Origin of the sequence: Epibacterium sp. Ofav1-8 (assembly GCF_022348185.1) — a bacterium.
In the GTDB taxonomy this organism is placed as follows: Bacteria; Pseudomonadota; Alphaproteobacteria; order Rhodobacterales; family Rhodobacteraceae; genus Epibacterium.
In genome coordinates this window covers 1-57,671 of record NZ_JAKRFD010000003.1, presented here as the reverse complement: position 1 = coordinate 57,671, position 57,671 = coordinate 1, and the positions used below count along the sequence as shown (strand labels likewise).

Below are 57,671 nucleotides of genomic sequence, written 5' to 3'. Positions count from 1 at the left end.
GCCAGCAGGCGGCTTTGCAGGACCTCCTGATCGGAGGCCGCCGCCTGGGCCCGTTCCAGCGCTTCCAGCGCCACCAGCAGGCGCTGTTCGACAGAGGCGCGCTCCTCGGCGGTGGAGGTGGCGGCGGAGCGTGCCGCGGCCAGATCCGCTTCGGCCCGCGCCAAGCGGGTTTCGAGCCCGCTGCGGGTCTCCTCCGCCTCGGCACGCAGGGCGGCGAGCTGATCCTCCAACTCCCGGCGGCTGTCTTCGGCTTCGGCCTGAAGCGCCGCCACCCGGTCTTCGAGCGCGCGGCGTTCGGCATCAAACCCGTCCTGAAGCGATTGCAGCTGGTCCTGATACTGGGTCTCGGTCTCGACCGTGGCGGCGCGCTGCCGGGTCAGCTCCGCTTCGAGCTGGCTGCGGGTGTCGGCGGCCCGCTGGCGGGCGGTGTCCAGCTCCGCATTGAGCCGCGCGCGGGTGGCGCTGCTGTCGCGGCGCACCCGGTCCAGCTCCGCCTCCAGCGCGGAGACACGGGCGCTGGCCTTGCTCTCGGTCACTTCCATCTGCGCCAGCACCCGGGTCAGCCGCTCGGCCAGTTCATCGCGGTCCTGCGCCTGCGCCTTGGCCTGTTCGATGGCCGAGAGCGCCTCGTCCAGCTCCGCGTCGAGCCGGTCGCGGGCGGTCTCGGCAGCGGCCAGCAGCGTCAGCGTGTCTTCGGCCTTCTGGCGCTCTTCTTCCAGCGCCAGCGTCATCGCGGTGAGTTCCGCATCCGCGTTTTCCAGCCGGTCGCGCAGCGCCTCGGCCGCTGCGGCCTCGGCCAGGCGGGCGGCCTCTTCCTCCGACAGGGTGTCCTCAAGATCGGCAACCCGGGCCGATTGCGCCTCGCCCTCGGCGCGCAGATCCGCCACCAGCGCCTCCAGCGCCTCGGTGCGGGCGGCGGCCAGACGGGCGGCCTCGGCCTCGGCGTCGACCTCGTCCCGCAACTCTGCCAGGGCGAGGTTCAGCGCCTCCTGTTCCGACAGGAGATCGGTGCGCGCGGCGTCGAGCGCGTCACGCTCGGCAGTGAGATCGGCAATCTGCGCCTCGGCCCGGTCACGCCCGGCGATCAAGGCCGCCACCTGGGCCTCGAAATCGGAAATCTGCGTCTGCGCCGCCGCAAGATCCGCGGTCGCCGCGTCCCGCTCCTGCGTCAGGGCGCTGATGCGATCCTGTTGTGCGGTGATCTGATCGCGCGCCGCGTCCAGATCGGAGCGCGCCGAATTGAGCGTCGCCCCCAGCGCGCCGAGACGGGCCTGCAACTGGCTGGCCTCGCGTTCCTTGACCCCCAGCGCCTGTGCCAGCGCGCGCACCTCGGTGGAGAGTTCATCCAGTTCGGTTTCCTGCCCGGAGATCGTCTCGCGCAGGACAAATTGCACCACCATGAAAATGGTGAGCACGAACATCAACACCAGCAGAAGCCCGGTCATCGCATCCACAAAGCCGGGCCAGATCGAGCCCTGGAAACGTTGGCCGGTGCGGCGCGACAGGGCCATGGATCAGCTCTCTTTCCGCGTCGCCAGACGTGCTGCGCGATCCATGCCCCGGGGCCCGGCAAAGGCCTTGACCAGAAGGTCGATGTCCTTTCTGAGCTCGGCGAGGCTCTCCTGTCGCCCGGCGGAAATTTCCTCAAGGATGCGCAGCATCTGCACGTCGATCGAGCGCAGCCGCATGCGGCTTTCGGCGTCGATCCCCACATCGCCGTGGGCACGCATCAGCTCGGCCAGGGTTTCCTGCCCCACCGCCACCCGTTCCAGCGCCGAGGAGATCGCGGCGGTTTCATCCTGGCGGCGGTTCATCTCTTCGATGGTGTCCACCAGCCGGGCCAGCTTGCCGTCCACTTCGGCGCGGCCCTTGGCGGTCTCCAGGAACATCGCCTGAAGCGCGTCCATCTGCTCTGCCATGGTGTCGAGCACCCCGGCCACGAGGTTGTTGTCCCCGGTGCCGCCCTCCTCGCCGGAGGAGAAGCTGACGCGGGTGAAGGAGGACAGCCATTCCTCCAGTTCGCGGTAGAAGCGGTTCTGGCCGTGGCCGGCAAACAGCTCCAGCAGCCCCACGATCAACGAGCCCGCCAGACCCAGCAGCGAGGAGGCAAAGGCGACCCCCATGCCCCCGAGCTGCGCCTCAAGCCCGGTCATCAGGCGGTTGAAGATGGCGATACCCTCCTCGCCCTCCTGCGGGGCGAGGCTGCGGATGGTGTCCACAACCGCCGGAACGGTGGTGGCGAGCCCGTAGAAAGTGCCGAGAAGGCCGAGAAAGATCAGAAGGTTGACGATGTAGCGGGTGATTTCGCGTTCTTCGTCGATGCGTTCCGCCACCGAATCGAGGATGGAGCGGGTCGAGGCCGATCCCAGCTGCATCCGTGCCCCGCGCGAGCGCAACAGCGCCGCCAGCGGCGCCAGCATCGAGGGCGCGCGATCCTCATCCGTGGTGACCCCGGCGGCGAAGCGTTCAATCCAGCGCACCGAATTGATCAGCTGCAACACCTGCCAGAAGGTGGCCAGCACCCCGATGACAAAGACAAAGGCGATAAACCCGTTCAGATAGGGGTTGGCCTCAAAGACCGGCATCACCCGTGGCAGCGCCATGAAGGCGCCTGCCCCGGCCAGTCCCAATGCGATCAGCATCATCACAACCTGACGCACCGGCTGTGAAAACTGCGGCCGGCGTTCGCGTTCCTGATGCGCCATATGCGTGCGGCTCCCGATAGGCTTGCTCGTGGTTCTGCGCCCGCAGCCTAGACCGAAAGTCCCAAGATCGCCAAGGATTTATGATAAAATCTGCTGCACCCGCTGCGTGAGCCAGCTGAGGTCCGGATCGCTGAGGCCGATTTCATCCAGATGCCCCGCCGTGTTGAACAGATATTCGCTGTTGGGGCCACGCCCGCCCACCGCATGGGCGATGATCTGCGCCTGTTCTTCCAGCTCGAGATGGCAATATTGCACATGGTGCGGGTCGATCACATAGACTACCGCGTTCACGACCTCGCAGCTGGCCAGTTCCACATCGAGAAAGCGCTCCACATAGGCCGAGGAGATCAGTTCGCGTTCGCGCAGGGCGGCCAGCGTTGTCTCCTCGTGACCGGGCTCGACCCGCAGGGCCAGCCCCTTGCAATGGGCCTCGTCCTGCGCATCCAGCGCCAGCACCAGGCCGGGGATCTCTTCGCTGCCGCGGTGGTGGATCGAGCGCATGCAGAACGAACGGGCATAGCCATGCAGCGTTGCCACCTCGCTCTGGGCGATCGGGAACTCCGGGTTCCACAGGAGAGAGCCGTATCCAAATACCCACATCGTCATGTTACTGGTCCTTTGTTTCGGGCGCCTGTAAACAGCAAAACGGGCACGAACAAAAGGGGCAGTGCGGCATGAAACGCGGTCTGAAGATCCTTCTGGGGCTCTGTGTGATCTGGGCGCTCTACTGGGCCGTGGCCGCCTGGGGGCTGCGCCAGAGCGTGGCGGGCTGGTTTCAGACGCAGGCGACGCGTGGCTGGCAGGTGGAGGTGGGCGAGATTGCCCCCGCTGGTACGCTGGGCGGATTTCCCTGGCGACATGTGACCCGCATCGACTTGCCCGCGCTGGCCGACCCCGGCACCGGGGCGGCCTGGCGCGCCGATTGGCTGGAGCTGCAAAGCCCCGCGATCTGGCCCGGACATCAGAGCCTGCGCTTTGCCGATGGCGATCAGCGCCTGTCCTATTATGACCAGACGGCGGTGATTTCGACCGAAGGGTTGCAGGCGGATCTGTTCCTGGCCCCCGGTCTGGCGCTTGAGCTGGAGGAGTTGGGGCTGACCTCGGGCGCGTGGCGCATTGGTGACGGGCAGCGGGACATGCTCTCGGCCGACGACCTGGATCTGCGCATGGTGCAGGGGGAGGCGGCCGAATTCTATCGCATCCACGCCGCGGCGCAGGCGTTCCGCCCCGGTGCCGGGCTGCGCCGCCTGCTGCGCGCCGCGCCCGAGCTGCCGCAGACGTTCGAGACGCTGACGCTGCAAGCGGATGTGACCTTTGACAGGCCCTGGGATCGCAGCGCATTGGAAGAACGCCGCCCGCAACCGCGCCGGATCGACCTCGCATTGCTGGACGCGCGCTGGGGCGAGATGCGGCTGAAGGTGGCGGGCACGCTGGATGTGGATGCCGCCGGGATCCCCACCGGCGAGCTGGCCTTGCAGGTGGAGGCCTGGGCGGCGTTCCTCGACATGGCGCAGGACACTGGGCTGATTTCGGCCACGGCGCGGGACCAGGCCAGCCGGGTGGTGACCCTGCTGGCGCGGGCCAGCGGCAACCCGGAGGATCTGGACATCACGCTGGGCTTTCGCGGCGGTTATATCACCATCGGGCCGATCCCGCTTGGCCCCGCACCGCGCCTGATCCTGCGTTAAAGTCGCCGCCGCTGCACCGAGAAGGGGACGGGGGCGCTCCCGCCCCTTGCCGCTGCGCCCTTTCAGGGCACATCGTCCCGCGTTGGGCATGGCGCCGGGCCAGTCGGCCCGGCGCCGCAGCCAGTCCCGACCCGGGACTGGCTGCCCGGCCCAACCCCGCCAAGGGGTGCGACTGCAACAGTTGAGCGAGGTCCTCGCCCGGCCAGTCCGCGCCAACGCCCGATCCGGCGCGCCCGGCTGACAGGGGTCGCGCACCTGCGGGGGCGGGAGCGCTCCCCTCCCCGACCCCCTGCGGGATCAAACGTCGCGCGCCGGATCAGCGGCAGTAGCGGCCGCGGCGATGACGCGCGACATCAAGGTGGAAGTGGTCGCGGTGATAGATGTCTGCTTCCGGCCCCAGCACGGTGCGAAACGGCCCGCAGGCGGATTTCCACATACGCCGCAGCGCCTTGCGTGTCGGCTTGTCGAGCCACCCTTTCAGCACGCTCACCGTGGTGCCGTCAGCCAGGACAAACCCGGAGATATCGATCGCCCGGCCCCGCCCGTGTTCAGAGATCCGTGCGCCGGGGCGGTTGTTGCGCGTCCGGCAGCTGTAGCCGGCCGCCACCCGCAGCTGCACCACCCGGTTGGCGCGCCCAAAGGCTTTCTCAACGTCGCGCGACACCCATTTATTCAGCGCCTTTGCCGTCTCGCAGGTCATCAGCGCCGACCGGCTGAGCGTCACCCCCGACACCGACCGCACCCGCACCGCATCACGCGCACCGCAGCCCTTGAGCTTGCCGGGAATATCCCCCGCCTCTTCACCCTGGATGTCGATATCGCCGCAGACAGAGCCGCGCCGCCGTTTGGCGCGCCCAAAGAGCACCTGCTGCTCGAACTCCGGCGTGCGCATCATCGGGCGCAGGGTTTCACCCGGCGCCACCGGAGCCAAGTCCACCGGACGGGCAGCGGCGGCGAGGATCTGTGCAGACACGGGCCGGATCTGCGGGCGCATCTGAGGCGTGACCGTCAGTGTCGCCGCCACAGCAGAGACCTCGGTGACCTCGGTCAGCGCCGGGTCCGCCCCGCGTTCCAGCGGCGGGCGCGGGGTGGTTTCAGGCGCGGCGGCACCCAGCCCGCAGCCGGCATGGATCAGCACCATGGCAACGCCAACCCGCCGGACCACCCCGCGCGCCCTCATTTTTTCGGCCCGCGACCAAAGTCCGGCGCGGCAGTGTCCTGACCGGCCTCGATAATGCCCCGCCGGATGGCACGGGTGCGGGTGAAATAGTTGTGCAGATGCGCGCCATCCCCGGTGCGGATCGCCCGTTGCAGGGCAAAGAGCTCCTCGGTGAACCGGCCCAAGATTTCCAGCGTGGCGTCCTTGTTGGTCAGGAACACATCGCGCCACATGGTCGGGTCCGAGGCCGCAATCCGGGTGAAATCGCGAAACCCCGCCGCAGAATATTTGATCACTTCACTATCGGTCACGCGGCGCAGATCATCCGCCACACCCACCATTGTGTAGGCGATCAAATGCGGCGTGTGGCTGGTCACCGCCAGCACCAGATCATGGTGATCGGCGTCCATCTCATCCACATGCGCGCCCATCCCTTCCCAGAGGGCGCGCAGCCGCGCCACCGCCTCCGGCGCGCTGCCCTCCACTGGCACCAACAGGCACCAGCGGTTGTCAAACAGCTCTGCAAAGCCCGACTCGGGACCGGAATGCTCGGTCCCCGCGAGCGGGTGTGAGGGCACAAAATGCACGCCATCCGGAATATGCGGCGCCACTTCCTCGATCACATGGCGCTTGACCGATCCCACATCGGAGACCGTCGCGCCGGGCATCAACGCCGGTGCAATCTCTGCCGCAACCGCGCCCATCGCCCCGACCGGCACGCAGAGCACCACGAGATCTGCGCCCTCGACCGCCGCACGTGCGGTGTCGCAGACCCGATCACACAGACCAATCCGGCGCGCGGTGTCGCGGGTCTCCGCGCTGCGGGCATAGCCGGTGACTTCCCCCGCAAGCCCCGCGCGTTTGATGGCCCAGAACATCGAGGATGCAATCAGCCCAAGACCGATCAGTGCCACGCGGTTGTAGACGGGTTTGGCTGGCATCTCGCTCATTGTGCCGCCCCGGCCTTGAAGTCCTGAACCGCGCTTGCAACCGCGCGGCAGGCGGTCTCATCTCCGACAGTGATCCGCAAGGCGGTGGGCAGGTTATATCCCGCCACCCGGCGCACGATCAGGCCGCGTTGTTTCAGGAAATCGTCGCAGGCTTCCGCCTCTGCTTGGGAGGCAAAGCGCGCCAGAATGAAGTTGGTACAGGATGTGTCCGACGGCACGCCCAGTCCGGCCAGTTGATCCGCCAGCCAGCCGCGCCATTTGGCGTTCTCGACGCGGCAGGTTTCGACATACGCACGGTCACGCACCGCGGCCTCGGCCCCGGCAAGTGCCGTGACCGAGACATTGAACGGCCCGCGCACGCGATTGAGCACGTCGATGATCGGCTTTGGCCCATAGCCCCAGCCCACACGCGCGCCGCCCAGTCCGTAGATCTTGGAGAACGTGCGGGTCATCACCACGTTTTCACGCGCCTCGATGAGGCTTGCCCCGGCGTCAAAGCCCTCGACATACTCAGCATAGGCCCCATCCAGCACGATGATCGCATCCTCCGGGATACCATCGGCAAGGCGCGCCACCTCGGCCTCGGAAATCATGGTGCCGGTGGGGTTGTTGGGGTTGGCGATGAACACCAGCTTGGTCTGCGGCGTGCAGCCTGCCAGCAGCGCATCCACATCGGTGACGCGCTCGCGCTCCTTGACTTCGACCGGGGTGGCCCCGGCGGCAAGGGCAGAAATGCGGTACATGGCAAACCCGTGCTCGGTATAAAGCACCTCATCCCCCGGCCCGGCATAGCACTGGCACAGAAAAGCGATGATCTCATCACTGCCCGCCCCGCAGATGATCCGTTCGGCATCCAGCCCGTGGGTTTCGGCAATGGCGGTGCGCAGGGCGGTATGGTCGGAGCTCGGATACCGATGCATGCTGGTGACAGCCTGCGCCATCGCCTCCACCGCCTTAGGGCTTGGGCCCAGCGGGTTCTCATTGGAGGAGAGCTTGGTCACATTGCTCACCCCGTCCACATGGGCTGCGCCACCCTGATAGAGGGCGATGTCCATGATACCGGGTTGCGGTGTGATTTGGGTCATATCGTTGAGCTCCTTCGCGAACCTGTTCGTCATAGCGCCCTCGGCGCAATGGGAAAAGCCGCAACTGTGCTCAATGCTTCATCAACACACCTATGGGGCAGCCTGTCGCTGCCAGAGCACGTCCCCCTTCGCGCCCTTTGAACGCGCGGGGAGGCTCCCGCCCGTCGTCCGTGCCCCTTTGGCCACGTCCGCGCCACACATGCCCCCGTTTTTTGCGCCTGCCCCGGATCTGGCAGATCCACCGCAGCAGGGCACATCCTCCCGTTGGGCCGGGCCGCGCCGCGTGCCCGAAGGGCACGCGGCGCGGGTCGCCTCGGGCAAAGCCCGAGGCGAAACACCTCAATCACAACGTCTATTCATAGATTATACTGAGGGATCAGGCCGCACGCGGCTGGAAGCGTGCGGTGCTGGGATCGGCGTCATAGGCGGCAGCGATTTCTTCCGCCTCCGCCACCAGCTTTGCAACGCTCTCGATCACATAATCCACGGTCGCCTCCTCCATCAGATAAGAGAAATTGAGCCGCACCCAACCGGGTTTTTGCAACTCCCGCCCGGCGAGAAGATCCCCGAGCAGGGCCTCGGACTGTGGCTGGTCGATCTCCAGCAGGCGGTGCGCATAAGGCCCCGCGCAGGCACAGCCGCCGCGCGCCTGAATGCCGTAGACATCGCTCAGCATGCGCGTGAACAACTGCTGATGCACCGGAGCGCCGGAGGCCCCTGCCACGGTGAAGGAAAAGATCGGCAAGCGATGGGCGCTCTCATGCCCCAGAAGCGTCAGCCCCGGCACCTCCGCCCAAGCCGCGCGCGCCTTGGCCGCATAGCGGGCTTCGCGCGCCTCAATGTGGTCCTGCCCCACGGCCTCTTTGACCAAGAACGCCAGCGCCGCGCGGATGTCACCCACCACATTCGGGGTGCCCGCCTCCTCGCGCGCGGCCAGACTGTCCGCATAGCGATGCGACCACGGCGACACAAAACTCACCGTGCCGCCCCCGGGCCACGAAGGATTACACGCGCGCACCGCATCCCGACGCAGCACCAGCACGCCCGAGGCCCCCGGCCCGCCCGGAAACTTATGCGGCGAGACCACCACGGCGTCCTTTGGCTCCGCCCCATGCGCGCCCATGTCGATGGGCAGATAGGGCCCGCCACCGGCATAGTCCCAAACCGCAAGTGCGCCGTGTGCGCGCAACAGCCGGGTCACCGGATCGGGATCGGTGATAATCCCCGTCACATTCGAGGCCGCCGAGAAACTGCCGATTTTCAGATCTGCATCCGCATGCGCGACCAAGGCCGCCTCTAGCGCCAGCAGGTCGACCCCGCCCTCGGCGCCTTCGGGAATTTCCACCACCTCGGCGCGGCTCTCGCGCCACGGCAGGATGTTGGAGTGATGCTCATAGGGGCCGATAAACACCACCGGGCGCGTGGCCTCATTGATCCCCAAAAGCTTCACCAACCGGTTCAGACCCGCGGTGGCACCGGAGCCTGCAAAGATCACCTCGCAGTCGTCCCCCGCCCCCGTCAGCCGCGCAATCTCGGCCCGGGCGTCGCGGCGCAGGCGGGTGACATACTGGCCGCAATAGGAGGCCTCGGTGTGGGAATTGGCATAAAACGGCAGGAGCTTTTCGGAAATGAACGCTTCGACCGGGCGCATCGCACGCCCCGAGGCCACGTAATCCGCATAGACCAGCGGCACATCGCCGTTGAGACCGGGGATCATCACCCCCTCGCCGATCAGGGTCTGAGCCAGCTCCCCCGCATCCGCTGTGTGTTTGATCGCCGTTTTGAACTGTTCAAGGATCATTGTCGCGCCCTCATTGCCATTTGAGCAATGATAGACCACCAATGTTTGGTCATTCTCACATGTTTACACAGGTGACAGTCGTAACCGTATATCATATGATCCACATATGTCGAAAATCATCGATCAAATTGACCGCGATCTTTTACGGGCCTTGCAACGGGATGGCAGCCTGTCGCAACGCGACCTCGCCGAACGAGTCGGCCTGTCGCAAAACGCCTGTTGGCGGCGGCTCAAGGCCTTGCAGGACAAGGGCATCCTGCGTGGCACCCGCGCCGAAGTGGATCGCAGCCAGCTTGATCTCGGTCTGGTGGTCTTCGTCATGCTGCGCACCCGACATCACTCGGCCGAGTGGCTGGCGCAGTTTCGCCGCCATGTGCTGACGATCCCGGAGGTGGTGGATTTTCACCGCATCGGTGGCGATTACGACTACCAGCTCAAGGTCGTTACCCGCGACATGGCGAGTTATGACAAGGTCTACCAACGCCTGATCGCGGGCGTCGAACTGGACAGCGTGACGTCCTATTTCGCCATGGAGGCGATTGCCGAAGGACGCCCGCTGCCGGTCTGACGGGCGCGCGTCCCGTGATCACAACGCGTGTTCACGACGCATGACCTCAGGTGGTGAGAACCAGCTTCTTGCCCACCGCCGTGGGCGTCTCGCGATAATCGACAAATCCCATGGCGCTGTAATAGCCCAAGCCCTGTGCGTTATCGGCGCCGATCTGGGCGTCGATGGCGGGTAAACGCGCATCCTCAGCCGCCGCGCGTGTCACCGCAAACAAGGCGCGCCCAATCCCCTGTCCGCTGGCATCGGGATGCAGATGCGTGCCGATCACGCCCCAGCCCACCGGCGCGCCATAGGGATTGCCCTCCGGCGCGATCTGCAGGGACTGAAACCCCAACAGCCGCCCTGCGGCATCAACCGCGACCGAACAGGCGATGCGATTGTCATTCTCGATGTAAGTCTCGCGCACAAATGCCGCGTCTCCTGCGGTCTTGCGCTGGCCCGCCTGACGCAGGGCCTCCAACACGGCGGCAATATCTTCGGCGTCCGCTGGCACGGCCGGACGAATGTCAATCATATGTGTTCCAATAGTTTACATGAAAAATGAGGGGCACAGGTCGCGGCATACCCGCCCCTGCTCCCTTTCGAAATCAGTGCCCAAACGCCGCATCCGGCATCCATTTAGGACGTTTGCCCGCAGGCCCCGCCCGCATGTGCAAACAGGCGGTATTGGTGCGCTGGAACCACAGCGCCTTGAGCGGATACCACCCGGCCTTCGGCACCTCGACCTCAACCGCAAAGGTCTCCTCGCAGGGCTGGCGGCCATCAAACTCGCCCACCACCTGACCGCCGACCACCGCGTGCAGGCCATCATTGGTCAGAAAATCGATCGTGTAGACGCCCGGCGCATCAAAGCGCACGTAACCGCGAATATCGGCCACCACCCGCTCGGCACGTTTGGCGGTCAGCACATTCTGCCCCAGCTCGGTGTCGCGGTAATCCAGCCCCGTGAGCGGCGCCCCCTGCTCCACCCGGTATTTCAACGCATTGCGGGCCGCGCCCAGGCTCTTGACGTCAGAGGGATAGGCATAGCGCACCGACAGCCCGGGCTTCAGCCCCGACGGCTGCGGATCCGCCGGTGTCAGCTTCAGCGGCGCCGCAAACGCCATCGCAGAGAGCCCCGCCACGCAGGCTGCGGCCAGGGCAACGGATCGAAGGGCGGCGGATGTGATCGACATGATATTCTCCCAATCTGTCCGGTCCGCGCGTGACAATATCGGTCCCGGCGCCGGTGTCAGCGCCACCATAGGCCCCGCAACCGCCGTTTCCCAAGCGATTCCTGACGTCACCCCCAACCGCGCCGTTCCCATGCAAAAAGCCGCCCCGGGCAGGAGCGGCTTTTCCATGTCTCGTCTCCGGAGGGCCCGCCAGGGGCCGTCGGATCAGTTCTTGGCGTAGAATTCGACCACGAGGTTCGGTTCCATCACCACCGGGTACGGCACATCGGCCAGCGCGGGCGCGCGCACGAAGGTCGCGGTCAGTTTGGAGTGATCGGCTTCGATGTAGTCCGGAACGTCACGCTCGGCCAGCTGCACGGCCTCCAGAACGGCAACGTTCTGCTTGGACTTTTCACGCACCTCGATCACGTCGCCTTCTTTGACGCGGTAGGAGGGGATGTTGACGCGCTTGCCGTTCACCAGCACGTGGCCGTGGTTCACGAACTGACGGGCCGCAAAGACGGTCGGCACGAATTTGGCGCGGTAGACAACGGCGTCCAGACGACGCTCCAGCAGGCCGATGAGGTTTTCACCGGTGTCACCCTTCACACGCTCGGCTTCGCCGTAGATGCGACGGAATTGTTTCTCGGTCAGGTCACCGTAGTAGCCTTTCAGCTTCTGCTTGGCGCGCAGCTGAATACCGAAGTCGGACAGTTTGCCTTTACGGCGCTGACCGTGCTGGCCGGGGCCATATTCACGACGGTTCACCGGGGACTTCGGACGGCCCCAGATGTTTTCGCCCATGCGGCGGTCAATTTTGTACTTGGCAGACGTGCGTTTGGTCACGGCTGATCTCCTTCTTTAATGGCATTGCAAGGTAAATCCGAAAACCGGTTCCCACTTTTCGGCTTGCAATCGCATCTGCCATTGCACCGTCAGCGTTCACCTGCTCCAGAAAACCTGCAACAAACGAAGGGCGTTGTCCTCTTGGGTTTGGGTCTTGCGACCGTCCACCATGACAGGCATCCCCTTGCGGGGGCCACCAACACCAATGAAGCCGCGCTTCTACAGCACCCCCTGCCCGTGTCAAGAGCGATCCGGCAGTTTTATGCCCGCCCCTTTCGCAAGAGCAACCGCAACAGCCGCAGCCCAGATCAAGGGGCGCAGGAGAGCCCCAACGGCTTTCCCCTTGTGGGAAAGCTCCGGCCTGTGCGCCGCAGGCGCTCCGCTAGGCTGCGTCGTGCAAGAGGATTGCGGCCTCGGACGCCGACAGGTTGCGCCGCGCAAACGCCCCGTAGCTGGCCGGATCCTGTTCGACCCCCGGCAAGCGACGCAGCAAGCGTTTGCGGTCGCTGTCGTCCAATGCGGTCAGGGCGGCGTTGGCGGGGTGGAAGCTCTCGGTCTCAACCCCATTGGCCCAGATCACCTGATGGTGCTCCAGCAGCAGATGCACATAGGTCACCTCGCGCACGCCGTGATCGACCGCGATGGTGCCGCCATTGATCAGGTCGCGCGCCGCCACCAGCACCTCCGGCGCGTTGAACAGCGCCTGCGCGGCACGGCCACGCACCAGCATGCGGTGTTCCGGCGACACCAGCAATTCGCATTCGGGGCGATCAATCCCCAGGGCCCCGGCCCGGATGCGCACCGGTCGCAGCTGCGGCATCACAAACAGCCGCGCCCCGCTCATCCGGCGCGTGCCGATCCATTGCACCACCTGGGCGCCGTTGTCGCGGGTTTGCACCCGATCACCTTCGCGCAGGGTCTCCACCGGCTTCGGCCCGTCCGGTGTCGCGATACGGGTGCCGGGGGTAAAGCAGATCACGCCGGGGTCTCGCGGCGCCTGATCCGCCCCCATTCGGCCCAAGGCCTGATGCACCACCCAGAGGTCGGTGTTGCGGGGCGGGATTTCATCGACAAACATCAACAGCGGCGACCGGCCGGGGCCGGCCTCGATCACGGTGACGGTATAGCTCTGCACCCCATTGGTGACGACAAAGCTGCTGTCCATGACCGGATCGTCAACATCAATGGCATGAATATCACTGCGATTCTGCACGGCCGCGCCGACGAGGCGGCGCACCGTGCGCGCCGCACGACGCCGAAGGTCCTGTTCCCCATCTGCCATATCCAGACGCAACAGCTCTGATGGTCCGTCCACGCGCACGGCCTCCCCATGCCAAGACCACGCAGCGCCCACCTCGAGTGCTGCAACAGGTGCCGCCTCGAGACCATCAATTTCCGTTTGCGTCCAGGAGATGACAAACGTGCCGCAAAAGCCCGTCTTCATCCGCTCTAGCCTGCCTCAGTTGAGTTTATCTCAATTATTAATGAAGCGTTAACAAATCAGGCCCCTAGGTGGAAGACTTAATCCCCGGGGCCGGTTTGCTTTTGACCACGGGACCGTGACGAAAAAACCACGTCAGAAGGTCCAGCGCAGCCGCAGGGAGCCGACGATCTGACCTGTGTCCTGACCAGAGAACTCCTTGCCCAGGTAGGTAATTCCATAAAAGAAATCACGCCCGTCGCCTTGCCAGTGCAGCCCCGCGCGCAGGCGGTCGCGACGTGAATTCAGTGCGTATCTGCGCCCTTCTGGCAGGTAGACCGACTGTGCCACATGCGCCACATCGCCCCCCAGCGTGAAACTCAGGCCACGGGTCTCATACATCGTCCGGTAGCGCTGGCCCGTCACCGGATCGCGCACTAGGAGTTCGCCCTGCCCGGCCGTGCCCAGGGTCAGGTCCGCACCGATTCGCACCAAGGTCTCATCCCCGGCGCGCGCCTCGACAAAGGGGCGCAGACGGCTGCGCGGGCCAAGCGTGATGGTTTTGCCCAACTCGCCGACGAGCGTGGGGCGTATCGTGTTGGGGATCTGCGCATCGCGCACCGCATCCGAGGGGCGCGTGGTGTTGGCGAGATCATGCAGCGCATCCTGAAACCCGTCGAGTCCCGTTTGCGGGCCGATAAAGACCAGATCGCCGCCAAGCGAGATCTCCAGTGACCCGCGCTGCATATGCGTGTGCAGCCCGAGCGACAGGCCCCCCGCCCAAGGCCGATCACCGGCAGCCGGATTGCGCAGATTGTCCGGGGCGATGATCTGACCAAGAAAGCGCAGCTCCAACAGCTCTCCGAAGGTCGCAGGGGCCTGCCCGTCCCAGCCATAGCCGTAAATCCGCGACGAGGCGACAGACCCGGTGCGCCAGCGATCCTTGCCATCGCCGATCAGATCATTGTCGATCAGGTGGCCATAGCCGATCCGGTGACGTTTCAGCGCCTCTGACGGGGCCGCCTCCGCCGCCTGCACAGTGCTGGCCAAAGGAAGCACAATCGCGGCGCAGAGCGCCAGCGCGAAGGATCGGATCATCTGAATACCTGCTGGTGGGTTATTGGTGTCTTTAGGCCCCAACTGGTTAACCAACACTTAATGGCGCCACTAGTGCAGCCGGGCCACAGCATCCCGCAAAGACCATCACGTGCGCCCCGGAAATGCCGCGTTTTTGTCGCGATATGAACCCCTTGGCCTACTGTCGGGACGGGGGCGCTAGCCTTCGTCGACCGGAGCCACCACCGGGCCGCCTGCCTTGAGCCAGCCGGAGAACCCGTCGCTTATGTGCGCGGCCTCAAACCCCATGTCCTGCAACATCGCCACCGACAGGGCCGACCGCCACCCCGAGGCGCAATGAAAGACAAAGCGTTTTTCCTCGGCAAAGATCTCTTTGAAATAGGGGCTGTCGGGATCGACCCAGAACTCCAGCATACCGCGCGGACAATGAAAACTGCCGGGGATAAACCCCACGCGCTGGCGTTCCCGCACATCGCGCAGGTCGACAAACACCACCTCAGGCGTGCCATGCAGGGCAATCGCCTCTGCCGCGGTGATTTCCTCGATGCGGGCGCGGGCTGCAGCGACCATCTGCGCCGATGTTGTCTTGAGCTGTGCCATCCGGACCTCCTGCGGCGTGTGTTTCCAACACTCTAGGGGCAGCTTTGCCCCCACGCCAGCCCCGGCGGTAGGGCGCGCGATCACAGCAATTGACAGCCGCCCTGCCCTGCCGCAGTGTCGCCCGCAGGTCCGGTACATTGATGCGCCGCCCCTGCCCCCGAACATGCGAGGAGATCAGCGTGACCACAGACACGTCCCTTTCCCAATCCGCCGGTCAGCCGCGTTCTGAACCGATCTCTCTGTGGGACCGCTCATCCGAGGAACCCACCTATGCCAATCCCCTGGCACAGGACGCCCGCGTCGATGTGGCCATCGTGGGCGGCGGCTACACGGGGCTGTCGACCGCGCTGCATGGCGCGCTCAAGGGGCTGTCGTGTCATGTGCTGGAGGCCGAGGAGATCGGCCATGGTGGCTCCGGGCGCAACGTGGGGCTGGTCAATGCCGGTCTGTGGCTGCCACCGCAACAGGTGGAGCAGATGCTGGGCAAGGCGCATGGCGGCGCATTGGTGCGCGAGCTGGGCGATATGCCCGATTATGTGTTCTCGCTGATCGAGCAATATCAGATCCGCTGCGAGGCCACCCGCGCAGGCACCATCCACGCCGCACATGCCGCATCGGGCCTGCGCGATCTTGAGGCCCGCGCCGCAGGTTGGCAGGCGCTTGGTGCGCCAGTGCGCCTGCTGAGCGCGGGCGAGACCGCCGAAAAGACCGGCACCGCAAAATTTCACGGCGGGCTCTTGGATGCACGCGCTGGCACTATTAACCCGATGGGCTATGTGCGCGGATTGGCCCGCGCTGCACGGGCTGCCGGGGCAGATATTTCCACCGGGACCAAGGTGCATGCGCTGAAGAAAGACGGCGCAGATTGGAAAGTGGAGACGGATCGCGGCGTGATCACTGCCGGGCGCGTTGTCATCGCCACCAACGCCTATAGCAATGACCTGTGGCCGGGGCTGGCGCAGAGCTTCACGCCGATCCATTTCTTCCAGATGGCCACCCAGCCCCTCGGTGCCGAGGCCGGTTCAATCCTGCCCGAGGGTCAGGGCCTGTGGGACACCGGCAAGATCATGTTCTCGCTGCGCCGCGATCAGGCGGGGCGACTGATTATCGGCTCCATGGGGTCGGTGGTGGGCGGCACCGAGGGCCTCACCCGCCGCTGGGCCGAACGCAAGCTGCGCCGCCTGTTCCCGGACCTCGGCGCGCTGGAGTTCGCGGACGCATGGCACGGGCAGATCGCCTTTACCCCCGATCACTTGTTCCGCATTCACCGGCTGGACGACGGTCTCTATTCCCCGGTGGGCTATAACGGGCGCGGCATCACCACCGGCACGTTGTTTGGCCGGGCGCTGGCGGATCTGTTCAGCGGCGCGTCAGAGGACAGCCTGCCGCTGCCGATCACCGACCTGAAACCCGACCGGGGGCGTGCGCTGAAGGCGCCGCTCTATCGCAGCGCGTTTCTGGCCAAACAGGCGGCGGAAAGCCTGCTCTGACCACCACAGGGGCGTTGCTCAGGCCGAGGTGCTCAGGCCGGAGGGCTATCCCAGACCTGATCCAGCCCTGCGTTGATGTCTGCTGCCGCCTGCTGCAAGGCATCAAGATGGAGTTCTGCGAATTCGGGCACGGATTTATAGGTGCGCAGCCACAGCACCGACAGCCCGCCCAGAACCTGTGCGCCGGCCCGGATCGGCACCGCAATGGCGCGCAGGTCGGTGTCCCACTCGCGTTCGCTGAGGTGAGCGGGCAGACGCTCGGCATAGCCACGGGCGCGGACCTCCTCGATCCGCCGCATCAGCGCGGGCAGATCCAGCCCAAAGCGCACCGGCCCCCAGTGCAGATCGGATTTCAGCGCCTCATAGGTGGCGGCAATTTCGCCATCGCTCAGGGCGGCGAGGCAGGCCAGACCGGTGGCCGAGCCGAAATGGCTGACCCGGCGGTTGATCTGGCCCTGTTCAACGTGAAAATTGCTGACCTGCCGGGTGCTGTCGATGATCCGCATCGCGCGTGCCTCGCGGATATGGATGTCTGACGGCCAGCCGATCGCCTTGGTCAGCGCCAGCGCCCGCGGGATCGCCGCATCCGCCACCTGCAACATCCCCTTCGGCATCACCTCGGTCGAAATGTCGGGAAACACCAACAGCGTGCGATAGAGCTGATCCGCCAGCGAGCGGCGCACGATCTTGCGCGCGATCAGGGTTTGCAACAGCCGCCGGATGGTGCTCTTGGGCAGGCCGGTGGCACGGTGCAGATCCGCCAGCGACATCGCCCCCTCGCGCGCGAGGGTTTCCAGGATCTCGATGCCACGATCAAGGGAGCGGTTTTCTTTCAACATGCCCTGTCATGCCACTGAGCGGCACGATTTGACAAAGGTTTTCTGCGCGCCCGTCCCTCTTCTAGGCTGGCCGCCAGCAGGAGGGAGCCGTGCGATGAATATCCTCTTTATCATGTTCGACCAACTGCGGTTCGACTATCTGAGCTGCGCCGGTCATCCGCATCTGAAAACACCCCATATCGACCGGCTGGCTGAGCGCGGCGTGCGGTTCACCAACGCCTATGTGCAATCGCCCATCTGCGGCGCCGCACGGATGAGCTGCTACACCGGGCGCTATGTCTCCAGCCACGGGGCGCAATGGAACAACTCGCCGCTGCGGGTGGGCGAATGGACCATGGGGGATCATCTGCGCAAGGCGGGCATGGGCTGCTGGCTCATTGGCAAAACTCATATGAATGCCGACAGCGAGGGCATGGCCCGCCTCGGCCTCAGCCCGGACAGCGTGATCGGCGCACGCCAGGCCGAATGTGGCTTTGACGTCTGGATTCGTGACGATGGCCTCTGGGCCGAGGGGCCGGACGGGTTTTATGACCAAAAACGCAGCCCCTATAATGAGTACCTGAAATCAAAGGGCTACGCGGGCCACAACCCGTGGCACGACTTCGCCAATGCGGGTCTTGAGGGCGATGAGATGGCCTCCGGCTGGTTCATGGCCAACGCGAAAAAGGCCGCGAATATTGCCGAGGAAGACAGCGAAACCCCGTGGCTCACCACCAAGACCATTGAGTTTATTGAACAGGCCGAGGGGCCATGGTGTGCGCATGTGAGCTATATCAAACCGCATTGGCCCTATATCGTGCCCGCGCCCTATCACGACATGTACGGGCCGGAGCATGTGCTGCCCGCCGTCAAAGACCCTGCTGAGCGCGACGATCCACACCCCGTTTACGGGGCCTTCATGGGCAATGCCATCGGTCAGGCCTTCTCGCGCGAAGAAGTCAGACAATCCGCCATCCCCGCCTATATGGGCCTCATCAAGCAATGCGATGACCAGATGGGGCGGCTGTTTCAGTACCTTGAGGACACGGGCCGGATGGATGACACGATGATCGTGATCACCTCTGACCACGGCGACTATCTGGGCGATCACTGGCTGGGCGAGAAGGATCTCTTTCACGAACCCTCCGTCAAAGTGCCAATGATCATCTATGATCCCCGCCCCGAAGCCGCCTCCACCCGCGGCACCACCTGCAGCGCGCTGGTAGAGAACATCGACCTGCTGCCGACCTTTGTGGAGGCCGCAGGTGGCGAGATCGCAGATCACATCCTTGAGGGCCGCGCGCTTACACCGTGGCTGCACGGTCAGACGCCCGAGGTGTGGCGGGACTACGCGATCAGCGAATACGACTATTCCGGCACACCGATGAGTGTGAAGCTTGGCATCGCCCCCCGCGATGCACGACTCTTTATGGTGACCGACACGCGCTGGAAATTCCTGCACACCGAGGGCGGCCTGCCGCCAATGCTGTTCGATCTGGAAAACGACCCGCAAGAGTTTAATGACCTTGGCCGCAGCGCTGAACATCGCGAAGTGATCGACATGATGTATGCGCGTCTTGGCCAATGGGGGCGGCGCATGTCACAACGCATCACCCGCTCAGACGCGCAGATCATTGCAGGACGCGGCGCCTCACGCGGCAAGGGCATTCTGCTTGGGGTCTATGACCCCGAAGACGTCCCCGCCGAGCTAACCGTAAAATACCGCGGCAAGCCACCGGTCTAAACGTGGGCGCCCAGCACCCCCTCTGTGCCACCCCGAAGAGCGCGGGGGGGGGCTCCCGCCCAGGCCGCAGGGATCACAGATCCCCTTGCCCGGTTGGGCCCGGCGCCGCGCTGGCGCGCGGCGTGCCACCGCCCCACCTTCAGCTTTTTCCAAATATCTCGGGGGTGAGGGCCGCAAGGCCCGAGGGGGCAGCGCCCCCTGGCGCCCGGACCCCGGCCGGGCGCTCGGCCCAAGGCCGCCAACGGGTCCTGCCGCAGGCCGGGCACGTGCGGGCGCGGGAGGCCTGCCGGGTCTATACGCAACACTCAGCTCACATCATAACCCAGCGCACCGATCGCCGCGTGCAGCGCTTTGAGGAACACCCCTTCCAGCGGCGTCCGCTCTGCATCCTGCCGCAGCATCAGCCCTACCGGCCCCTTGGTCAGCGACATGTCGAAGGGCAGTTCGACCAAGCGCCCGTCGGCAAGCTCATTGCGCACCACCCCGCGCGAAATCATCCAGATCGCATCGGTATCGCGGGCATGCACCCGAGCAAAGGCGCCCGAGACCGTTTCGATCCGCTGCGGTGGTTCCGACAGGCCATGGCTGATCAGCCAGCGCTCCACCAACGGGCGAATGGCCGCCGTCGAGGGCGGGAAGATCACCGGCCAGCGGGTCAGATCCGACAGGCTCGGGGCCGCCAGACAGGGATGGCCGGGCCGCACCGCGCTCACGACCTCTTCGGTATAAAGCTGGGTAAAGGACACCCCCTGCATCACCGCGGGATCGCCGAGCCGCCCGATCACCATGCTCACCGCGCCGCTGCGCAGCAGGTCGATCAGCATCCCGTGCGGCCCGTCGGACAATCGCAACACCGCCTCGGGCGCGAGCCTGCGAAACTCTTCCGCGACCCGCGGCAACAGCCCCGCCGCCACGCTGGGCAAGGCGCCCACGGTGACCTCCTGGCGCAACAGGCCGCCCTGGGTGCGATCCACGCTGTCCAGCCCGTGATCGAGCGCGGCCAGGCTCATGCGGGCAAAATGGGCAAAGATCTCCCCGGCTTCGGTCAGCTCAACCCCGGCCCGGCTGCGCCGCAAGAGCGTGGCCCCGAGGATCTCTTCCAGCTCCTTCAGGGTGCGCGACATCGCCGGTTGCGTCAGCCCCAGATACTCTGCCGCGCCCTTCAGACTGCCGTGCGCCACCGCCTCCGACAGGCATTGCATGTGGCGGATCTTGACCTGTCGTGAACGCTTTAAATTACCCATATCGGTATATATAAAGTCGTATTTCTCATTTTAGAATACAAAAACCGCATGATACGCTGCACTCAAAGCGGGAGGCTTGGATGCGGACACAGGTGGTTATTGTCGGCGGAGGTCCGTCGGGGATGTTGTTGGGGCAATTGTTGCACCTGAATGGGATCGACACCGTCGTGCTGGAACGGCGCAGCAAGGCACATGTGCTGAGCCGTATCCGTGCCGGCATCCTGGAGCAGGGCATGGTCGAGCTGATGCACAAGGCGGGCGTCGGTGCGCGGCTGGAGCGTGAGAGCTTTCATCATGAGGGCACGCAGATCGCCCACAATGATCGGATGTTCGGCATCAATTTCGAGCAACTCATCGGCAAATCGGTGATCCTCTACGGCCAGACAGAAGTCACTCGCGACCTCTATGAGGCGCGCGAGAAGGTCGGCGCACAGACGATCTTTGACGTAGCAGATGCCGCCATCCACGACGCGGACACCGATACGCCCTATGTGACCTTCCACAAGGACGGTCGGGAACAGCGTATTGATTGCGATTTCATCGCCGGTTGTGACGGGTTCCATGGCGTCAGCCGCCGCACCATTCCGGCCTCCGTGCGCACCGAGTATGAGAAGGTCTATCCCTTCGGCTGGCTCGGCATCCTGTCGGAAACCCCGCCAGTGAACGAAGAGCTGATCTATGCCAATTCCGAGGACGGCTTTGCGCTCTGTTCGATGCGCAATGCCAACCTCAGCCGTTATTACGTGCAGTGTTCCCTGGGCGATGACGTCGGCGACTGGACCGACACGCGGTTCTGGGACACGCTGCGCCGCCGCCTGCCCGCCGAGGTGGGCGAAGCGCTGGTGACAGGTCCCTCGATCGAGAAATCCATCGCGCCGCTGCGGTCGTTTGTGAGCGAGCCGATGCGCTGGGGGCGGTTGTTCCTCTGCGGGGATGCCGCCCATATCGTGCCGCCCACCGGGGCGAAGGGTCTGAACACCGCCGCCTCTGACGTGCATTACCTCTATACAGGGCTGCTGCGGTTCTATCAGGACAAGGACAGCGAAGGGCTTGATCGCTATTCAGAAAAGGCGCTTGCCCGGGTCTGGAAGGCGGAGCGGTTCAGCTGGTGGATGACGTCGCTGCTGCATCGGTTCCCGGATCAAAGCCCGTTTGATGTGAAGATGCAGGCGGCGGAACTGGCCTTCCTGCGTGACAACGAGGATGCGCAGCGGGTGCTGGCCACCAATTACGTCGGGTTGCCCTACTGATGCAGGCGGCGCGACTGACACATGCCACGCTGCATTGGCGCGCGGATGGCGACCCAAACGGGCCAGCGGTGGTTTTTGCCAACTCGCTGGGCACGGATCTGCGGCTCTGGGATGCGGTGATCGACCGCCTGCCCACGCATCTGCGGCTGATCCGCTACGACAAACGCGGCCATGGCCTCAGCTCCTGCCCCAAAGGGCCCTATTCCCTCGACGATCTCGCCGAGGATGCGCTGGAGCTGTTGGATCATCTGGGTGTTGAGACTTGCGTCTTTGTCGGCCTGTCCATCGGCGGCATGATTGCGCAGACCGTGGCGGCCCGCGCGCCGGAGCGGATCTCGGCGCTGGTGCTGTCCAACACCGCCGCCAAAATGGGCGAGGCGCAGATGTGGCAGGACCGGATCGCGGCCATCGAGGCAGGCGGCATTGCGGCCCTGTCGGATGCGGTGATGGAACGCTGGTTCGCGCCCGATTTCTTGAGCACCGACGCCCACATACCATGGCGGCACATGCTGGAGCGCACACCGCAGGACGGCTACATCGCCTGTTGTCAGGCCATTGCGGGCGCAGACCTCAGCGAGATCACCAAGACCCTGCGCCAACCGACCCTTGGCATCGCGGGCAGTGCGGATGGCGCCAGCCCTGCCGCGCTGGTAGAGGCAACCATCGATCTGATCCCCGACGCCGCGTTCACCGTGATCGAGGACACCGGCCATTTGCCCTGTGTCGAGGCGCCCGAGGCCTATGCCGGGGCCCTATTGGAATTCCTGGAGGAGTTGGGCCATGTCTAAACAGCCCCAAAGCGACCGCTATATCACCGGCATGACCATCCGCCGCAAAATCCTGGGCGACGACCACGTGGACCGGACCGAGGCGAGGAAAACCGCCTTTGACGAACCGTTCCAGACGCTGATCACAGAAACCGCTTGGGGCAATGTCTGGGCCAGCGACGGGGTTTCCGACCGTGAACGCTCCATGCTGACGCTGGCGCTTCTGGCCGCGCTTGGCAATTTTGACGAGATCCCCATGCACATCCGCGCCACCGCGCGCACGGGCGCAAGCAAGACCGACGTGCTGGAGGCATTCCAGCATGTGGCAATCTACGCAGGGGTGCCGCGCGCCAATCACGCGCTGAAACTGGCCAAGGAGACTTACGCCGAGATGGAACAGGAGGCGGGCAAAAAATGAGCAACGGCTATGTAAACCGCGACCGGCGCTGGCATCCGCCCAGCATCACGCCCGACTACAAGACCTCGGTGGCGCGCGGCCCACGCCATGCGCCGCTGTCCTTTCCCACCACTTTGGTCGAGGAAACCGGGCCGGTCTTTGGCCATGACATGCTGGGCAAACTTGACAACGACCTGATCCTGAACTTTGCCAGCGGCGACGGCATGGCGATCGGCCCGCGCATCATCGTGCATGGGCAGGTGCGCGACGAGTTTGGCCGTGGCGTACCCGGCGCGCTGATCGAGGTCTGGCAGGCCAATGCGGGCGGGCGCTATCGCCACAAGAAGGAAAGCTATCTGGCGCCGTTGGATCCGAACTTTGGCGGCTGCGGGCGCTGCATCAGCGACGCACAGGGGTTCTATGAGTTCCGCACCATCATGCCCGGCCCCTACCCCTGGCCCAACACGATGAACGACTGGCGCCCGGCGCATATCCATTTTTCCATCTTTGGCCACGGCTTTGCCCAGCGCCTGATCACCCAGATGTATTTCGAGGGCGATCCGCTGATCTGGCACTGCCCCATCGTCGACACCATCCCGACACGCGAGGGGATCGAGAGCCTGGTCGCGGCGCTCGACATGGCGCGCACGGTGCCGATGGATGCGCGGGCTTACAAGTTCGACATCACCCTGCGCGGCCGTCGCCAGACGATGTTTGAAAACCGCATGGAGGGGCTGTGATCATGGTGCAACCGTTGAGCTATCTGAGAGAATCCCCGTCGCAGACCGCCGGGCCTTACGTCCACATCGGCTGCACGCCGAATTTCGCCGAAATCGAAGGCGTCTACCCGCAGGACCTCGGCCATGAGATGATTACCGGCGACGTGCAGGGTCAGCGGATCCGCATCACCGGCCGTGTCATCGACGGCACCGGCACGCCCTTGCGCGATGCGATGATCGAGATCTGGCAACCGGATGCGGCAGGGCTGTTCAACTCCCCCGCCGAGACACGCGGCACGGCAGATCCAAACTTCACCGGCTGGGGGCGCTGCGCCTCGGATATGACGACGGGCGAGTTTGCCTTTGACACGGTCAAACCCGGCGCGGTGCCCTTTGTCGATGGGCGGATGCAGGCGCCGCATGTGACGCTCTGGATCGTGGCGCGGGGCATCAACCTCGGCCTGCACACGCGGATGTATTTCCCCGACGAGGCGGAGGCCAACGCCGCCGACCCGATCCTGAGCCGCATCGAGCATCAGACCCGCGTCAAAACCCTGATTGGCGAGGATAAGGGCGACGGTCATTACCATTTCGACATTCGCCTTCAGGGGCACAATGAAACCGTGTTTTTCGACATCTGAGGCCAGATCATGAGCAACCCTTGTATCCTTTGCGTCGCGATCACCGGCTCGCTGCCCACCAAGGCCAACAATCCGGCGGTGCCGATCACCGTGTCCGAACAGATCGAGAGCACCCATGAGGCGTTTGAGGCCGGGGCCAGCATCTGCCACGCCCATGTGCGCAATGACGACGAGACGCCCTCCTCCGATCCGGAAAAATTCGCGGCGCTGAAAGAAGGGCTGGAGAAACACTGCCCCGGCATGATTGTCCAGTTCTCCACTGGCGGCAGGTCGGGCGCGGGCAAGACGCGCGGGGGCATGCTGCCGTTGCAGCCCGACATGGCCTCCTTGTCGGTGGGATCGAACAACTTCCCCACCCGCGTCTATGAAAACCCGCCGGATCTGGTCGACTGGCTGGCAGGCGAGATGCGAACGCATCACATCACGCCGGAGGTCGAGGCCTTTGACCTCAGCCATATCCTGCAGGCGATCCGGCTGCATCAGGAGGGGGCGCTCTATGGCAAGCTCTATCTGCAATTTGTGATGGGCGTGAAAAACGCGATGCCCGCCGACAAGGAGGTGTTCGACCTCTATGTCGATCTGGTCAAACGCCGCGCCCCGGAAGCCAATTGGTGTGCGGCGGGCATTGGGGCAAACCAGTTGGTGGTCAACGAATGGGCCATTGCCGCCGGGGGCCATACTCGTGCCGGGCTGGAGGACAATGTGCGGCTGGATCGCCAGACCCTTGCGCCCTCCAATGCGGCACTGATCCGGCGCGCGGCGGAGCTGTGCGAGAAATACGAACGCCCCGTCGCCACCTGGCAACAGGCGCGAGAGATCCTTGACGTGCCCCTGCGCGGCTGATCTGGTTTCCTTATTCCGCCTCAAAGGACCGCCTGCCCTGTGAACCCGCTGACCTCGACCAACCCCTACTTTACCGGCCTCTTTGCCGATGATGAGATCACGGATCTGTTCAGTGGTCCTGCGACGGCAGAGGCTTTCCTCGCCTATGAGGTGGCGCTGACCCGTGCGGCGGCAGAGGTCGGGCAGATCGAGGCGGATCTTGCGGCGCGGGCAGTGGCTGCGATGGCCGGGTTCGCGCCCGATGTGGCGGCATTGCAGGCGGATCAGAAGACAGACGGTATGGCGGTGCCGGGCTATGTGCGGCAACTCAAGGCGCATGTGGGCGCGGAGCTTGCCGCCGCTGTGCACCCCGGTGCCACCAGTCAGGATCTGATCGACACCGCGCTGGTGCTGGCGATCCGCGCGGCAAACGCGATCTACCTGTCGCGGCTGGAGAGGTTGAGCACCGCGCTGGAGGCGCTGGAGCGAACACAGGGCGAAAACGCCCTGATGGCCCGGACCCGGATGCAGGCGGCCCTGCCGATCACCGCCGGGCATCGAATCACCACATGGGCCGCGCCAGTGCAGCGCCATGCAAAACGGTTGGAGACCTTGCGCCCCGAGGTGGAGCTGTTGCAGTTCGGCGGCCCGGTGGGGGATCGCCAGCGCAGCCAGCCACATGGCGACGCCATTGCCCGGCTCATGGCGACCGAGTTGGGGCTGACCGCCCCTGCCCGCAGCTGGCACACCGAGCGGGATGGCTTGGCGACATACGCCAGCTGGCTTTCGGCCCTGACCGGCAGTCTCGGCAAGATCGGGCAAGACATCTGCCTGATGGCACAACAGGGCGTGGATGCGCTGGCGCAGGAGGGCGGCGGCAGCAGCTCTGCCATGGCGCATAAACAGAACCCGGTGACGGCGGAACTGTTGGTGACTCTGGCGCGCTATAACGCAGGCCAATTGCCCCTGATGCATCAGGCGATGGTGCATGAACAGGAACGCTCTGGCGCGATGTGGACGCTGGAGTGGATGGTGCTGCCAGCCATGATGACCTGCACCGGCGCCGCCCTGCGTCTGGCCACCGAGCAGATCCAGGCGATCACCCGGATCGGGGAGCCCCCCTCCCCCATCTGACCCGCCGCCCAAAACTTTTTTCAAAAAAATTGCCACCTGCTGCATCCAAATGCGGCGCTGACGGAGTCTCCCCTCTGACAGCGCACGGATGGTCCGTGCCTCAGTCAAACAGAGAGGAGCTTTTTATGCATTCCCTTAAGACCGCTTTTGTGACCGCATCCATTTTCGCAACCGCCCAGTTTGCGCAGGCGGACGACCATGCCGCCCCGATGGCGATCGGGCTGAGTGGCGACAACATGCTGCATATGATCAACGCCGAAACCGCCGGGGTCACCGGCTCCATGCCGGTCAAGGGCGTCGACAAGCTGCTGGGCATCGACCTGCGCCCGGCCACCGGTCAGCTGATCGGCGTCACCTCCACCTTTGACATCGTCGAGATCGACCCCAAGACCGGCGAGGCCACGGTGATTTCCACCATGGACAAGGAACTGCCGATTGCGGAGGGCGCACCGGTGATCGTGGACTTCAACCCCAAGGCCAACAAGCTGCGCTTCATGAGCGGCACCACCAACCACCGGGTGGACATCGAAAGCGGTGCCGTGACCGTGGATGGCTCGCTCGCCTTTGAGGAAAAAGACATGCACGCGGGCGAGGCTCCGGCGATCGTCGCGGCGGCCTATATCAACTCCTACGGGCAGCCGGATGCAACGGCGATGTACGACATTGACGCTACCATCGTGGCGCTGATCCAGCAGACCTCGCCCAACGATGGCACGCTGGCGGCGATCGGCAAGCTGGGCATTGACGGGGCGCAGACCTATGCCTTTGACATTGCAACCGATGCAGAGGGCAACAATACCGCCTGGCTCGCGGCTGGTGGCAGCCTCAACACCGTTTCCCTGGAGAGCGGCAAGATCATGGAAAGCTGGGAGATCAAGGGCGCGGATGCTGCGCTGCGCGACATCACCTTCATGACGGCGAAGTGATATCAGGGTTGCACAACGTGATGCAATTCGTGTTATGGTTGTATGAGTGAGTGCGAGTAACCCCATGGTGCCGCAAACACCGGGGACATGTTACCCGAGGGGGCGCAGGCGTTATCGCCCGGCGCCCCCTGTTGCCCCCTCCCGATGCCTCTGCCGCTGGCGATCATGACGTTGACCGGGTCCGCCGGTGCCAATACGGTTGCCCGGAGCGCGCCGTCCCGCCTGCGTGCAAGACCGACGCGGATGGCCGCGGGCACCGGGACGCGCCACAGGCATGAGGACAGGCGATTGAGCGAATTGGCAGAGCGCATCGAGGCCTGCGCAAACGGGGATCGTGCAGCGCTGCGCGCCCTGATGGACACCGAAGGGTCGCGGCTGCTGGGGATTGCGATCCGGATGCTGCGCCGACGGGATCTGGCAGAGGATGCGGTGCAGGAGTGTTTTGTCTCGCTCTGGCGCAAGGCACATCAGTTTGATGCCGCGCGGGGCTCTGCGCGGGGCTGGCTGACCACCATCCTGCGCAACCAGTGCCTGACGATGCTGCGCAAGGAAAGCTGGGAAATCGCCGAGGACGCGGGGACGCTGGAGCGCCGGCAAGATGAGGACATCGTGATGGAGGCCTATGGCAGGCTGGACATGAACAGCGACCTGCGGCGCTGCCTCGACCGGCTGGAGCCGCGCAAGCGGGTGGCTATACTCCAGGCCTATGTGCTGGGCTACACCCATGGCGAGATTTCCGGCCGCATCCAGGCGCCGCTCGGGTCGGTCAAGGCCTGGGTCCGGCGTGGCCTCAGCGCCCTGCGGGAGTGCCTGTCATGAGTGATGCAAGACCCCTGGCCGATCAGGCGATGGAAGTGGCGCTTGGCCTTGCAGAAGAGGCCGAGGCGGCCGAGTTGGAAGCCCGCGCGCAGAGTGAGCCGGAGGTGGCCGCGGCGCTGGCACAGGCGCGTGCGCGGCTGTCGGAACTGGATGACACCGCCACGCCCGAGGCGCTGCCCGATGACATGTGGGCACGGGTCGCGGCCAGTCTGGATGCGGGGTCCGCAGCGGCGGAGATTGCGCCCGCGTCGGTGCCGCAGTTCGACGCCGAGACCGACACCATCCTGCCCGCCAACGAGCCGCGCGCCCCGCGCAACTGGTTCCTCGCCGCCTGCACCGGGCTGGCGGCGTCGATCATACTCGCGCTGGCGCTGGGATGGTCGGTGATGATGCGGCCCGATCCGACGGTGATCGCGGTCTTGATCAACGACACCACTGGCGAGGCCGTCGCCGTGGTCGAAGGCACCGAAGAGAACCTGACCCGGGTCACCCTGCTGGGACAGGCCGCAGTGCCCGAGGGTCAGGTGATGCAGGTCTGGACCAAACCCGAGGACGATGGCCCGCCGGTCTCGCTTGGCCTGCTGGCGGACAACCGGGGCACCGCGCTGGCGGTAGAAGGGTTGCCGCCGCCGGGGCCGGAACAGCTCTATGAGATCACGTTTGAGCAGGCGGGCGGCTCGCCCACGGGCCTGCCGACGGGGCCGATCCTCGGCAAGGGGCTGGCGAAAGAACCGCTCTGAGCGACGCCGGACCTGACACGGTCACGCCAACGCAAAGGGGCGCCCCTCCGGGCGCCCCCTTTGATTCTGCATCATCCCTGTCAGACGACGGCTATATCATGCGTCAGGCTGCCGCTTTGATCGACTTGTCCTGTTTCGCCGGCTTGCCCTCGACCAGCACCCGGTGCAGCGCACCGATGACCGGCTTCAGGTCCTCACGCTCGACGATGTACTGCACGTCCACATTGCGCGGCCCCTGCGAGGCGCCGAGGCTTTCCAGCCCCACATCAGCAATCGCCTGCAATCCGCGCGTCAGCACCGACAGCCCCTTGAGGTCGCGCCCGATGGCCGAGGCCATGGACAGCAGCCGCGCGGAAATCTCGGCATTGGGATAGAGGCGGGCCAGGTCCTTTTCCACCCGTTTCAGCACCGTCAGCGAGGTGTCGACGTAGTGGGTGATGGTATTGGCATTCGAGGTCTTGGACACGATGCGCACATCATGGCGCGTCAGCACCTCGAGGATGGCGGCGTCATAACCTTTGACACCCACCATGTCCTGCTCAAAGACCTCCAGCGCGATGATATCCAGACCGGTGATCATCTCCACCGCCGGGCTTTCCGCCGGCTTGTCGTCGATCAGCGTACCCGGATCTTCGGGTTCGAACGCGTTGGTCACCCGCAGCGGCACATCGGCCTGACGCAGGGTCTTGGCCGCCTTGGGGTGGATCGCCTCCATCCCCATGTTCGACATCTGGTCCGCGACGTCATAGTTGGTGTGGCCCAGTTTCTGCGCGACGCCCTCGCCCACCAGTTTCGGGTCGGCGGAGGAGAGGTGAAACTCCTTGTGGATGATCGCCTCGCTGGCGCCGGTGAGGGCGGCCAGACAGGAGAACGTCACCTCGGAATAGCCACGATCAAACTCGCGCATCAGCCCCTCGGCGCATTGCGCATAGCCGGTGACGATGGGCATCTCGGTGGCGGGATCGACGTCGTTGAGCGCACCGGAGATACGCTCCTCCAGCGTCACGTCACCTTCGTCACGCCAGCCGGACAGGTCCACAAAGCGGGCATTCACCCCCACGCGCTGCAACAGCAGTGCGGTGACAAAGGCGGAATGCGCCTCGCCCAGCCCCGACAGCAGCTCGCGGATTTGCAGCATGTGTTCCGCCAGGCGGAAGTGGCCATAGCTGCACAGGCGTTGCAGGTCGATCAGGCAGTTGCGGGCGCCCTCGATCCGTTCGGCGACAAAGGCATCCGCCTGCGCCACATCACCGGCATTGTCGAGCACCGACTCATGCGCCTTGCGCATCTCGTCGCCGACGCGGCTCAGGGCCTCGTGCCAGCCATGGTCGGATTCGGCGTCGGCAAACCGGGCATAGACGCCCGGTTCACCGGTTTTCTTGTGTTCGAGCAGCAGATTGGTGATGCCACCAAAGGCGGAGACCACAAAGACGCGACCATAAAGATCATCCGCCTTGCGCCCGCCGGTAAACAGCGTGTCCACCAGCTCGTTCACGCGGGACATCGAGGTCCCGCCAATTTTTTCAACAGTATGTGTCATGCGTCACCTGTTCCTCAGGCCAGCTCCTCCGCAGGAGCATAAGAGCCGTCCTCGCGATGGACTTCGGTGCCGGTCACCGGCGGATTGAAGCAGCACGCCATGTGCAGTTCTTCCTCGGCCCGCAGGATGTGCTTGTCATGCAGGTTCAGCGCATACATGACGCCGGGCTTGATCTCGTGGGTCTCGCCGGTGGCGATATCGGTGATCGAGCCCTTGCCTTTCATGCAGTAGACACTCTCGAAGTGGTGCTTGTAGTGGAACTGATGCTCCGAACCCGCTTCCAGAACGGTGATGTGGAAGGAGAACCCCATCCCGTCATCGGCCAGCAGCATGCGGGTGGAGGTCCAGCGCGCATCAGAGACGGAGCGGTCGGTGTTTTTCAGTTCGTTGAAATCGCGTACGATCATGGGTCTTGGTCTCCGGTCGTCTGGTTATTGCGCGGCAATTTTGGTTTTGGCGGCCACTTCGCGGGCGGCGGTGCTGAGAATGGCAAAGCCTTCGCAGAACAGCTGCTCGGAGGTGGTCAGCGGGGCGAGGATCTTGACGACCTCGTCATTCGGACCGGAGGTTTCCACCACCAGACCCAGCTCATAGGCGCGGGCGCAGATGTCGCCGGCCAGCTCGCCAGAGCCAACGTCGACCCCCTGCATCAGGCCACGGCCCTTGAGATAGGCGCCGGGGATGTGGCTGGCCACTTCCTGCAGGGCGCTGGTGACCAGCTCGGTCTTGCGGGCCAGTTCGGAGGTAAAGGCATCATCGGCCCAGAACTTCTCGATCGCCACGCGGGCAGTCACAAAGGCATGGGTGTTACCGCGGAAGGTGCCGTTGTGCTCGGCAGGGCCAAAGACGTCATGTTCCGGGCGCACCAGAACCAGAGCCATCGGCAGGCCAAAGCCGGATACGGATTTCGCCATGGTGACGATATCGGGTTTCACGCCCATTTCCTCGAAGGAGAAGAAGGTGCCGGTCCGACCGCACCCTGCCTGGATGTCGTCGATGATCAGCAGCGCGCCATGGGCGTGGGCGATCTGTTCCAGTTTCTTCACGAACTCGGCAGAGGCCGCGTTGAGGCCACCCTCGCCCTGAACGGTTTCCAGCATGATCGCCGCCGGGGCGTCGATACCGCCGGAGGGGTCGGAGAGCATCTTGTCCAGCAGCGCGGCGCTGTCGAGACCGTCCACATAGGCGTCAAAGGGCACACGGGTCACGCCGGATTTATCCATGCCGGCGCCACCGCGGTGGTAGCTGTTGCCGGTCGCCGCCAGCGCCCCCATGGTCACACCGTGGAAGCCGTTGGTGAAGGAAATCACATTGGTGCGGCCGGTGACCTTGCGGGCGATCTTCATCGCCGCCTCAACGGCGTTGGCACCGGTCGGGCCGGTGAACATCACCTTGTGATCCATGCCGCGCGGCGTGAGGATCAGGTCGTTGAAGCTGTGCAGGAAGGCTTCTTTGGCCTCGGTATGAAAATCGAGACCATGGGTGATGCCGTCCTTCAGGATGTGCTCGACCAGCGCATCCTTCATGTCGGGGTCATTGTGGCCGTAGTTCAGCGAGGAACAGCCCGCCAGAAAGTCGATGTAGCGGGTGCCGTCTTCGGTGAACAGCTCGGAGCCGCGTGCGGTATCGAAGGACGCGGTGAAGGAACGGCAGTAGGAACGCGCATTGCTTTCGCGGCGCGTGTAGATAGACGTATTGGTTTCCATGTCTTTGGGCATGGGGGAATCCTTTTCGGATAAGATAAATTCTGGATGAGGGGGGAGGCGTTCAGGCCGCGCGCTTCAGGACCTTGGCATCACTGTCAAGCGTGATGGTCACCATATGCTCGGTGTCATGCGCGCCGTCGAAATGGGCCTCTTTCTCGAAATGCGGCTCGTCGCTCAGCTCGCCGCCGATATCGCGGGCAAAGCTGCGGAAGAGGCCCCAGGAGGCCGCATTGTCCTTGGTGATGGTTGTTTTCAGCACGGACGCGTCAGAAATGCCGTCACGCGCGATCAGCGCCTTCAGCATCTTCTTGCCCAGCCCCATGCCGCGCGCGGCTTCACCCACCGCGACCTGCCAGACGAAGAACGCATCATCGCCCGGGATCATGTGGCCGGAAATCCAGCCGACGATTTCGCCATCAAGCTCCGCCACCACGCAGGTGTCGCGGAAGTGATCCGCCTGGATCAAGTTGGCATACATGGAGTTGCGGTCGAGCGGCTCGCAGGCCTTGACCAGCTCCCAGATTTCGGCCCCGTCCGTCGCGTTTGGCTTGCGCAGGCGGGGCTGGCAAGTTCGGGGGCTATCAGTCTCAGTCTGCAGGATGTCTTTGGGCATCGCTCACCGTCTCCATTTTTCGTTCGCCTATCTAAATATAGGGAAGATGTAAAAACTTCAAGAACCTCAGTAATTTTCTTCCCCTGAGTGATTAATCCCTGTTTCTAAAGGGTAATACTGCTTAGCCAGACAAATGATGGTCGAAATAACATGCTTCGGCTTCGAGAAACGTCGCGACAATACTTAGTGTATTGAAGGAAATCGCCATCCGTGACACTTTAAAGCGCTATGAATGACCGCCCGCGTGACAGAACCGATGAAAGCCTGATTGCGCTCAGACGAATCCTGCGCGCGACCGAGCTGTATTCCCGCAACCTGGCCCAGGCCTCCGGCCTGACGCCGGCACAGTTGCGGGTGTTGCAGCTGCTTGCGACCAGTGGCGGCAGCGCCACCCCAAAGGAGCTGGCGCAAACCATGGGCGTGGCCCAGGCAACCGTGACCACGCTGGTGGACAAGATCGTCTCGCGCGGGATGGCGACACGGATGCGGTCGGACGCGGATCGCCGCCAGACCAATGTGGTGCTGGAGCCGGCTGGCCGCGACGCGGTCAAGGCGGCCCCGGATGCGTTGCAGCAACGCTATGTCCGCGCCTTCGAACAGCTCAAGGATTGGGAACAGGCCCAGCTGCTGGCCTCGCTGGAGCGGGTCGCGGCGATGCTGGATGCCGATGACATCGACGCCGCCCCGGTCCTGACCACCGGCGAGATCAAGAGCAGCGACCGCCCGGTCTGAGCCCTGCACCGGGTGCTGTAGCGGTCCGGGTCAGGCTGACGTCAGCCGCGCATCCAAATCCTCGAAATAGGCGCACCAGGTCGACAGGCTGTTGCTGTGCCGGGCCTGCGCCTGCGCCAGATCGGCCCGGTGCCGCGCGTCCCGTGGCGCCTCGATCAGCGCATCCAGCGCACGGGCCATCTCCGCCACCTCTCCTGCGGTCACCATCTGTGCGGTGCGGTCGCCGACATAATCCCGCACACCCTCGGACCGCGTCACCACCAGCGGGATGCCGAGGTGCTGCGCCCCGACGATGCTGACATGCCCGTTCGGCGTCCGGTCGGAGCGTAAGGGAATCGCCATGCCCGCTGAGTGCGCCGCAATGGCCCAGGTGACCGGCGCGGGCAGATTGGTGTGCACCGTCACATTGTCGGGAAAGGCGATCCCGACAAGACTGGCCGGACGCGCCACCACCACCATCCGATGCTGCGGCAGGCGGCGCATTGCCGCTGCCAGCACCTGATAGTCCCGCCCCTCGCCGCCGATCGCGCTCAGATAGGGGCCGGGAAACGGGCGCGGATGGTGGGCCGCCACCGCAGGGGCCTCCATCGCCCAGGGCAGATAGATGAACCGCCCGGGCGGCAGATCAAACAGGCGCGCGTAAAGGTCGATCTCGTAGCGCGAGAACACCACGAACTCCTGCACATGCCGGAACGCGCGCCGCGCCAGCTCCAGCCGCCGCCCGGTCGGCAGGTCGGTGTAGTTGAAGGCAAAGGCCACATGCGGCGCCGCGGGCGCAAGCCTGCGCGCCAGCAGCGCGGTTGCCAGCGTCACGTTGGGCAGATGCGAGACCAGCACCGAGTCTTTGTGCCGCCGCGCAGCCCGGACCGCCGACAGGCAGGCCCGGTACCGGCCCAGCGCCGGACGGGTGATCCGGCGTTCGACCCGATTGGCGGGCTGGCCGCTGAACGTCTCCCAGCTGAGCTGGGGCGCGTCGCAATAGGGCTCCAGAAACCGCCAGCCCGGCGCTGAAAGATCCGAAATATTGAGATACTGCATCCGGTCCCGTCCGCTTGCCCGCCGTGCCGAACCGGAGACTGCCCCAGCCCGCCCGGGCTGGCAATGGCCCAGACGCCCGGCACCGGCATCCTATACCTCTGCGCGGCTCAGCCCCGTGGCGCCGCTTCGGTTCCCCCGATCGCCTGCGTCAGGAACCGGGCCGCCTCGATCACCGGGCGGCGCAGCCGGTCGATGTCGTCTGCACCGATCCGGCTGGTGGGGCCCGAGACCGAAATCCCGGCGATGGCTTCGCGGTTCATGTCGAACACCGGCGCTGCGATGCAGCGCATGCCGGCGTTCTTTTCCTCGTTGTCGACCGCAAAGCCCTGCGCGCGGATCGCCGCCAGATCCTGTTTCAGCGCCTCATGATCGGTGATGGTGTGATCGGTAAAGACCTCCAGCCGGGTCGCCGCCAGCAGCCGGTCCAGGCGGCCGACATCCATCTGCGCCAGCAGCGCCTTGCCGATGCCCGACGCATGCATCTGCGACAGGGTGCCGGGTGGGAAGAAGGCGCGGATGCTGGCGTGGGTCTCCACCTGGCTGAGAAACAGCACATGGCCCTCCTTCTCGATCCCGAGGTTGGCGGTTTCGCCCGTTTCCTCCATCAGCTTTCGCAGGATCGGGCGCGCGCGATCCACCAGACTGGTGCGGCGCAGGAACCGCGCTCCGATCACGAAGGCCTGCGCGCCGATGTGCCAGAGCTGTTCCTCGGTGTCGAACTCCACCAGCCCGCGCCCTTCGAGCGTCACCAGGATGCGATACACCGTGGCGGGCGATTGGCCCATGTCCTCGGCAATCGACGTCAGGGGTTTGCCCTGCGCCTCGCTCAGGAACTCGAAAACCTCCATCGCCCGGTCGAGCGACTTGATGGTGTTTTGCGCCGTCTTGTCGTGCCAGTCGCGCGGTCGTCCACGCGCCCGCCGGGTGGTCTTGGGGCCAGTTTCTTGCGAATCCATCAGATCCCTCCGGTTTTGTGCGAAATTCGAATTCACGATATGAAAAACTCAAGCGCCTGACAAGGAACGATATTTCCGGATGTTCCTATTTCCGAAAAACGATTTCAAAAAAATTTCATCGCTGGCGGGTCCGGCCTAGGGTGTCTCAACGACGGAAGGAGACATTCCATGAGCTTTCAAAATCCCGTGTTCATCCCGGGTCCGACCAATATCCCCGAGAGCCTGCGCAAGGCCTGCGACATGCCGACGATCGACCACCGCTCGCCGCTGTTTGGTCAGATCCTGCATCCGGCCCGCGACGGCGTGCGCAAGGTTCTGAAAAGCGAAACCGCCGAAGTGTTCATCTTCCCGTCCTCCGGCACCGGCGGCTGGGAAACCGCGCTGAGCAACACGCTGTCGGCAGGCGATACCGTGCTGGCGGCGCGCAACGGCATGTTCAGCCACCGCTGGATCGACATGTGCCAGCGCCACGGGCTTGATGTGCAGATCGTCGAGACCCCCTGGGGCGCGGGCCTGCCCGCCGACCGCTATGAGGAGATCCTGAGCGCCGATAAAGCCCACAAGATCAAGGCGGTTCTGGCCACCCACAACGAGACCGCAACCGGCGTGAAATCCGACATCGCTGCGGTGCGCCGCGCCTTGGATGCCGCTGGCCACCCGGCACTGCTGTTTGTTGATGGCGTCAGCTCCATCGCCTCGATGGATTTCCGCATGGACGAATGGGGCGTCGACGTGGCCGTCACCGGCTCGCAAAAGGGATTTATGCTGAGCGCGGGCCTCGCCATCGTCGGCTTCAGCGCCAAGGCGATGGAGGCCACCAAGACCGCCCAGCTGCCGCGCACCTTCTTTGACGTGCATGACATGGCCAAGGGCTATGCCAACAACGCCTACCCCTACACGCCTGCCGTGGGTCTGATGAACGGGCTCAATGAATCCTGCAAGATGCTGCTGGCTGAGGGGCTGGAGAACGTCTTTGCCCGCCACCACCGCATCGCCGAAGGGGTACGTGCCGCTGTGGGCGCCTGGGGGCTGGAGCTCTGCGCCGCGTCGCCGGAGGTCTATTCCGACACCGTCAGCGCCATCCGCACGCCCGAAGGGTTCAACGCCACCGATATCGTCACCCATGCCGCCGACAAATACGGCGTCGCCTTTGGCGTGGGTCTGGGCGAGGTCGCGGGCAAAGTGTTCCGCATCGGCCACCTCGGCAGCCTGACCGATGTGATGGCGCTCTCCGGGATCGCCACCGCCGAGATGTGCATGGTCGACCTTGGCCTTGATATCCAACTCGGCTCCGGTGTTGCGGCGGCGCAGGACTATTATCGCGGCAATGCGGCCTCGGCACAGCAGGACGCCGCGTGATGAAGGACAGCGCGATGTATATCCCCACCTATGAGGACATGCTGGCGGCGCATGATCGGATTGCGCCGCACATCCGCCGCACGCCGATCCGCACCTCGGCCTATCTGAACGAGCTGATCGGCGCGGAGCTGTTCTTCAAGTGCGAGAACTTTCAGGAGCCGGGCGCCTTCAAGGTGCGCGGCGCCAGCAACGCGGTGTTTGGCCTGGACGAAGCGCAGGCGGCCAAGGGCGTGGCGACGCATTCCAGCGGCAACCATGCCTCCTGCCTGTCCTATGCGGCGATGCTGCGCGGCATTCCCTGCAACGTGGTGATGCCGCGCACCGCGCCGCAAGCCAAGAAGGACACCGTGCGTCGCTATGGTGGCAAGATCACCGAATGCGAGCCGTCAACCTCCTCGCGCGAGGAGACCTTTGCCCGCGTGCAGGCCGAGACGGGCGGCGATTTTGTGCATCCCTACAACGACCCGCGTGTGATCGCGGGCCAGGGCACCTGCGCCAAGGAGTTCGTGGAACAGACCGATGGGCTTGATTTTGCGCTCGCACCGATCGGCGGCGGCGGCATGATCTCTGGCACCTGCCTGACCCTGTCGACGCTGGCGCCGGAAACCCGGATCATCGCCGCCGAGCCCGAGCAGGCCGATGACGCCTACCGCAGCTTCAAGGCGGGCCACATCATCGCCGATGATGCGCCCAAGACCATCGCCGACGGGCTGCTGGTGCCGCTCAAGGATCTGACCTGGCATTTTGTGTCGAACCATGTGTCCGACATCCTGACCGCCTCCGATCCCGAGATCATCGACGCGATGAAGCTGATCTGGAAGCACCTGCGTGTGGTGATGGAGCCCTCCTCTGCCGTGCCCCTCGCCACCATCCTGAAAAACCCCGATGCGTTCAAAGGCAAGCGCGTCGGCATCATCATCACCGGCGGCAATGTCGATCTCGACAGACTGCCCTGGACCCTGTGAGACCCAGTAAGGGAGTGACCAAAATGAATGCACCCGTGAATTTCGACAATCTCGAAGTTGGCTATGACGTCCCTGCCCTGCCCGGCATGGACGAAGCCGACATCCAGACCCCCTGCCTGGTGCTGGATCTGGACGCGCTGGAGCGCAACATCAAGAAGATGGGCGACTATGCCAAGGCGCATGGCATGCGGCATCGCGTGCACGGCAAGATGCACAAATCGGTGGATGTGGCCAAGCTGCAGGAATCCCTGGGCGGCGCGGTGGGCGTCTGCTGCCAGAAGGTGTCGGAGGCCGAAGTCTTTGCCCGCGGCGGCATCAAGGACGTGCTGGTGTCGAACCAGGTGCGGGACTTGGCCAAGATCGACCGTCTGGCGCGGCTGCCGAAACTGGGCGCGCGCACCATCGTCTGCGTCGATGACATCGCCAATGTGGCGGATCTTTCGGCAGGCGCGCAAAAGCACGGCACCGAGATCGAGTGCTTTGTCGAGATCGACTGCGGCGCCGGGCGCTGCGGTGTCACCACGACCGAGGCGGTGGTGGAGATCGCGCAGGCCATCGACGCCGCCGAAGGGCTGAAATTCACCGGCATCCAGGCCTATCAGGGCGCCATGCAGCACATCGACAGCTACGAGGGCCGCAAGGAGAAACTCGACATCGCCATCGCGCAGGTGACCGAGGCCGTCGAGGCGCTGAAAGCTGCGGGCCTGGAGCCCGAACTGGTCTCCGGCGGCGGCACCGGCTCCTACTACTTCGAGAGCAACTCCGGTGTTTTCAACGAGTTGCAGTGCGGCTCTTACGCCTTCATGGACGCGGATTATGGCCGTATCCTCGACAAGGACGGCAACCGCATCGATCAGGGCGAATGGGAGAACGCGTTCTTCATCCTGACCCAGGTGATGAGCCACGCAAAGGCCGACAAGGCGATCTGCGACGCGGGCCTGAAGGCACAATCGGTGGACAGCGGGTTGCCCTTCATCTTTGGCCGCACGGATGTGGAATACGTCAAATGCTCCGACGAGCATGGCGTGATTGCCGACCCCGACGGCGTGCTCAAGGTCGGCGAGAAGCTGAAGCTGGTGCCGGGCCACTGCGACCCCACCGCCAATGTGCACGACTGGTACGTCGGCGTGCGCGGCGGCAAGGTCGAGACCCTGTGGCCGGTTTCGGCCCGCGGCAAGGCCTACTGACGATCAACCCCGAACTGGCGGAGGTGCGCATCGCCGCCCTCCGCCGACTTTTTATTTGCCCCGCGCCCCCAACAAGCGGGTCGCGCCCAAGCCTGGGTGGGTGCGCAAGCGCCCGCCCGTGGGGAGGGTCGGGCGCGGCCCGGGCACACAGCCCGCGCCAGACGAATGGAGACACCCCATGTACATCGTTCCCGAACGGGAAATTGCCGACCTGATGACTCGCAAGGCCGCCTTTGACGCGGTGGAGCAGGTCTTTGCCGCCATGGCCGCCGGTGACGCCTATAACTTTCCGGTGGTGCGCGAGGCTATTGGCCATGAAGACGCGCTCTACGGCTTCAAGGGCGGCTTTGACCGCGCGGGCCTGACGCTGGGGCTGAAGGCCGGCGGCTACTGGCCCAACAACCTGGAAAAGCGCGGGTTGATCAACCATCAATCCACCGTGTTCCTGTTTGATCCCGACACCGGCAAAGTGCGCGCCATGGTCGGGGGTAACCTCTTGACCGCCCTGCGCACGGCGGCGGCGTCTTCGGTGTCGATCAAGCACCTTGCGCGCGAGGATGCAAAAGTGATCGGCATGATCGGCGCCGGGCATCAGGCCAAGTTCCAGCTGCGTGCCGCGCTGGAGCAGCGCGAGTTTGAAAAGGTGATCGGCTGGAACCTGCATCCCGAGATGCTGGAGAACCTCGAAGAGGTCGCCACCGAGGCGGGCCTGCCATTCGAGGCGGTGGAGCTGGACGGGCTGAAAGAGGCGGATGTGATTATCTCCATCACCTCCTCCTTTGATGCCATCCTCAAGGCCGATCAGGTCAGCCCCGGCACTCATATCGCCTGCATGGGCACCGACACCAAGGGCAAGCAGGAGGTTGATCCCCAGCTGCTGGTCCGCGCCGATGTCTTTACCGACGAGGTGGCTCAGTCCATTTCCATCGGCGAGGCGCAGCACGCGGTGGCGCAGGGGCTGATTGCCGAAGCCGATGTGGCGCAGCTCGGCGCGGTCATCAACGGCGCGCATCCGGGCCGGACCTCGGCCGCACAGATTACCCTCTTTGACGGCACCGGCGTTGGCCTGCAGGATCTGGCCGTGGCCTCCTCGGTCGTCGAACTCGCGGTCAAACAGGGCATCGCCATCGAGGTGGATTTCTGATCTCGACCCGGCGTCAAAGCACCACCACTCACGAAAACGCCCCACAGATCTGCGGGGCGTTTTTTTGTGCGCGTCAGGCCGGATCGGCGCGCGGCGCCTCAAGCCCTTGCAGATAGGCCTGCCCCCGGCTGGTGATGAAATCCACCAACAGCCTGACTTTGGGATCCTGGAATTTCTTGTGCGGGTAAAGACAGCCAAATGTCGCCGGGATCGGATGCGCCTCGGGCAGGATTTCCACCAGCGCGCCGCTGCGCAGTGCCTGCGCCACCTCGAACCGCGGCTTGTTGATGATGCCGCGGCCGTCCAGCGCCCAGTTCAGCAGCACATCGCTGTCATCGGCGTCATATTTGCCCTTCACCTCGAACTTGCGAAAGCCGGACCTGGTGTTCAGGGTCCAGTAGTATTCCGGCGACCGTGGATAGCGCAGCAGCAGGCAATTGTGCCCCTTCATCAGATCTTCGGGCGCCTCTGGCGTGCCGAACCGCTCCAGATAGGCGGGCGCGGCGCAGAGCACCCGGTCGCAGGTGGCAATCTTGCGCATTTTCAGGCTGGAATCATGCGGATTGCCCACAAAAAACGCCACATCGATGCCGTCGGCCAGAATATCCACCTTGCGGTCGGACATCCGCATCCGCACCTCGATATCGGGATGCGCCTCGACAAAATCCGGCACCAGGGGCGCGATGATGCGCCGCCCGGCGGCCAGCGGCGCGGTCACCCGCAGCGTGCCGCGCGGCGCCCCGGAGAATTGCGCCACCACGGTTTCGGCCTCATCCACGGCGCTCAGGATGCGCAGCGCTTCCTTGTAGAACTCGCTGCCCACCTCGGTCGGGGTCAGCGATCGGGTGGTGCGATTGAACAGCCGCACGCCCAGATGCTGCTCCAGTTCCTTGATTCGCTTGCTCGCCACAGCCGGGGTCAGACGCAGGTCGCGCCCGCCGGACGTGATGCTGCCCAGCTCCACCACCCGGCAGAACACCCGCAGGCTCTCAAGATACGCCATTATAAGCCATTCAAAATCCTCAACACTTGTGCCGAAGCCCAGTATACATGCGCGCTCGGCCTGCTTCTTTCAACGATCTGTTGAAAGTATTTCGCAAAGCCCACCATATTTCGAGGCAGTCAGAAACAGTAAACTCCCGACACTCCTGACAATCAGGAGCTGGAATTTGGAGGGCAAATGGCTCAGCAGAACGATATTCGCTTTCTTCTGAATGGTGAGGAAAAGACCGTCACGGATGTGAAGGCAACGCTCACGCTTCTGGACTATCTGCGGATCGAACAGCGGCTGACCGGCACCAAGGAAGGCTGCGCCGAGGGCGACTGCGGTGCCTGCACGGTTCTGGTCGGACGTCTGCATCAGGGCCAGCTGCATTATGAGACGGTCAATGCCTGCATCCGATTCCTCGCATCCCTGAACGGGTGCCACATTGTCACCATCGAACATCTCTCCGGACCCATGGGCCGCCTGCACCCCGTCCAGCAGGCCATGGTCGACTATCACGGCAGCCAGTGCGGTTTTTGCACGCCGGGCTTTGTGATGTCGCTCTATGCGCTGTGGATGGGCAATCCGGAGCCGTCGATGCAGCAGGTCGAGACTGCCATCCAGGGCAACCTCTGCCGCTGCACCGGGTATGAGCCGATTGTTCGGGCCGCGATGGCCGTCACCCAATACGGCACCCCGGCGCATGACCATCTGACCCGGGAGCGCACGGATGTGACCGCGCGGCTGATGGCGCTGCAGCCAAAATCGCGTATCGAGACCGGCCCCGAAGACGACCGCGCAATCCTGCCGCTGGATGTGGCGGATCTGGCAAAGGTGTTGGCCGACACCCCCAAGGCGACCATTGTGGCTGGTTCCACCGATGTGGGACTGTGGGTCACAAAATTCATGCGCCCGATCTCTCCGGTGGTCTTCATCACCCATCTGGAGGGCCTGAAGTCCATCGAGCTGAATGATGACGCGCTGACCATCGGCGCTGGTGTCACCTATTCCGAGAGCGAGGCCGCGATCCGCGAGGCCTTCCCGCATCTCGGCGAATATTGGGACCGCATCGCCGGCTGGCAGGTGCGCAACATGGGCACTATCGGCGGCAATATCGCCAATGGCTCGCCGATCGGGGACACGCCGCCGGTGCTGATCGCCCTTGGCGCAGAGGTCATGCTGCAAAGCCTGCGTGGCACCCGCATCCTGCCGCTGGAAGATTTCTTTATCGACTATGGCAAACAGGACCGCGAGGCGGGCGATTTTGTCGCCGCTATCCGCATTCCGCGCAGCCAGCCGGGTCAGATCGACGCGGCCTACAAGATCTCCAAACGCCGCGACGAGGATATTTCCTCGGTGGCCGCCGGGATCAGCGTCACCGTCAGTGATGGCATCATCACCGCCGCCCGTCTGGCGTTTGGCGGCATGGCAGCCACTCCGAAACGGGCCGCGCATACCGAAGCTGCGCTGGTCGGACAGCCCTTTACCACAGAGACATTCGATGCTGCCGCCCAGGCGTTGGCGCAGGATTTCCAGCCGCTGACGGACTGGCGCGCCACGGCCGAGTACCGCCTGACCGTCGCGGCCAACCTGCTGCGCCGGTTCCAGCTGGAACATGACACCGCTCAGGACGCGCCGGTGCGTCTGGCCATCGCGTGAGGGAGGACAGGACCATGAAAGATCTGAACACCACCGCCGAGATCAAGGGCGCCGCCCATCAGGACCTCAAGCACGACAGCGCCATCAAGCAGGTGCAGGGCCGGGCCGACTATACCGATGACATTCTGGAACCCGCAGGCACCCTGCACGCCTATCTCGGGGTCTCCACCGTGGCCCACGCCAACATCCGCAGCATGGATCTGACCCGCGTGCGATCTGCGCCGGGCGTGGTGACCGTGCTGACCGCCGAGGACATCCCCGGGGTCAACGATGTCAGCCCCACCGGCAAACATGACGAGCCGGTGTTCCCCACCGAGAAGGTGGAATTCCACGGCCAGCCGCTGTTTGCGGTGATCGCCGAGAGCCGAGATGCGGCACGGCGGGCGGCGGAGCTGGCGGATGTGGATTACGACGTGCTGCCTCATGCGCTGGATGCGATTTCGGCGCGCGATGCAGGCATGCCGATGGTCACCGATCCGCTGAAACTAGAGCGCGGCGATGTGGAGGCTGGTCTGGCCGAAGCGCCGCACCGTGTGCAGGGCCGCGTCACTGTCGGCGGGCAGGATCATATGTATCTCGAGGGGCATATCGCCTTTGCCCTGCCGGGCGAGGATGACGATGTGATCGTGCATTGCTCCACCCAACACCCGAGCGAGGCGCAGCATATGGTGTCTCATGTGCTGGGCGTGCCGTCGAATGCGGTGGTGGTGAACGTGCGTCGCATGGGCGGCGGGTTTGGCGGCAAGGAAAGCCAGATGAACCTGTTCTGCGCCGTCGCCGTCCTTGGCGCCAAGAAGCTGAACCGTCCGGTAAAAATCCGCCCCGACCGCGATCAGGACATGACCGCCACCGGCAAGCGGCATGATTTTGTGATCGATTACGATCTGGGCTTTGACGGTGAAGGGCGCATTCAGGCGGTGGACAGCCAGTTTGCGGCGCGCTGCGGCTATTCCTCTGATCTGTCTGGCCCCGTCACCGACCGGGCCCTGTTCCACGCCGACAACGCCTATTTCTATCCGCATGTCCGCCTGACCTCCTGCCCGCAGAAGACCAACACCGTGTCCAACACCGCATTTCGCGGCTTTGGCGGCCCGCAGGGCGTGGTCGCAGCGGAACGAATGATCGAGGAAATCGCCTATGCGCTCGGCAAGGACCCGCTGGAGGTGCGCAAGGCCAATTTCTATGGCCAACCCGGCGATGGCCGCACCCTCACCCCCTATCATCAGGAGGTGGAGGACAATGTGATCGGTCGCATTGTCGAGGAGCTGGAGGAAAGCGCCGACTATCAGGCCCGCCGCGCGGCGATCATTGCCGAGAATGCCAAGGGCGGCATCATCCGCCGTGGCATCGCGCTGACGCCGGTCAAATTCGGCATCTCCTTTACCGCCACCTGGTACAATCAGGCCGGTGCGCTGATCCACATCTACAACGACGGGTCGATCCATCTGAACCACGGCGGCACCGAGATGGGTCAAGGTCTGAACACCAAGGTCGCGCAGGTGGTGGCCGAGGCGTTTCAGGTCGATTTCGACCGCATCAAGATCACCAAGACCACCACCGAAAAAGTCCCGAACACCTCTGCCACAGCGGCCTCTTCCGGGTCCGACCTCAACGGTATGGCGGCGCTGGATGCCTGCCAACAGATCAAGACGCGGCTGGTGAAATTCGCTGCCGAGAGCCGGGGCGTGGCCGAAAGCGCGGTCAGCTTTGGCCCCAACCACATTCGCATCGGCGAGGAGGTGGTGGAGTTCGCGACCTTCATCCGCGAGGCCTATATGGCGCGGGTGCATCTGTCGGCGGCAGGGTTCTACAAGACGCCCAAGATCCACTGGGACCGCGCCGCGGGCAAGGGGCGGCCGTTCTACTACTACGCCTATGGCGCGTCCTGCTCGGAGGTCGCCATCGACACGCTCACCGGGGAATACCGGGTGGAGCGCACCGACATCCTGCATGATGTAGGTCGCTCGCTGAACCCGATCTTGGACAAGGGTCAGGTTGAGGGCGCGTTCATCCAGGGCATGGGCTGGCTCACCACCGAGGAACTGTGGTGGGATGATGCAGGGCGCCTGCGCACCCATGCGCCTTCGACCTACAAGATCCCGCTGGCCTCGGACCGGCCGCGCAGCTTCAACGTCGCCCTCGCCGACTGGTCGGAAAACCGTGAGATGACCATCAAACGCTCCAAGGCCGTAGGCGAGCCGCCCTTCATGCTGGGGATCTCGGTGCTGGAGGCGCTGTCGATGGCGGTGGCCTCGGTTGCCGACTATCGCGAGTGCCCGCGTCTTGAGACGCCCGCCACGCCAGAACGCGTGCTGATGGCCGTCGAACGACTGAAGGCCGGAGGGTGAGGCCATGCAGGCAGAGCGGCTTCGCCAATTTCTCGACGCGCCCGGCCCGGTGGCCAGCCTGCGGCTGACGCGGGTGCGGGGGTCCTCGCCGCGCAACATGGGCACAGAGATGTATGTGCGCGCCGAGAGCCTCTTTGGCACCATCGGCGGTGGCCAGCTGGAGCATCTTGCCATCGCGTCGGCGCGGGATTTGCTGGCGGCGGGAAACCTGTCGCACCACATGGATGTGCCGCTTGGCCCCGAGATCGGCCAATGCTGCGGCGGGCGGGTGGAGATCGCCCTCACACGGATGAGCACCAGCGACAAGGAGGCTGCCCTGCGCGAAGCAGAGGCACAGGACGCGGCGTTGCCCGCCGTCTATATCCTCGGCGCAGGCCATGTGGGTCGCGCGCTTGCGGATCTGTTCCAGCATCTGCCGGTGCGCGCGGTGCTGATCGACCAACGCGAGGAGGAACTGGACCAGTCCCGCGCGCAGGTCGAGCGCCGCCAGAGCGCAATCCCCGAAATCGACGTGATGAACGCAGCCCCCTGCAGCGCTTTCATCGTACTGACCCATGACCACGGGCTGGATTTCCTGCTGACCTCTGCCGCCCTGCAACGGGGCGATGCAGCCTACGTCGGCATGATCGGCTCTGCCACCAAGCGGGCGAAATTCGCCAGCTGGACCCAAGACCACTGCGACGGGCTCTCTGTCGCAGATCTGATCTGCCCCATCGGGGCAGGCGGTAGCCGCGACAAGCGGCCAGCCGTGATCGCCGCACAGGTTGCGGCAGAAGTGATCACGGCGCTGACCTCTGAAACTGCCGCATGTCACCCCGAATTCGGGGAGGCTGTGTCGCATCTCGCGGCGCAGTAACGCATCACCGGGTTGCTGTGGCGGGAGGAGTTACCAGCCACATCTGCCGGGCTACCAAGGGAGGTCCCCATGAGGGATGGGAGCTATAGCTACAAGCTGTTTCACCGCAGCGACTTCAGCGCGTTCTGGGCGCTGTTCACCGACAATCTGATCAACCTGATGGTGCTGGCCGGCATTTGCCAGTTTGTGTTCCAGATGCCTGCCGAGATCGTTTATGGCCGCATCGTGCCCGGTGCGGCAGTGGCGATCCTGGCCGGGATCGCGGTCTATGTGGCGCTGGCCAAACGGGCTGCGGCGCAACACGGGCGAGACGTGACCGCCCTGCCCTACGGCATTTCGACGCCGGTGATGTTTGTCTATCTGTTTGGCGTGATCGGGCCGATCTACTGGGCCACCAATGATCCGCTGCTGGCCTGGCAGGTGGGCATCGGCGCCGGCTTCATGGGCGGTATCGTCGCCGCCCTGGGCGCTGTCATCGGCCCCTGGCTCAAACGGGTGACCCCGCGCGCGGGCATGCTTGGCACGCTCTGCGGCATTGCGCTGGTGTTCATCGGTTCAGTGCCGTTGGCCACCGTGTTTGAAAACCCGTTTATCGGCTTTGCTTCGATGATCATCATCCTCTGGGGCCTCGTGGGCCGCTTCCGCCTGCCCTACAATATCCCCGCCGGCCTGCTGGCGCTGATCGTCGGCACCGTGGTGGCGCTGGCGCTTGGCACCTCGACCATCAACGTCGAGGGGATCGGTTTCTATCCGCCGCTGCCCTATGTCGGCGACCTGATTGCAGGTATCCAGTACCTGTTTGCTAACCCGGAGCTGTTCCTGGTGCTGGTGCCGGTGCAGATCTACAACTTCATCGAGACCATGAACAACGTCGAGAGCGCCGAAAGCGCCGGCGATCATTATCCGGTGGCCACCTGCCAGATCACCGACGGGGTCGGCACCATGATCGGCGCGGTCTTCGGCTCGCCCTTCCCGACCACCGCCTATATCGGCCACCCGGCCTATAAACGCATGGGCGCGCATGCGGGCTATATCATCGGCGTTGGCACGGTCATTCCGCTGGCGGCGATCTTCGGCCTGCTCGCCTTCCTCAACAACCTGATCCCGGTGGCTGCTGCCGCACCGGTGCTGGTCTTTGTGGCGCTGAGCCTGATCACCAACACCGCCCATTCGGTCAAGACCGAGCATATGGCCGCCGTCACCATCGCGATGATGCCGCATGTCTCGGCCTTCCTGATGGTGAAATGGGGCTCTCTCATTGGGGCGCTCGGCGCGGTGGGCGTTGCGGGCGTGCCGCAGCTGGGCGATGAAGCGCTGACCGCGGCGCTGTTGCAGCAGGGCGCGCATTTCAGTGGCCACCTGTCGCTGTCTCAGGGCGCGATCCTCACCGGGTTGATCTGGGGCGCGATCGTCGCCAGCGTCATCGACGGCAATTTCCGCAACGCGGGTGGTTTTGCCCTGGCGGCGGCGGCGATGTCGGCGCTTGGCATCATCCATGGCGCCAGCCTGCACTGGCCGGAGCTGACCAGCGTCTCCGGTGGCTACCTGATCGCGGCCGCCTTCCTGTTCATCTACCCGCTGTTTCACAAGGATGAGCATCCGACCAACAACAACGTGGTGGTCGAAGACCCCAAGGCGCACCCGGCGGAGTAACACATCGCCCCACCTTTAGCTGAAATCTGTCTGGGCCATTCCCGAAAGGGGGTGGCCCGATTTTATTTCACACAGCTGCGACACGCCCCGCGCCATGCCGCCCGGGCGGTGTGGCGCGCTTCCAAGTGCGGAATTCGAGAAAATCGACCCGGCACGACGGGCCCCCTTGACGTTTGCGGTCATTAATTGACAAAAACACTCTGAATAACAAATCGGCCCTCGCCGAGACCAAAATACTGGAGGAGATCCCTATGATCGCGTCAACGCTCAAAGCGACAACATGCCTGGTGGTTGCCAGCTTTATCGGCACGGCTGCCATGGCCAGTGACGCCTACGGCCCGTTCCCGGTCACGGTGAAAGGCTACAGCGGCGACGCCGAAAACTCGGTGTCCTATTCCGGGCAGGTGGCCCGTCACGTGTTGCACGACAGCCTGAAAAAGCTCGCAGGCAAGGGCGATGGTGGCAACAATGCCGCGCAGCTCGAAGCGATGCTGCTGGCCTATTTCGAAGGCTCCGATGACGATCTGGAGATCATCGCCCCCGCTTCCAAAGACGGCTTCCCGGTCAAGCAGTCCACCGTGAACGAGATTTCGTCGGGCAAGAACATCGCGGGCAAATTCTACAGCGGCGCCATGCTGGCCTGGCCCGGCAACAAATCCGGCGTCGAGGTTGCGCGCGAGATGATTCGCCACGCCGCGGCCGCGGAACAGGGCTATGACGCGGTCAACGGCTACGACTGGGCACAGTTGATCTCCAAGTTCACGCTGGGCGCAATGGCCTACAATCAGGCCGTCGACAACTACCTGGACGAAAAACTGGACGCCGACACCAAACCCAACGATCAGCCCTATTCCGAGGGTGCCGCCTACACCGGCAAGGAACATTCCTGGGACGAGGCGTTCGGCTATTTCGGCGCCCCGGCGCATACCGCCAGCCTGAGCCCGCAGCAGGCCTATGCGATCGCCAAGCAAACCGATCTCGCGGCGGCCGATGCCAATGGTGACGGGGTTGTCGACCTGAAGACGGAAATGGTCTTTGGCCCGGCCTATTATGCCGCTGGCGCCGACAAGGGTGGCACCAAATCCACCAGCTATCTGCAAACCATCTTTGCCGCCTTCCGCGACGGGCGCGCCCTGATCGCCTCCGCCGAGGGCGAGGCGCTGACCGACGCGCAGCGCAACGAGCTCAAATCCTATGCCGAGGTGATCGAAAGCAACTGGGAAAAGGTCATCGCAGAGGCCGTTTTCAAATATGCAGGCTCTGTCTACAATGACCTCGAAGCGCTGAAATCCGACGCATCCGACGAAAAAGCGCTGCGTGCCTACGTGAAGCATTGGGGCGAGCTGAAGGGCTTCAGCATGGCGCTTCAGTCGGGCAAGAACAACCTGGGCGCGACCGCCTTCGACCTGAACTGGCTGGTCGGGTTCGGCCCGGCCATGCCTGATGGCAAGATGGTGTCGGACATCGACGCCGACGGCAATTTCCTGCGCGAACGCGAGATGTCCTTTGAGGATTACCAGGTCAACATGCTGAAGGTCCAAAAGGCCATGATCGACACCTTCGGCATCGAATCCCGCGCCAATGACGCCACCGCCGGACTGGCGGATCTGGCTGAAAAGCTCGGCACCAACGCGTCGGCAGAATCCGACTGATCACAGCTTCTCCCATGCGGCGCAGATGCCGCCGCATGGGACACCGGCGTGCAGGACGGCATCCGCGCCCGCACCGGAACGCGCCTGCGTGAGCGCGCCGCGCCATAAGCCCAGGGAGTTGCATCGTGGAGTTTCTCGGTCATCTCGGCGACGTCTTTTCGGATTTTCACGATCCGAAGAAACGCATCTTTGTCGGCTATCTTCTGGCCGCGATCCTGATCGCGCTCCTGTGGCTGGTGGCCGTGCGCCGATGCTCGTTCCGGGATGCGCTGCAAAAGGTGTTTGATCGCAGCATTCTGTGGTCCGCCTCGGCACGGGCCGATTACAAGATCTTTGTAATCAACCGGATTTTTACGCTGTTCATCTCGCCGCTGCTGCTGTCGCAGCTGGCGATTGCCACCGCGGTCTATTATCTGCTGCTCGACCTGCCCGTGCTGCATCGCGAGCTGTTTTCGGACGCCCCCGTGGCGCTGGTGACCGTGCTGTTCACCGTCACCATCTTTCTGATGGACGATCTCACCAAATACGTCCTGCATCGCATGATGCACCGATGGCCGTTGCTGTGGGCGATCCACAAGGTCCATCATTCCGCCGAGACGATGACCCCCGTGACCGTCTATCGCGTGCACCCGCTGGAGGGCGTGCTCTACGCGTTCCGGACCGCCTTTGTGCAGGGCAGCGTCATGGCCAGCTTTCTGTTCCTGTTCGGCCCGAGCGTCGATCTGGTGACGGTGCTGGGGGTCAGCGTTTTCTCTTTTGTGTTTCATGTCGCCGGTTCGAACCTGCGACATTCCCATATCTCGATCAGATACTGGCCCTGGCTGGAACATCTTCTGATTTCCCCGGCGCAGCACCAGATCCATCATTCCAGCGCCAAGCGCCACTACGACAAGAACTTTGGCGTTGCCTTTGCGCTGTGGGACTGGCTGTTCGGGTCGCTGCATCTGTCCGAACCCGATACGGAGCTGACGTTCGGCCTGTCGCAGACCGAGGCGCATGCCTCCGACATCCGCAATATCTACCTGCGTCCCTTTGCCGACATGTATGCCGTCATTCGGCGCCGCCTGCCGCGGCGACGCCCGCGCGCAACCGCGGCGGTGAAATCCCAACGCTGATCGCGGAATAGCCGATTTCCGGCCCCTCGGGGATCGCGCCCCAGTGTCCCCGGGTCGGCAGCACGCCGCGTATTCGCGGCGCGATGGCAAAATTTCCCCGCCGCGAAGGCCCCATCCCCCCTTGACCCTGAGGCTGAAGCCCATAGGTTCGGATACAACTTTTAGGGTTTTGCTTTATGAATGTTTTTGTCCAGGACGCCCGGCTTGGGCGGTTCAACACTGTTCTTGGTCCGGATGCGCTGGTGCTGCTGCGATTTGACGGCAGCGAGGCGCTGAACGAGCTGTTCGACTTCACCGTCGAGGCACTGGCACCGCGTGATGATCTTGATTTCGACGCGCTGCTGGGCACCCACGCCACCGTGACCCTGGCGGGGGCCGATGGGCCGGTGCCCTTTGACGGGATCATCACCGAAGTACGCTGGCGCGGTCCCGGCGAAAACGGCTGGCGCTATGACCTGCGCCTGCAACCGTGGATCTGGCTCGCCGACAAACGGCGCAACCAGCGTATCTTTCACAACAAGACGGTTGTGGAGATCCTTCAGGAGCTGTTGGCGGATTACGCCCATCTGGGCAGCCCGCATCTGGATGTGGCGCTGACGGCGGATTATCCCGAACTTGAATACACCGTGCAGTACCGCGAAAGCGATCTGGCCTTTGCCCGTCGGCTGATGGAGCGTTTCGGCATTTCCTTCAGCTTCCGCCACGGCGATGGCCAGCACACGCTGGTGCTGAGTGATGATGTCGGCAGCCATGACCGGCTGGCCCAGCGGCCCTATTTCGGCACCGCCGACAACCGCGGCGTGCAGGGCGAGCATTTCTGGTCCTGGGGACCGGAGCGGCGCCTGACCACCGGCGCCACACGGCTGATGGACTACAACTTCAAGACCCCGATGGCGGCGATGGAATCCGACCGCATGGGGGATGCGCAATATGCCGAGGGCCAGATCGAAGCCTATGATTACCCCGGTGACTACCTGGACCTCGGGCGCGGCAAGACGGTGGCACAGCTGCGCTGCGAAGAGGAACGCGGCCATGACGCCCGGCACGCGGCGGCTGGCGACATCGTCGGGCTGAAACCCGGCCTGGTGGTGCCCCTGGGCGGCGGCGATGCGGTGCCCGGCGACGGCGGAGAGCATCTCTGCCTCAGCGCGCGCTATTGTTTCGTGAGCCAGGCCTATGGCTCCGTCAGCAGCGATCACAGCCATGACCGCCCCTTCACGGCGCAGTATCGCCTGATGCCGGTGGCCGCCCCGATGGTGCCCCCGCGGATCACGCCGCTGCCCATCGTGCAGGGCCCGCAAACAGCCGTGGTGGTCGGCGAGGGTGAAATCGACTGCGACGAACACGGGCGCATCCTGGTGCATTTCCACTGGGATCTGGAGAAAGCCTATTCGATGCGCTGCCGGGTGAGCCAGAACTGGGCCTCGCAAGGCTGGGGCGGCATGGTGATCCCGCGCATCGGCATGGAGGTGGTGGTCGAATTCCTCGAAGGGGATCCCGACAAACCACTGGTCACGGGCTGTGTCTACAACGGGCGCAACAAGCCCCCCTACCCCCTGCCCGCGAACAAGACCAAATCGGTGTTCAAGACCGACACCCACAAGGGCAGCGGCTTCAACGAGCTGACCTTCGAGGACGAGCGGGATCAGGAGCTGATCTACATGCACGGCCAGAAGGATCAGGAGATCGTTATCGAAAACGACCGCTCCAAGACCATCGGTCGGGACGAAAGCAACAGCATCGGCCGCGACCGGACACAGACCGTCGGCCAGGATGAAACCATGTCGGTGGGCCGCGACCAGCGCGAGACGATCGGGCAGGATGTGACCTATCAGGTCGGGCGCGACCAGCAGGAGAAATACGGCAAGGACCATGTGCATGTGGTGGGCAATATCCACAAGCAGGACATCTATGCCGATCACCTGGTCCAGATCGGCCGCAACCACGAGGAAACCGTGTTCGGGAAGTCCACCCTCAACGTGACCGAGTCGATCACCAACAACACCGCCAAGCACACGCTGATGGCGTTCGAGAAATTCGTCATCAAGGGGCCCGGCGGCAAGATCACGCTGGATGCATCCGGCATCACCCTCGAAGCGGGCAGCATCAACCTCAAGGGCGCGGTCAGCATGGGCGGCAGTGGCAGCGCCCAGGTTCCGACCTTGCAGAACGCCGCGCGGGACGCCCTGCCCCTGGTTGAAGAATGCCTCAGCCAGAAGGAGTGATCCCAATGCCTGGAGAGCTTGTCGGAGACGTTGCATGCAACCTGTAGCCCGTGTCGGAGACACCCACGCCTGCCCGCGCTGTCGCAAATGCCAGATCGTCAGCGGTGGCAGTGCGGTGATCGATGGCCGCCCGGTTGCGCGGGTCGGCGACAAGACCAGTTGCGGTGCGGTGATTACATCCGGCTCCGGCCAATCCCGCGATGACGGCATGCCGGTGGCCTATGTGGGGTGTTCGACGTCGGTCGGTGGCACCATCGTCAGCGGCTCGCCCAATCACAAGGTTGCGCCCTGACCCGCGATACGGTCGCGCCAGCCGGGACCGACAGCGGCAGCCACCAGCCCCCGCCGCGGGGGCGGAGACAGCGCGACGGCGCGCCGCGGCCATCTGTTTCGCCAGAAAGCTGCACACCACCTGGCCCGAAGCGCGCGCGCCACCATCAAACGCTGCCGCGCAGAAATGCGCTGCTATCGGTTATTGCTTCTAATGTCTCGGATGGATAATCTCTGCGGCGGTAAGCTGCCCCGCCGACGACATTCGGTGGTCCAAGGTCATCAGCTCTTTGGGTGACCGTGCAACACAGCACGGTGCCCACATGTCCAATACTCGAAAACCTGCCCCCCCTATAACGTCCCGATCACTCGTCAGGACCGCCCTTCCCATCGGAGCCTTCTATCTGACTGAGATCCTTGTCGGGCTGACTGATCTCGCGGTAGTTGGCGCGCTTGGCACAACCGAACTTGCGGCGGTCGGCCTGGGCAAAACCATCCTGTTGTCCGTGATGGTGATTGGCTTCGCGGTTCTGTCCATAGGGACAGTTCTGATGGCGGAAAAACCAGATCCAGCGCGCTGTGGTGCTGTTGTCTTGGCCTCTGTCGCGCTCATCATCCCGTTCGTCACCGCGGCCATAATCGTCGCACTCGCTTCTGGCGCAATATTGACGGCGAGCGGATACGACCCCGACCTCGTTGGCGCTTTTGATCGCTATGCAAGCATCTTCGCATGGGCCATAGCGCCCGCGCTTCTGCTCGCCGTGCTCAAGAACGTCCTGAACGCCATGGAGAGGACGGCTGCAATCACGTGGATCTCTATGGGAATTGTTCTGGGGAACCTCGTGGCAAGTATTGCGCTCGTTCATGGCATTGGTGCGTGGCAAGGGTTTGGTGTGGCGGGCGCTGCCTGGGCGACACTTGGGGTGAACGCCGGTGCCGCGAGTGTGCTTTTGGGGGTCGTGCTCCGCTCGCACCTTGTGAGGGTGAGACGGCTTCGACGCCATGTCATCCTCCGCTTCACGGCTGACATTATCCGCCTTGGATGGGCGGCTGGCGCGCAACAGGCGCTCGAAAGCGTTCTGTTTATCGTCGTGCTCTATCTTTTGGGGGGTTACTCAACGGTATGGCTCGCCGCCGGAACATTGGTTTTTGCTGTCATGGAACTGAATTACGCCGCGAGCGGTGCATTGGGGGAAGTTCTAGCGGCGCGCATTGCCGCGAACCGTGCCAAAGGACGTGCAGGTCTCACTCGGTTGCTTCGCCTTGGCGTAACGGTTGCCGGAGCTGTTGCCGCATGCCTTGCACTCATTGCCGGAGTATTCGCCGAGGCAACTGTCACGCTTTTCTCAAACTCCGACATATCGACGGAGGCCAGGTTTCTGATGATCAATCTGCTCCGGTGGACTGCTCCATTTTTTGTGTTCGACGCTTTGCAGATCGTCTACATCCATGCGCTGCGCGGGCTACGTCAAACAGTCATGCCGATGCTGCTGAGCACGAGTTGCTACTGGGTTGTCGGACTGGGGGGTGGTCTGTTCCTTGCCGAGGCCGCAAGCTTTGGCGCGCCGGGCGTTTGGATCGGGTTTTGCCTTGGCCTCACCTGTGCAGCCGTTTTATTGGCGACACTTGCATTTCGCGCGGCCAGGCATACCGGATGAAGAAGGCTATGGTGGTATCTGCGATTGCAGACATTGCCTCAGCCGCGGCGCATGGTGGCAGAGCCCCGCCCCCACGCGCAGGTTCGTCGCCCTCCGGGACACAGACGCAGGCCAGCCCGCGTTCCAAACAACCCGGGCGTCAGAACGGGATGTGAATGTTCAGGCTGGCCCCATAGGATTCGAAATCCGACGCCCCGATCCCGTCGTAGAACCCTTCGACCGCGACTTTTATCCCGCGATCCGGCACCACGAAGGTTGCACCGGCCTCCAGCCGGCCCCGGAAATCCGATTGCGACGACGCCAGCGTGGCGTCCGTCGGATTGGCCCCCTGCAACTTGTTGAAATCATAGATGCCCGAGAACGACAGATAAGGCGACAGCTGCGTGTTCCCGTCCAAGACAAGCTGCCAGGAAATCCTGGGCCCGAACTCGAACCGCCCCAGGTCGAAGTCCTGCGAGGGGATCACCCGGCCGAGCGTATCCGTATAGCTTTCCTGCTTTTCATAGTAGTAGGTCAGCCGCGCAAACGGGCTGATCGTGGTGCGCGCATCCAGTTTGAAATCCCCGGTCAGCCCGCCTTGCAACAGGAACCGCTCGGTGTCGAAATCATCTTCGAACAGCCCAAGCGCATTGACGGTGTTGGAGGATTGCCCATAGGTCGCCGCAACATCGAGATAGAGGTTCTGGTCCAGACGCACCACCACATAGGGCCCGGCCATCCAGCCTGTACCACTGGCCGAGGTTCCGGCGGCGCCATTGTCCTCGTCGGTGATATCCAGCTGCCCCATCACCCCCAGTACAACCTTGTCCGACCAGCGGTAGTCTGCGCCCGCAAAGAACAGGCCGGAGCGGCTCTCGAAGTTGCCGTTCTCGGTCACCGCATAGGTGCCCTCGGCCCAGAGGTCCCATCCCGAGGCGATCACGGGCGCAGAGGCCGGGGCGTCCGCCTCCGCCGTCTCCGATCCGGCAGGAGCCGTGGCGCTGAACCGCAGCGCAGGATCCCGCGCCGCCAAAACATCCTCCGCCGCGGCCTCTGCGCCCGCCTCAGCGGTCCGGAGCGACTCGCGCCAGCGCGACCCGTCATTGCGGCGGCGTGCTTCCTCCAGCAGCGCGCGCAGGCTGAAGCGGAACGTCGCGGATCTGCCGTTTGAGGTGGCGCGCAACCCAAACCCGTTGCGCCCCTGCTGCCGCGCCAACCCGCCTTGTGTCAGTCGCGACACCAGATCCGGTTGATTGGACACGATGGTATTGGCGCGGTTGGAGACAAAGGCCGCAATCACTTCCTGGGTTTTCTGAATATCCGCCTCTGCATCCCGGTCATTGGTGAGCGCAAAACTGACACTGCTGAGGCCGGTTGCACTTGCGCTGACATCATAGGAGGTCAGTGCCGATCCACCGGCATAGCTGGACGCCGTATCATTGGCCGTCATGGCAGAGCTGGTCGCCGTGCCGTCAGAGCCGGTGGTGACGGTTTCGGTCCGTGTCCCGGTGCTGGCAAAGACCACCGAAGCACCGCTCGCCGGTGCGGTAAAGGTCACATCGACCCCGGCGACGCCAGCGCCGCCGCTATCAGTCACCAGCGCAACAAGGGGCGCGGCGAATTGCGCGCCGACCTCGGCCACCTGGCCGGAGCCTGACTGGACCGAAAGCCCGCTGGCCACGCTCTGCGCCGTGCCCGTGACGGAAATGTCAAACGGGTCCTCATCCGCGTCGTCAGAGCCAAGGCTCAGATCAAACCCATAGGCGCCGCCTGCGGTGGCGGTATAGTCCACCTGCAATGTGGTGGTGCCGCCGCCGCTGGCAACGCTTGTCGCCGCCAGGGACAGGCTGTCCACCGTCACGTTGTTCTGATTGCTGATGCTGCTGGCCACCGACGGCGCGTCGAGGGTCAGAACATCCGTGCCGCTGTTGGTGATGGTATAGGTGACCGACGTGGCGGTGCCGGGGGTTATCGCTCCTGCGATACTGTCGGTGCCGCCATCACTCAGCGCCCCACTGGCCGAGGAGGACACCTCGATTTCCGGCGTCCCGCTCGCGGTCCCGGCCACCGTGATGTTGTACAGGCTTTCATCCGCATCGTCATTGGCCACTTGCAGATCAAAACTATAGGCCCCGCTGGCTTGCGGCGTATAGGAAATCTCAAGCGTCGTGGTCCCTCCACCGCTCGCCACCGTATTTGACGCCAGCGTCAAACCGTTCACCGCAACGTTGGTTTCGTTGGAAATATTTCCGGCAACGGTCGGTGTCGTGATGTTGAGCGTATCGGAGCCGGAATTGGTGAACGTGTAGGTGATGACATTGGCGGAACCCGCGCTTGGGGTCCCGGGGATCGTATCCGTATCACCGTCCTCCAGAGTGCCCCCGCTGGAAGAGCCGACGCCGATTTCCGCGCTGCCCGTCGCCGTGCCGCTGATCGTCAGGTCATAGGTGCCCTCGTCGGCGTCATCGCTGTCCACGTCCAGCTCGAAGGAGAACGCCCCCGCCGCCGTTGGCGTGTAGGCCACCGTGAAGGTGGTGCTGGCGCTGGCCGCAAGGCTGCTGGTGCCCGGGGCGGAGATACTGTCCACGCTGACGTTGCTCGCCGCCGCGCTGGCGGGCGTGCCGCTCAGGGTCAGGGTCGCATTGCCGGTGTTCTCCACCGTGTAGGTCAGCACCTGCTGCACCCCCACCGCCACGCTGCCCTGCGCATCGGTGTCGCCATCCGCCAGCGAGGTCGCCGCCGGGCGTTGCAGGTCGATCTCCGGCGAGGCCACGGTCAGCGACGCGCTGGAGGGGCCGGAATTGCCCAGGCTTGAGGTCAGATCGCCGCTGGTGTTGCTGTAGCTGCCGTCGCTCGCGGCGGTCACATCCGCCTGCACCGTGCAGCTGGCGCCCGCGCTCACCGTGCCGCCGGTGTAGGAGATCGTGCTGCCGCCACCGCTCGCCGTCAGCGTGCCGCCGGTGCAGGTGGTGGAGCCATTGGGCGTCGCCGCGACCTCCACCCCTGCGGGCAGGGTGTTGGTGACATCCAGCGCCGTCGCAGCGGTCGCATTGGCGCTGTTGTCGATGGTGAATGTCACCGTCGCCGTCCCATCCGCCAGGATCGCCCCCGGCGCGATCGCCTGGCTGAACCCGGGGGCCTGCGTCGCCGTGCCGCTGATCGTCAGGTCATAGGTGCCCTCGTCGGCGTCGTCGCTGTCCACGTCCAGCTCGAAGGAGAACGCCCCCGCCGCCGTTGGCGTGTAGGCCACCGTGAAGGTGGTGCTGGCGCTGGCCGCAAGGCTGCTGGTGCCCGGGGCGGAGATACTGTCCACGCTGACGTTGCTCGCCGCCGCGCTGGCGGGCGTGCCGCTCAGGGTCAGGGTCGCATTGCCGGTGTTCTCCACCGTGTAGGTCAGCACCTGCTGCACCCCCACCGCCACGCTGCCCTGCGCGTCGGTGGCGCCATCCGCCAGCGAGGTCGCCGCC

51 protein-coding genes (1 of these 51 running past the window's edge) are annotated in these 57,671 nt (G+C 64.3%); 28 read left to right on the top strand and 23 right to left on the bottom strand.

Annotated elements, in window-relative coordinates:
• From MHM97_RS05510 to MHM97_RS05500, 3 genes are all read right to left on the bottom strand, one after another.
• Positions 1-1,511 carry the 5' portion of a peptidoglycan -binding protein gene (locus MHM97_RS05510; RefSeq protein WP_239320433.1) on the bottom strand. It extends 844 nt beyond the left edge of the window, so 1,511 of the gene's 2,355 nt are visible here — the first part of the coding sequence; it begins with the start codon at positions 1,509-1,511; its stop codon lies off the left edge, out of view.
• Positions 1,512-1,514: 3 nt separating this feature from the next.
• The gene (locus tag MHM97_RS05505; RefSeq protein WP_239320430.1) at positions 1,515-2,705 is read right to left on the bottom strand and encodes a biopolymer transporter ExbB; all 1,191 of its coding nucleotides are present in this window, start codon (positions 2,703-2,705) and stop codon (positions 1,515-1,517) included.
• Positions 2,706-2,783: 78 nt separating this feature from the next.
• Entirely contained in the window at positions 2,784-3,311 is a 528-nt protein-coding gene (locus MHM97_RS05500; protein ID WP_239320428.1) for a gamma-glutamylcyclotransferase, read from the bottom strand.
• 68 nt (positions 3,312-3,379) lie between these two features.
• Here MHM97_RS05500 and MHM97_RS05495 point away from each other — a divergent pair, with 68 nt between their 5' ends.
• Positions 3,380-4,393 carry a DUF2125 domain-containing protein gene (locus tag MHM97_RS05495; RefSeq protein WP_239320426.1) on the top strand — a complete coding sequence of 338 codons (1,014 nt, stop codon included), beginning with the start codon at positions 3,380-3,382 and terminating at the stop codon, positions 4,391-4,393.
• Positions 4,394-4,709: 316 nt separating this feature from the next.
• Here the strand turns inward: MHM97_RS05495 and MHM97_RS05490 are convergent, their stop codons facing one another.
• From MHM97_RS05490 to MHM97_RS05475, 4 genes are all read right to left on the bottom strand, one after another.
• Positions 4,710-5,534, bottom strand: coding sequence for an extensin-like domain-containing protein (locus MHM97_RS05490; protein ID WP_239321400.1), 825 nt, complete (start codon positions 5,532-5,534; stop codon positions 4,710-4,712).
• Positions 5,535-5,569: 35 nt separating this feature from the next.
• Entirely contained in the window at positions 5,570-6,502 is a 933-nt protein-coding gene (locus MHM97_RS05485; RefSeq protein ID WP_239320424.1) for a prephenate/arogenate dehydrogenase family protein, read from the bottom strand.
• Positions 6,499-7,587 carry a histidinol-phosphate transaminase gene (gene hisC / locus MHM97_RS05480; protein WP_239320423.1) on the bottom strand — a complete coding sequence of 363 codons (1,089 nt, stop codon included), beginning with the start codon at positions 7,585-7,587 and terminating at the stop codon, positions 6,499-6,501. The genes MHM97_RS05485 and hisC overlap by 4 nt, the downstream gene beginning before the upstream one ends.
• Before the next feature lie 376 nt (positions 7,588-7,963).
• On the bottom strand, positions 7,964-9,388 hold the full coding sequence (locus MHM97_RS05475; RefSeq protein WP_239320421.1) for an aminotransferase class V-fold PLP-dependent enzyme: 1,425 nt from the start codon (positions 9,386-9,388) through the stop codon (positions 7,964-7,966).
• A gap of 106 nt (positions 9,389-9,494) precedes the next feature.
• Between MHM97_RS05475 and MHM97_RS05470 the strand changes: the two genes are divergently transcribed.
• Complete coding sequence (locus MHM97_RS05470; RefSeq protein ID WP_239320419.1) at positions 9,495-9,956, top strand: Lrp/AsnC family transcriptional regulator; 462 nt, start codon at positions 9,495-9,497, stop codon at positions 9,954-9,956.
• Positions 9,957-10,002: 46 nt separating this feature from the next.
• Here MHM97_RS05470 and MHM97_RS05465 read toward each other — a convergent pair whose 3' ends face one another.
• From MHM97_RS05465 to MHM97_RS05440, 6 genes are all read right to left on the bottom strand, one after another.
• Positions 10,003-10,470: a GNAT family N-acetyltransferase gene (locus MHM97_RS05465; protein ID WP_239320417.1), complete on the bottom strand. Its 468-nt coding sequence runs from the start codon at positions 10,468-10,470 to the stop codon at positions 10,003-10,005.
• Positions 10,471-10,543: 73 nt separating this feature from the next.
• Positions 10,544-11,131, bottom strand: a complete 588-nt coding sequence (locus tag MHM97_RS05460) for a PA14 domain-containing protein (protein WP_239320415.1) — start codon at positions 11,129-11,131, stop codon at positions 10,544-10,546.
• Between the two features lie 204 nt (positions 11,132-11,335).
• On the bottom strand, positions 11,336-11,956 hold the full coding sequence (gene rpsD / locus MHM97_RS05455; RefSeq protein ID WP_239320413.1) for a 30S ribosomal protein S4: 621 nt from the start codon (positions 11,954-11,956) through the stop codon (positions 11,336-11,338).
• A gap of 382 nt (positions 11,957-12,338) precedes the next feature.
• On the bottom strand, positions 12,339-13,400 hold the full coding sequence (locus MHM97_RS05450) for a Hint domain-containing protein (protein WP_239320411.1): 1,062 nt from the start codon (positions 13,398-13,400) through the stop codon (positions 12,339-12,341).
• Positions 13,401-13,532: 132 nt separating this feature from the next.
• The gene (locus MHM97_RS05445) at positions 13,533-14,474 is read right to left on the bottom strand and encodes a lipid A-modifier LpxR family protein (RefSeq protein ID WP_239320409.1); all 942 of its coding nucleotides are present in this window, start codon (positions 14,472-14,474) and stop codon (positions 13,533-13,535) included.
• Between the two features lie 177 nt (positions 14,475-14,651).
• A complete protein-coding gene (locus MHM97_RS05440; protein ID WP_009176636.1) occupies positions 14,652-15,053 on the bottom strand; it encodes a rhodanese-like domain-containing protein in 402 nt (133 codons plus the stop codon).
• A 179-nt stretch (positions 15,054-15,232) separates the two neighbouring features.
• Here MHM97_RS05440 and MHM97_RS05435 point away from each other — a divergent pair, with 179 nt between their 5' ends.
• On the top strand, positions 15,233-16,543 hold the full coding sequence (locus MHM97_RS05435; protein ID WP_239320406.1) for an NAD(P)/FAD-dependent oxidoreductase: 1,311 nt from the start codon (positions 15,233-15,235) through the stop codon (positions 16,541-16,543).
• 32 nt (positions 16,544-16,575) lie between these two features.
• Here MHM97_RS05435 and MHM97_RS05430 read toward each other — a convergent pair whose 3' ends face one another.
• Positions 16,576-17,382 carry a helix-turn-helix domain-containing protein gene (locus MHM97_RS05430; RefSeq protein WP_239320404.1) on the bottom strand — a complete coding sequence of 269 codons (807 nt, stop codon included), beginning with the start codon at positions 17,380-17,382 and terminating at the stop codon, positions 16,576-16,578.
• 94 nt (positions 17,383-17,476) lie between these two features.
• Here MHM97_RS05430 and MHM97_RS05425 point away from each other — a divergent pair, with 94 nt between their 5' ends.
• Positions 17,477-19,105, top strand: a complete 1,629-nt coding sequence (locus MHM97_RS05425) for a sulfatase-like hydrolase/transferase (RefSeq protein ID WP_239320402.1) — start codon at positions 17,477-17,479, stop codon at positions 19,103-19,105.
• Between the two features lie 305 nt (positions 19,106-19,410).
• On the opposite strand, the gene pcaQ is transcribed toward MHM97_RS05425, so the two are convergent.
• Positions 19,411-20,349, bottom strand: a complete 939-nt coding sequence (pcaQ, locus tag MHM97_RS05420) for a pca operon transcription factor PcaQ (RefSeq protein ID WP_255729393.1) — start codon at positions 20,347-20,349, stop codon at positions 19,411-19,413.
• Positions 20,350-20,429: 80 nt separating this feature from the next.
• On the opposite strand from pcaQ, the gene pobA reads away from it, so the two are divergent.
• The 10 genes from pobA to MHM97_RS05370 all read left to right on the top strand — a co-directional run bounded on the left by pobA (position 20,430) and on the right by MHM97_RS05370 (position 28,564).
• A complete protein-coding gene (gene pobA / locus MHM97_RS05415; protein ID WP_239320398.1) occupies positions 20,430-21,599 on the top strand; it encodes a 4-hydroxybenzoate 3-monooxygenase in 1,170 nt (389 codons plus the stop codon).
• Positions 21,599-22,387, top strand: a complete 789-nt coding sequence (gene pcaD, locus MHM97_RS05410; RefSeq protein WP_239320397.1) for a 3-oxoadipate enol-lactonase — start codon at positions 21,599-21,601, stop codon at positions 22,385-22,387. The genes pobA and pcaD overlap by 1 nt, the downstream gene beginning before the upstream one ends.
• Positions 22,380-22,784, top strand: coding sequence for a 4-carboxymuconolactone decarboxylase (pcaC, locus tag MHM97_RS05405; RefSeq protein ID WP_239320395.1), 405 nt, complete (start codon positions 22,380-22,382; stop codon positions 22,782-22,784). The genes pcaD and pcaC overlap by 8 nt, the downstream gene beginning before the upstream one ends.
• Positions 22,781-23,503 carry a protocatechuate 3,4-dioxygenase subunit beta gene (gene pcaH, locus MHM97_RS05400; RefSeq protein WP_239320393.1) on the top strand — a complete coding sequence of 241 codons (723 nt, stop codon included), beginning with the start codon at positions 22,781-22,783 and terminating at the stop codon, positions 23,501-23,503. The genes pcaC and pcaH overlap by 4 nt, the downstream gene beginning before the upstream one ends.
• Positions 23,504-23,505: 2 nt before the next feature.
• A complete protein-coding gene (pcaG, locus tag MHM97_RS05395; protein ID WP_239320392.1) occupies positions 23,506-24,123 on the top strand; it encodes a protocatechuate 3,4-dioxygenase subunit alpha in 618 nt (205 codons plus the stop codon).
• A gap of 9 nt (positions 24,124-24,132) precedes the next feature.
• Complete coding sequence (locus tag MHM97_RS05390; RefSeq protein ID WP_239320390.1) at positions 24,133-24,966, top strand: 3-keto-5-aminohexanoate cleavage protein; 834 nt, start codon at positions 24,133-24,135, stop codon at positions 24,964-24,966.
• Positions 24,967-25,005: 39 nt separating this feature from the next.
• Positions 25,006-26,079 (top strand): 3-carboxy-cis,cis-muconate cycloisomerase, encoded by a 1,074-nt coding sequence (locus tag MHM97_RS05385; protein ID WP_239320388.1) that lies wholly within the window; start codon positions 25,006-25,008, stop codon positions 26,077-26,079.
• Positions 26,080-26,204: 125 nt separating this feature from the next.
• Positions 26,205-27,005 carry a DUF4394 domain-containing protein gene (locus MHM97_RS05380; protein ID WP_239320386.1) on the top strand — a complete coding sequence of 267 codons (801 nt, stop codon included), beginning with the start codon at positions 26,205-26,207 and terminating at the stop codon, positions 27,003-27,005.
• Between the two features lie 288 nt (positions 27,006-27,293).
• The gene (locus tag MHM97_RS05375) at positions 27,294-27,824 is read left to right on the top strand and encodes a sigma-70 family RNA polymerase sigma factor (protein ID WP_239320385.1); all 531 of its coding nucleotides are present in this window, start codon (positions 27,294-27,296) and stop codon (positions 27,822-27,824) included.
• Positions 27,821-28,564 (top strand): anti-sigma factor, encoded by a 744-nt coding sequence (locus MHM97_RS05370; protein ID WP_239320384.1) that lies wholly within the window; start codon positions 27,821-27,823, stop codon positions 28,562-28,564. The genes MHM97_RS05375 and MHM97_RS05370 overlap by 4 nt, the downstream gene beginning before the upstream one ends.
• A gap of 103 nt (positions 28,565-28,667) precedes the next feature.
• Here the strand turns inward: MHM97_RS05370 and MHM97_RS05365 are convergent, their stop codons facing one another.
• Genes MHM97_RS05365 through ectA form a run of 4 tightly spaced genes read right to left on the bottom strand, consistent with a single transcriptional unit; the run spans position 28,668 to position 32,423 of the window.
• The gene (locus tag MHM97_RS05365) at positions 28,668-30,104 is read right to left on the bottom strand and encodes an aspartate kinase (RefSeq protein WP_239320383.1); all 1,437 of its coding nucleotides are present in this window, start codon (positions 30,102-30,104) and stop codon (positions 28,668-28,670) included.
• Between the two features lie 14 nt (positions 30,105-30,118).
• On the bottom strand, positions 30,119-30,511 hold the full coding sequence (locus MHM97_RS05360; RefSeq protein WP_005620964.1) for an ectoine synthase: 393 nt from the start codon (positions 30,509-30,511) through the stop codon (positions 30,119-30,121).
• A 24-nt stretch (positions 30,512-30,535) separates the two neighbouring features.
• Complete coding sequence (gene ectB, locus MHM97_RS05355) at positions 30,536-31,822, bottom strand: diaminobutyrate--2-oxoglutarate transaminase (protein ID WP_239320381.1); 1,287 nt, start codon at positions 31,820-31,822, stop codon at positions 30,536-30,538.
• Between the two features lie 49 nt (positions 31,823-31,871).
• The gene (ectA, locus tag MHM97_RS05350; RefSeq protein ID WP_065334593.1) at positions 31,872-32,423 is read right to left on the bottom strand and encodes a diaminobutyrate acetyltransferase; all 552 of its coding nucleotides are present in this window, start codon (positions 32,421-32,423) and stop codon (positions 31,872-31,874) included.
• A gap of 228 nt (positions 32,424-32,651) precedes the next feature.
• Between ectA and MHM97_RS05345 the strand changes: the two genes are divergently transcribed.
• Positions 32,652-33,155 (top strand): MarR family winged helix-turn-helix transcriptional regulator, encoded by a 504-nt coding sequence (locus MHM97_RS05345; RefSeq protein ID WP_239320379.1) that lies wholly within the window; start codon positions 32,652-32,654, stop codon positions 33,153-33,155.
• 30 nt (positions 33,156-33,185) lie between these two features.
• On the opposite strand, the gene MHM97_RS05340 is transcribed toward MHM97_RS05345, so the two are convergent.
• Positions 33,186-34,193, bottom strand: a complete 1,008-nt coding sequence (locus MHM97_RS05340) for a hypothetical protein (protein ID WP_239320377.1) — start codon at positions 34,191-34,193, stop codon at positions 33,186-33,188.
• A 107-nt stretch (positions 34,194-34,300) separates the two neighbouring features.
• Positions 34,301-35,149, bottom strand: a complete 849-nt coding sequence (gene bhcR / locus MHM97_RS05335) for an HTH-type transcriptional regulator BhcR (protein WP_239320375.1) — start codon at positions 35,147-35,149, stop codon at positions 34,301-34,303.
• Positions 35,150-35,317: 168 nt separating this feature from the next.
• Between bhcR and bhcA the strand changes: the two genes are divergently transcribed.
• The 4 genes from bhcA (at position 35,318) to bhcD (ending at position 39,804) form a co-directional block, all read left to right on the top strand.
• A complete protein-coding gene (bhcA, locus tag MHM97_RS05330; protein ID WP_239320373.1) occupies positions 35,318-36,508 on the top strand; it encodes an L-aspartate--glyoxylate aminotransferase BhcA in 1,191 nt (396 codons plus the stop codon).
• On the top strand, positions 36,508-37,473 hold the full coding sequence (gene bhcB, locus MHM97_RS05325) for a beta-hydroxyaspartate dehydratase BhcB (RefSeq protein WP_239320370.1): 966 nt from the start codon (positions 36,508-36,510) through the stop codon (positions 37,471-37,473). Before bhcA ends, bhcB begins: the two co-directional genes overlap by 1 nt.
• Positions 37,474-37,496: 23 nt before the next feature.
• Entirely contained in the window at positions 37,497-38,660 is a 1,164-nt protein-coding gene (bhcC, locus tag MHM97_RS05320; protein ID WP_239320368.1) for a 3-hydroxy-D-aspartate aldolase BhcC, read from the top strand.
• A 178-nt stretch (positions 38,661-38,838) separates the two neighbouring features.
• Positions 38,839-39,804, top strand: a complete 966-nt coding sequence (gene bhcD, locus MHM97_RS05315; protein ID WP_239320366.1) for an iminosuccinate reductase BhcD — start codon at positions 38,839-38,841, stop codon at positions 39,802-39,804.
• 73 nt (positions 39,805-39,877) lie between these two features.
• Here bhcD and MHM97_RS05310 read toward each other — a convergent pair whose 3' ends face one another.
• Entirely contained in the window at positions 39,878-40,807 is a 930-nt protein-coding gene (locus tag MHM97_RS05310; protein ID WP_239320364.1) for a LysR family transcriptional regulator, read from the bottom strand.
• A gap of 177 nt (positions 40,808-40,984) precedes the next feature.
• Between MHM97_RS05310 and xdhA the strand changes: the two genes are divergently transcribed.
• From xdhA to MHM97_RS05265, 9 genes are all read left to right on the top strand, one after another.
• Positions 40,985-42,448, top strand: a complete 1,464-nt coding sequence (gene xdhA, locus MHM97_RS05305) for a xanthine dehydrogenase small subunit (protein WP_239320362.1) — start codon at positions 40,985-40,987, stop codon at positions 42,446-42,448.
• Between the two features lie 14 nt (positions 42,449-42,462).
• Positions 42,463-44,796: a xanthine dehydrogenase molybdopterin binding subunit gene (xdhB, locus tag MHM97_RS05300; protein ID WP_239320360.1), complete on the top strand. Its 2,334-nt coding sequence runs from the start codon at positions 42,463-42,465 to the stop codon at positions 44,794-44,796.
• Positions 44,797-44,800: 4 nt separating this feature from the next.
• On the top strand, positions 44,801-45,652 hold the full coding sequence (xdhC, locus tag MHM97_RS05295; protein WP_239320358.1) for a xanthine dehydrogenase accessory protein XdhC: 852 nt from the start codon (positions 44,801-44,803) through the stop codon (positions 45,650-45,652).
• A gap of 69 nt (positions 45,653-45,721) precedes the next feature.
• Positions 45,722-47,305 (top strand): xanthine/uracil/vitamin C permease, encoded by a 1,584-nt coding sequence (locus tag MHM97_RS05290; RefSeq protein ID WP_239320356.1) that lies wholly within the window; start codon positions 45,722-45,724, stop codon positions 47,303-47,305.
• A gap of 251 nt (positions 47,306-47,556) precedes the next feature.
• Positions 47,557-48,957: a DUF4856 domain-containing protein gene (locus tag MHM97_RS05285; protein ID WP_239320354.1), complete on the top strand. Its 1,401-nt coding sequence runs from the start codon at positions 47,557-47,559 to the stop codon at positions 48,955-48,957.
• Between the two features lie 125 nt (positions 48,958-49,082).
• The gene (locus MHM97_RS22850) at positions 49,083-50,072 is read left to right on the top strand and encodes a sterol desaturase family protein (RefSeq protein ID WP_239320351.1); all 990 of its coding nucleotides are present in this window, start codon (positions 49,083-49,085) and stop codon (positions 50,070-50,072) included.
• A 176-nt stretch (positions 50,073-50,248) separates the two neighbouring features.
• Positions 50,249-52,297 carry a type VI secretion system Vgr family protein gene (locus tag MHM97_RS05275; RefSeq protein ID WP_239320348.1) on the top strand — a complete coding sequence of 683 codons (2,049 nt, stop codon included), beginning with the start codon at positions 50,249-50,251 and terminating at the stop codon, positions 52,295-52,297.
• Between the two features lie 34 nt (positions 52,298-52,331).
• Positions 52,332-52,589, top strand: coding sequence for a PAAR domain-containing protein (locus MHM97_RS05270; RefSeq protein ID WP_239320345.1), 258 nt, complete (start codon positions 52,332-52,334; stop codon positions 52,587-52,589).
• A gap of 301 nt (positions 52,590-52,890) precedes the next feature.
• Positions 52,891-54,225, top strand: coding sequence for an MATE family efflux transporter (locus MHM97_RS05265; protein WP_239320342.1), 1,335 nt, complete (start codon positions 52,891-52,893; stop codon positions 54,223-54,225).
• 139 nt (positions 54,226-54,364) lie between these two features.
• On the opposite strand, the gene MHM97_RS05260 is transcribed toward MHM97_RS05265, so the two are convergent.
• On the bottom strand, positions 54,365-57,671 hold a 3,307-nt coding region (locus MHM97_RS05260), incomplete at its 5' end, for a DUF7933 domain-containing protein (protein WP_239320339.1).

Bases quoted from the DNA above. Each gene is read 5' to 3' on its own strand.
- MHM97_RS05505 (WP_239320430.1), bottom strand. From the start codon at position 2,705: ATGGCGCATCAGGAACGCGAACGCCGGCCGCAGTTTTCACAGCCGGTG.
- MHM97_RS05500 (WP_239320428.1), bottom strand. From the start codon at position 3,311: ATGACGATGTGGGTATTTGGATACGGCTCTCTCCTGTGGAACCCGGAG.
- MHM97_RS05495 (WP_239320426.1), top strand. From the start codon at position 3,380: ATGAAACGCGGTCTGAAGATCCTTCTGGGGCTCTGTGTGATCTGGGCG.
- MHM97_RS05490 (WP_239321400.1), bottom strand. From the start codon at position 5,534: ATGGTGCTGATCCATGCCGGCTGCGGGCTGGGTGCCGCCGCGCCTGAA.
- MHM97_RS05485 (WP_239320424.1), bottom strand. From the start codon at position 6,502: ATGAGCGAGATGCCAGCCAAACCCGTCTACAACCGCGTGGCACTGATC.
- hisC (WP_239320423.1), bottom strand. From the start codon at position 7,587: ATGACCCAAATCACACCGCAACCCGGTATCATGGACATCGCCCTCTAT.
- MHM97_RS05475 (WP_239320421.1), bottom strand. From the start codon at position 9,388: ATGATCCTTGAACAGTTCAAAACGGCGATCAAACACACAGCGGATGCG.
- MHM97_RS05470 (WP_239320419.1), top strand. From the start codon at position 9,495: ATGTCGAAAATCATCGATCAAATTGACCGCGATCTTTTACGGGCCTTG.
- MHM97_RS05465 (WP_239320417.1), bottom strand. From the start codon at position 10,470: ATGATTGACATTCGTCCGGCCGTGCCAGCGGACGCCGAAGATATTGCC.
- MHM97_RS05460 (WP_239320415.1), bottom strand. From the start codon at position 11,131: ATGTCGATCACATCCGCCGCCCTTCGATCCGTTGCCCTGGCCGCAGCC.
- MHM97_RS05450 (WP_239320411.1), bottom strand. From the start codon at position 13,400: ATGAAGACGGGCTTTTGCGGCACGTTTGTCATCTCCTGGACGCAAACG.
- MHM97_RS05445 (WP_239320409.1), bottom strand. From the start codon at position 14,474: ATGATCCGATCCTTCGCGCTGGCGCTCTGCGCCGCGATTGTGCTTCCT.
- MHM97_RS05440 (WP_009176636.1), bottom strand. From the start codon at position 15,053: ATGGCACAGCTCAAGACAACATCGGCGCAGATGGTCGCTGCAGCCCGC.
- MHM97_RS05430 (WP_239320404.1), bottom strand. From the start codon at position 17,382: ATGTTGAAAGAAAACCGCTCCCTTGATCGTGGCATCGAGATCCTGGAA.
- MHM97_RS05425 (WP_239320402.1), top strand. From the start codon at position 17,477: ATGAATATCCTCTTTATCATGTTCGACCAACTGCGGTTCGACTATCTG.
- pcaQ (WP_255729393.1), bottom strand. From the start codon at position 20,349: ATGGGTAATTTAAAGCGTTCACGACAGGTCAAGATCCGCCACATGCAA.
- pobA (WP_239320398.1), top strand. From the start codon at position 20,430: ATGCGGACACAGGTGGTTATTGTCGGCGGAGGTCCGTCGGGGATGTTG.
- pcaD (WP_239320397.1), top strand. From the start codon at position 21,599: ATGCAGGCGGCGCGACTGACACATGCCACGCTGCATTGGCGCGCGGAT.
- pcaC (WP_239320395.1), top strand. From the start codon at position 22,380: ATGTCTAAACAGCCCCAAAGCGACCGCTATATCACCGGCATGACCATC.
- pcaH (WP_239320393.1), top strand. From the start codon at position 22,781: ATGAGCAACGGCTATGTAAACCGCGACCGGCGCTGGCATCCGCCCAGC.
- pcaG (WP_239320392.1), top strand. From the start codon at position 23,506: ATGGTGCAACCGTTGAGCTATCTGAGAGAATCCCCGTCGCAGACCGCC.
- MHM97_RS05390 (WP_239320390.1), top strand. From the start codon at position 24,133: ATGAGCAACCCTTGTATCCTTTGCGTCGCGATCACCGGCTCGCTGCCC.
- MHM97_RS05380 (WP_239320386.1), top strand. From the start codon at position 26,205: ATGCATTCCCTTAAGACCGCTTTTGTGACCGCATCCATTTTCGCAACC.
- MHM97_RS05370 (WP_239320384.1), top strand. From the start codon at position 27,821: ATGAGTGATGCAAGACCCCTGGCCGATCAGGCGATGGAAGTGGCGCTT.
- MHM97_RS05365 (WP_239320383.1), bottom strand. From the start codon at position 30,104: ATGACACATACTGTTGAAAAAATTGGCGGGACCTCGATGTCCCGCGTG.
- MHM97_RS05360 (WP_005620964.1), bottom strand. From the start codon at position 30,511: ATGATCGTACGCGATTTCAACGAACTGAAAAACACCGACCGCTCCGTC.
- ectB (WP_239320381.1), bottom strand. From the start codon at position 31,822: ATGCCCAAAGACATGGAAACCAATACGTCTATCTACACGCGCCGCGAA.
- ectA (WP_065334593.1), bottom strand. From the start codon at position 32,423: ATGCCCAAAGACATCCTGCAGACTGAGACTGATAGCCCCCGAACTTGC.
- MHM97_RS05345 (WP_239320379.1), top strand. From the start codon at position 32,652: ATGAATGACCGCCCGCGTGACAGAACCGATGAAAGCCTGATTGCGCTC.
- MHM97_RS05340 (WP_239320377.1), bottom strand. From the start codon at position 34,193: ATGCAGTATCTCAATATTTCGGATCTTTCAGCGCCGGGCTGGCGGTTT.
- bhcR (WP_239320375.1), bottom strand. From the start codon at position 35,149: ATGGATTCGCAAGAAACTGGCCCCAAGACCACCCGGCGGGCGCGTGGA.
- bhcA (WP_239320373.1), top strand. From the start codon at position 35,318: ATGAGCTTTCAAAATCCCGTGTTCATCCCGGGTCCGACCAATATCCCC.
- bhcB (WP_239320370.1), top strand. From the start codon at position 36,508: ATGAAGGACAGCGCGATGTATATCCCCACCTATGAGGACATGCTGGCG.
- bhcC (WP_239320368.1), top strand. From the start codon at position 37,497: ATGAATGCACCCGTGAATTTCGACAATCTCGAAGTTGGCTATGACGTC.
- bhcD (WP_239320366.1), top strand. From the start codon at position 38,839: ATGTACATCGTTCCCGAACGGGAAATTGCCGACCTGATGACTCGCAAG.
- MHM97_RS05310 (WP_239320364.1), bottom strand. From the start codon at position 40,807: ATGGCGTATCTTGAGAGCCTGCGGGTGTTCTGCCGGGTGGTGGAGCTG.
- xdhA (WP_239320362.1), top strand. From the start codon at position 40,985: ATGGCTCAGCAGAACGATATTCGCTTTCTTCTGAATGGTGAGGAAAAG.
- xdhB (WP_239320360.1), top strand. From the start codon at position 42,463: ATGAAAGATCTGAACACCACCGCCGAGATCAAGGGCGCCGCCCATCAG.
- xdhC (WP_239320358.1), top strand. From the start codon at position 44,801: ATGCAGGCAGAGCGGCTTCGCCAATTTCTCGACGCGCCCGGCCCGGTG.
- MHM97_RS05290 (WP_239320356.1), top strand. From the start codon at position 45,722: ATGAGGGATGGGAGCTATAGCTACAAGCTGTTTCACCGCAGCGACTTC.
- MHM97_RS05285 (WP_239320354.1), top strand. From the start codon at position 47,557: ATGATCGCGTCAACGCTCAAAGCGACAACATGCCTGGTGGTTGCCAGC.
- MHM97_RS05275 (WP_239320348.1), top strand. From the start codon at position 50,249: ATGAATGTTTTTGTCCAGGACGCCCGGCTTGGGCGGTTCAACACTGTT.
- MHM97_RS05270 (WP_239320345.1), top strand. From the start codon at position 52,332: ATGCAACCTGTAGCCCGTGTCGGAGACACCCACGCCTGCCCGCGCTGT.
- MHM97_RS05265 (WP_239320342.1), top strand. From the start codon at position 52,891: ATGTCCAATACTCGAAAACCTGCCCCCCCTATAACGTCCCGATCACTC.